Annotated in this window: 49 protein-coding genes and 1 pseudogene (2 of these 50 only partly in view); 26 read left to right on the forward strand and 24 right to left on the reverse strand. The window is 72.0% G+C overall.

Annotated features, from left to right (window positions below; translation table 11 throughout):
- Positions 1 to 106, reverse strand: the 5' end (the start) of a protein-coding gene (locus ACGFWI_RS18205; RefSeq protein ID WP_393906969.1) for an FAD-binding dehydrogenase. It extends 1,550 nt beyond the left edge of the window; only the first 106 of its 1,656 coding nucleotides appear in the window; it begins with the start codon at positions 104 to 106; the stop codon falls past the left edge of the window.
- 211 nt (positions 107 to 317) lie between these two features.
- Here ACGFWI_RS18205 and ACGFWI_RS18210 point away from each other — a divergent pair, with 211 nt between their 5' ends.
- From ACGFWI_RS18210 to ACGFWI_RS18245, 8 genes are all read left to right on the forward strand, one after another.
- Positions 318 to 1,211, forward strand: coding sequence for a DMT family transporter (locus ACGFWI_RS18210; protein ID WP_393906970.1), 894 nt, complete (start codon positions 318 to 320; stop codon positions 1,209 to 1,211).
- Positions 1,212 to 1,445: 234 nt separating this feature from the next.
- Complete coding sequence (locus ACGFWI_RS18215) at positions 1,446 to 1,979, forward strand: NUDIX hydrolase (RefSeq protein WP_393906971.1); 534 nt, start codon at positions 1,446 to 1,448, stop codon at positions 1,977 to 1,979.
- Between the two features lie 43 nt (positions 1,980 to 2,022).
- Entirely contained in the window at positions 2,023 to 2,433 is a 411-nt protein-coding gene (locus ACGFWI_RS18220; protein WP_393906972.1) for a YidH family protein, read from the forward strand.
- Positions 2,434 to 2,436: 3 nt separating this feature from the next.
- Positions 2,437 to 2,799 (forward strand): DUF202 domain-containing protein, encoded by a 363-nt coding sequence (locus tag ACGFWI_RS18225; RefSeq protein ID WP_393906973.1) that lies wholly within the window; start codon positions 2,437 to 2,439, stop codon positions 2,797 to 2,799.
- Between the two features lie 129 nt (positions 2,800 to 2,928).
- Positions 2,929 to 3,990: an MBL fold metallo-hydrolase gene (locus tag ACGFWI_RS18230; RefSeq protein ID WP_393906974.1), complete on the forward strand. Its 1,062-nt coding sequence runs from the start codon at positions 2,929 to 2,931 to the stop codon at positions 3,988 to 3,990.
- Between the two features lie 171 nt (positions 3,991 to 4,161).
- A complete protein-coding gene (locus ACGFWI_RS18235) occupies positions 4,162 to 5,214 on the forward strand; it encodes a phosphotransferase family protein (RefSeq protein ID WP_393906975.1) in 1,053 nt (350 codons plus the stop codon).
- Between the two features lie 7 nt (positions 5,215 to 5,221).
- The gene (locus tag ACGFWI_RS18240) at positions 5,222 to 6,436 is read left to right on the forward strand and encodes an acyl-CoA dehydrogenase family protein (protein WP_393906976.1); all 1,215 of its coding nucleotides are present in this window, start codon (positions 5,222 to 5,224) and stop codon (positions 6,434 to 6,436) included.
- 139 nt (positions 6,437 to 6,575) lie between these two features.
- A complete protein-coding gene (locus ACGFWI_RS18245) occupies positions 6,576 to 7,217 on the forward strand; it encodes a MerR family transcriptional regulator (protein WP_393906977.1) in 642 nt (213 codons plus the stop codon).
- Here the strand turns inward: ACGFWI_RS18245 and ACGFWI_RS18250 are convergent.
- The 4 genes from ACGFWI_RS18250 to ACGFWI_RS18265 form a co-directional block, all read right to left on the reverse strand.
- Positions 7,205 to 7,825 (reverse strand): class I SAM-dependent methyltransferase, encoded by a 621-nt coding sequence (locus ACGFWI_RS18250; protein ID WP_393906978.1) that lies wholly within the window; start codon positions 7,823 to 7,825, stop codon positions 7,205 to 7,207. The two genes, ACGFWI_RS18245 and ACGFWI_RS18250, sit on opposite strands and share 13 nt — an antisense overlap.
- Before the next feature lie 434 nt (positions 7,826 to 8,259).
- The gene (locus tag ACGFWI_RS18255) at positions 8,260 to 8,865 is read right to left on the reverse strand and encodes a TetR/AcrR family transcriptional regulator (protein ID WP_393906979.1); all 606 of its coding nucleotides are present in this window, start codon (positions 8,863 to 8,865) and stop codon (positions 8,260 to 8,262) included.
- A 26-nt stretch (positions 8,866 to 8,891) separates the two neighbouring features.
- Positions 8,892 to 10,553 carry a class I adenylate-forming enzyme family protein gene (locus tag ACGFWI_RS18260; protein ID WP_393906980.1) on the reverse strand — a complete coding sequence of 554 codons (1,662 nt, stop codon included), beginning with the start codon at positions 10,551 to 10,553 and terminating at the stop codon, positions 8,892 to 8,894.
- Between the two features lie 169 nt (positions 10,554 to 10,722).
- The gene (locus ACGFWI_RS18265; RefSeq protein ID WP_393906981.1) at positions 10,723 to 11,493 is read right to left on the reverse strand and encodes an SDR family oxidoreductase; all 771 of its coding nucleotides are present in this window, start codon (positions 11,491 to 11,493) and stop codon (positions 10,723 to 10,725) included.
- Positions 11,494 to 11,666: 173 nt separating this feature from the next.
- On the opposite strand from ACGFWI_RS18265, the gene ACGFWI_RS18270 reads away from it, so the two are divergent.
- Complete coding sequence (locus tag ACGFWI_RS18270) at positions 11,667 to 12,944, forward strand: exo-beta-N-acetylmuramidase NamZ domain-containing protein (protein ID WP_393906982.1); 1,278 nt, start codon at positions 11,667 to 11,669, stop codon at positions 12,942 to 12,944.
- A gap of 148 nt (positions 12,945 to 13,092) precedes the next feature.
- Positions 13,093 to 14,382, forward strand: coding sequence for an MFS transporter (locus ACGFWI_RS18275; protein WP_393907096.1), 1,290 nt, complete (start codon positions 13,093 to 13,095; stop codon positions 14,380 to 14,382).
- A gap of 21 nt (positions 14,383 to 14,403) precedes the next feature.
- Here the strand turns inward: ACGFWI_RS18275 and ACGFWI_RS18280 are convergent, their stop codons facing one another.
- Together ACGFWI_RS18280 and ACGFWI_RS18285 are read right to left on the reverse strand one after the other, a co-directional pair.
- Positions 14,404 to 15,426 carry a LysR family transcriptional regulator gene (locus ACGFWI_RS18280; RefSeq protein WP_393906983.1) on the reverse strand — a complete coding sequence of 341 codons (1,023 nt, stop codon included), beginning with the start codon at positions 15,424 to 15,426 and terminating at the stop codon, positions 14,404 to 14,406.
- A gap of 340 nt (positions 15,427 to 15,766) precedes the next feature.
- A complete protein-coding gene (locus ACGFWI_RS18285; RefSeq protein WP_393906984.1) occupies positions 15,767 to 18,592 on the reverse strand; it encodes a penicillin acylase family protein in 2,826 nt (941 codons plus the stop codon).
- Between the two features lie 280 nt (positions 18,593 to 18,872).
- Between ACGFWI_RS18285 and ACGFWI_RS18290 the strand changes: the two genes are divergently transcribed.
- The 4 genes from ACGFWI_RS18290 to ACGFWI_RS18305 all read left to right on the forward strand — a co-directional run bounded on the left by ACGFWI_RS18290 (position 18,873) and on the right by ACGFWI_RS18305 (position 23,353).
- Positions 18,873 to 19,487, forward strand: coding sequence for a hypothetical protein (locus ACGFWI_RS18290; RefSeq protein ID WP_393906985.1), 615 nt, complete (start codon positions 18,873 to 18,875; stop codon positions 19,485 to 19,487).
- A gap of 88 nt (positions 19,488 to 19,575) precedes the next feature.
- On the forward strand, positions 19,576 to 20,304 hold the full coding sequence (locus ACGFWI_RS18295) for a 3-keto-5-aminohexanoate cleavage protein (protein WP_393906986.1): 729 nt from the start codon (positions 19,576 to 19,578) through the stop codon (positions 20,302 to 20,304).
- A gap of 22 nt (positions 20,305 to 20,326) precedes the next feature.
- Entirely contained in the window at positions 20,327 to 21,706 is a 1,380-nt protein-coding gene (locus ACGFWI_RS18300; protein ID WP_393906987.1) for an OFA family MFS transporter, read from the forward strand.
- Between the two features lie 204 nt (positions 21,707 to 21,910).
- A complete protein-coding gene (locus ACGFWI_RS18305) occupies positions 21,911 to 23,353 on the forward strand; it encodes an amidase (protein WP_393906988.1) in 1,443 nt (480 codons plus the stop codon).
- 52 nt (positions 23,354 to 23,405) lie between these two features.
- On the opposite strand, the gene soxR is transcribed toward ACGFWI_RS18305, so the two are convergent.
- Positions 23,406 to 23,963 (reverse strand): redox-sensitive transcriptional activator SoxR, encoded by a 558-nt coding sequence (soxR, locus tag ACGFWI_RS18310; protein ID WP_393906989.1) that lies wholly within the window; start codon positions 23,961 to 23,963, stop codon positions 23,406 to 23,408.
- A 186-nt stretch (positions 23,964 to 24,149) separates the two neighbouring features.
- Here soxR and ACGFWI_RS18315 point away from each other — a divergent pair, with 186 nt between their 5' ends.
- Complete coding sequence (locus tag ACGFWI_RS18315) at positions 24,150 to 24,611, forward strand: MaoC family dehydratase (protein WP_393906990.1); 462 nt, start codon at positions 24,150 to 24,152, stop codon at positions 24,609 to 24,611.
- Positions 24,612 to 24,701: 90 nt separating this feature from the next.
- Here ACGFWI_RS18315 and ACGFWI_RS18320 read toward each other — a convergent pair whose 3' ends face one another.
- Together ACGFWI_RS18320 and ACGFWI_RS18325 are read right to left on the reverse strand one after the other, a co-directional pair.
- Positions 24,702 to 25,352: a TetR/AcrR family transcriptional regulator gene (locus ACGFWI_RS18320; protein WP_393906991.1), complete on the reverse strand. Its 651-nt coding sequence runs from the start codon at positions 25,350 to 25,352 to the stop codon at positions 24,702 to 24,704.
- Positions 25,353 to 25,474: 122 nt separating this feature from the next.
- Positions 25,475 to 26,626: an acyl-CoA dehydrogenase family protein gene (locus ACGFWI_RS18325; protein WP_393906992.1), complete on the reverse strand. Its 1,152-nt coding sequence runs from the start codon at positions 26,624 to 26,626 to the stop codon at positions 25,475 to 25,477.
- A 74-nt stretch (positions 26,627 to 26,700) separates the two neighbouring features.
- Here ACGFWI_RS18325 and ACGFWI_RS18330 point away from each other — a divergent pair, with 74 nt between their 5' ends.
- Positions 26,701 to 27,348 (forward strand): TetR/AcrR family transcriptional regulator, encoded by a 648-nt coding sequence (locus ACGFWI_RS18330; RefSeq protein WP_393906993.1) that lies wholly within the window; start codon positions 26,701 to 26,703, stop codon positions 27,346 to 27,348.
- 70 nt (positions 27,349 to 27,418) lie between these two features.
- Here ACGFWI_RS18330 and ACGFWI_RS18335 read toward each other — a convergent pair whose 3' ends face one another.
- From ACGFWI_RS18335 to ACGFWI_RS18365, 7 genes and pseudogenes are all read right to left on the reverse strand, one after another.
- Positions 27,419 to 28,804, reverse strand: a complete 1,386-nt coding sequence (locus ACGFWI_RS18335) for an MFS transporter (RefSeq protein ID WP_393906994.1) — start codon at positions 28,802 to 28,804, stop codon at positions 27,419 to 27,421.
- Positions 28,805 to 28,990: 186 nt separating this feature from the next.
- Positions 28,991 to 30,073 (reverse strand): Zn-dependent alcohol dehydrogenase, encoded by a 1,083-nt coding sequence (locus tag ACGFWI_RS18340; RefSeq protein WP_393906995.1) that lies wholly within the window; start codon positions 30,071 to 30,073, stop codon positions 28,991 to 28,993.
- 154 nt (positions 30,074 to 30,227) lie between these two features.
- Positions 30,228 to 31,622, reverse strand: a complete 1,395-nt coding sequence (locus ACGFWI_RS18345) for an aldehyde dehydrogenase family protein (protein ID WP_393906996.1) — start codon at positions 31,620 to 31,622, stop codon at positions 30,228 to 30,230.
- A gap of 153 nt (positions 31,623 to 31,775) precedes the next feature.
- On the reverse strand, positions 31,776 to 33,053 hold the full coding sequence (locus ACGFWI_RS18350; protein ID WP_393906997.1) for an MFS transporter: 1,278 nt from the start codon (positions 33,051 to 33,053) through the stop codon (positions 31,776 to 31,778).
- Complete coding sequence (locus ACGFWI_RS18355) at positions 33,054 to 34,514, reverse strand: CitMHS family transporter (RefSeq protein ID WP_393906998.1); 1,461 nt, start codon at positions 34,512 to 34,514, stop codon at positions 33,054 to 33,056.
- Between the two features lie 134 nt (positions 34,515 to 34,648).
- Positions 34,649 to 35,035 (reverse strand): annotated as a pseudogene (locus tag ACGFWI_RS18360) (molybdopterin dinucleotide binding domain-containing protein); the annotation flags it as partial.
- Between the two features lie 92 nt (positions 35,036 to 35,127).
- A complete protein-coding gene (locus ACGFWI_RS18365) occupies positions 35,128 to 35,784 on the reverse strand; it encodes a TetR family transcriptional regulator (RefSeq protein WP_393906999.1) in 657 nt (218 codons plus the stop codon).
- A 140-nt stretch (positions 35,785 to 35,924) separates the two neighbouring features.
- On the opposite strand from ACGFWI_RS18365, the gene hmgA reads away from it, so the two are divergent.
- Together hmgA and ACGFWI_RS18375 are read left to right on the forward strand one after the other, a co-directional pair.
- Positions 35,925 to 37,250, forward strand: a complete 1,326-nt coding sequence (hmgA, locus tag ACGFWI_RS18370; protein WP_393907000.1) for a homogentisate 1,2-dioxygenase — start codon at positions 35,925 to 35,927, stop codon at positions 37,248 to 37,250.
- Between the two features lie 16 nt (positions 37,251 to 37,266).
- Entirely contained in the window at positions 37,267 to 38,016 is a 750-nt protein-coding gene (locus ACGFWI_RS18375) for a GntR family transcriptional regulator (protein ID WP_393907001.1), read from the forward strand.
- A gap of 48 nt (positions 38,017 to 38,064) precedes the next feature.
- On the opposite strand, the gene ACGFWI_RS18380 is transcribed toward ACGFWI_RS18375, so the two are convergent.
- Positions 38,065 to 39,453 (reverse strand): MFS transporter, encoded by a 1,389-nt coding sequence (locus ACGFWI_RS18380; protein ID WP_393907002.1) that lies wholly within the window; start codon positions 39,451 to 39,453, stop codon positions 38,065 to 38,067.
- Between the two features lie 217 nt (positions 39,454 to 39,670).
- Between ACGFWI_RS18380 and ACGFWI_RS18385 the strand changes: the two genes are divergently transcribed.
- Entirely contained in the window at positions 39,671 to 40,930 is a 1,260-nt protein-coding gene (locus ACGFWI_RS18385) for a type ISP restriction/modification enzyme (protein WP_393907003.1), read from the forward strand.
- Positions 40,931 to 41,232: 302 nt separating this feature from the next.
- On the opposite strand, the gene ACGFWI_RS18390 is transcribed toward ACGFWI_RS18385, so the two are convergent.
- From ACGFWI_RS18390 to ACGFWI_RS18400, 3 genes are all read right to left on the reverse strand, one after another.
- The gene (locus tag ACGFWI_RS18390) at positions 41,233 to 41,496 is read right to left on the reverse strand and encodes a hypothetical protein (RefSeq protein WP_393907004.1); all 264 of its coding nucleotides are present in this window, start codon (positions 41,494 to 41,496) and stop codon (positions 41,233 to 41,235) included.
- A 270-nt stretch (positions 41,497 to 41,766) separates the two neighbouring features.
- Positions 41,767 to 42,573 carry an SGNH/GDSL hydrolase family protein gene (locus ACGFWI_RS18395; protein WP_393907005.1) on the reverse strand — a complete coding sequence of 269 codons (807 nt, stop codon included), beginning with the start codon at positions 42,571 to 42,573 and terminating at the stop codon, positions 41,767 to 41,769.
- Positions 42,574 to 42,814: 241 nt separating this feature from the next.
- Positions 42,815 to 43,525, reverse strand: a complete 711-nt coding sequence (locus ACGFWI_RS18400) for a YoaK family protein (RefSeq protein ID WP_393907006.1) — start codon at positions 43,523 to 43,525, stop codon at positions 42,815 to 42,817.
- 246 nt (positions 43,526 to 43,771) lie between these two features.
- Here ACGFWI_RS18400 and ACGFWI_RS18405 point away from each other — a divergent pair, with 246 nt between their 5' ends.
- The 6 genes from ACGFWI_RS18405 (at position 43,772) to ACGFWI_RS18430 (ending at position 52,032) form a co-directional block, all read left to right on the forward strand.
- Positions 43,772 to 44,197, forward strand: a complete 426-nt coding sequence (locus ACGFWI_RS18405; RefSeq protein ID WP_393907007.1) for a hypothetical protein — start codon at positions 43,772 to 43,774, stop codon at positions 44,195 to 44,197.
- Position 44,198: 1 nt separating this feature from the next.
- Complete coding sequence (locus tag ACGFWI_RS18410; RefSeq protein ID WP_393907008.1) at positions 44,199 to 45,293, forward strand: GNAT family N-acetyltransferase; 1,095 nt, start codon at positions 44,199 to 44,201, stop codon at positions 45,291 to 45,293.
- Between the two features lie 477 nt (positions 45,294 to 45,770).
- On the forward strand, positions 45,771 to 46,586 hold the full coding sequence (locus tag ACGFWI_RS18415) for a glycosyltransferase family 2 protein (protein WP_393907009.1): 816 nt from the start codon (positions 45,771 to 45,773) through the stop codon (positions 46,584 to 46,586).
- On the forward strand, positions 46,583 to 47,665 hold the full coding sequence (locus ACGFWI_RS18420) for a glycosyltransferase family 2 protein (protein WP_393907010.1): 1,083 nt from the start codon (positions 46,583 to 46,585) through the stop codon (positions 47,663 to 47,665). The genes ACGFWI_RS18415 and ACGFWI_RS18420 overlap by 4 nt, the downstream gene beginning before the upstream one ends.
- Entirely contained in the window at positions 47,662 to 48,465 is an 804-nt protein-coding gene (locus ACGFWI_RS18425; protein WP_393907011.1) for a polysaccharide deacetylase family protein, read from the forward strand. Before ACGFWI_RS18420 ends, ACGFWI_RS18425 begins: the two co-directional genes overlap by 4 nt.
- 63 nt (positions 48,466 to 48,528) lie before the next feature.
- Positions 48,529 to 52,032 carry a lipopolysaccharide biosynthesis protein gene (locus ACGFWI_RS18430; RefSeq protein ID WP_393907012.1) on the forward strand — a complete coding sequence of 1,168 codons (3,504 nt, stop codon included), beginning with the start codon at positions 48,529 to 48,531 and terminating at the stop codon, positions 52,030 to 52,032.
- Between the two features lie 136 nt (positions 52,033 to 52,168).
- Here the strand turns inward: ACGFWI_RS18430 and ACGFWI_RS18435 are convergent, their stop codons facing one another.
- Positions 52,169 to 53,515, reverse strand: coding sequence for a xylan 1,4-beta-xylosidase (locus ACGFWI_RS18435; RefSeq protein WP_393907013.1), 1,347 nt, complete (start codon positions 53,513 to 53,515; stop codon positions 52,169 to 52,171).
- A gap of 127 nt (positions 53,516 to 53,642) precedes the next feature.
- Here ACGFWI_RS18435 and ACGFWI_RS18440 point away from each other — a divergent pair, with 127 nt between their 5' ends.
- Entirely contained in the window at positions 53,643 to 54,755 is a 1,113-nt protein-coding gene (locus ACGFWI_RS18440; RefSeq protein WP_393907014.1) for a DUF5925 domain-containing protein, read from the forward strand.
- A 241-nt stretch (positions 54,756 to 54,996) separates the two neighbouring features.
- Here the strand turns inward: ACGFWI_RS18440 and ACGFWI_RS18445 are convergent, their stop codons facing one another.
- On the reverse strand, positions 54,997 to 55,959 hold the full coding sequence (locus ACGFWI_RS18445) for a pirin family protein (RefSeq protein ID WP_393907015.1): 963 nt from the start codon (positions 55,957 to 55,959) through the stop codon (positions 54,997 to 54,999).
- 70 nt (positions 55,960 to 56,029) lie between these two features.
- Positions 56,030 to 56,665, reverse strand: partial view of a dimethylargininase gene (gene ddaH, locus ACGFWI_RS18450; protein WP_393907016.1) — the 3' portion only. It continues 141 nt past the right edge of the window; only the last 636 of its 777 coding nucleotides appear in the window; the start codon falls outside the window, past its right edge; it ends in the stop codon at positions 56,030 to 56,032.

Below are 56,665 nucleotides of genomic sequence, written 5' to 3' on the forward strand. Positions count from 1 at the left end.
CCTGGTCGAGGAGGATCACCTTCCGTCCGGCGTCCACCAGCTCCGCGGTGGCCGCCAGGCCCGCGAGCCCCGCTCCGATCACGATCACATCAGCGTCGTACGCCATCTCAGCTACTCCTCAACGGGGCACGCCGGGCGCCCCTGCCGCCGTGGTGGAACGATCCTCAGCGCACCCGACTGCCGCGTCAACCGTCGAGTTACCCAGCGGTACAACGGGACGCGCGGGAGAATGGTGGGTGACGAGGGCCACCCCACGCCCGCCGCCGGATGACTATCCTCAGGCGCATCCCCCCGCCCCGCGCGATACGAGGTGCGACGTGACGGTGATACTGCTCGCCCTTGGAGCGGCCTGCTGTCTGGGACTCGGCTTCGTGTTTCAGCAGGCCGCGGCGCAGCGCGCCCCGATGAAGGACTACCTCTCGGTCCGTCTGCTGCTCGACCTGGTGCGCATGCCCCTGTGGCTGGCCGGTATCGGCCTGATGGTGGTCGGGATGGCGCTCGGCGCGGTGGCGTTGGGGATGGGCGACATCACGCTCGTGGAGCCACTGCTGGCGACCAATCTGCTGTTCGCGATGGCGCTGTCGCGGCGGCTGACCCGGCAGCGGCTCGGCCGTAGCGGCTGGGCCGGGCTGTGGCTGCTGGCGGGCGGGGTGACGGCCTTCATCGTGGCCGGGCGTCCACAGGGCGGGCAGCGCAGCACCGACCATCTGTGGCAGTGGCTGATCATGGGCATGGTGCTGGGCACCGCCTTGCTGCTGGCGGCGGTCGCCAAGCGGGAGCGGGTGCATGTGAGCCTGGAGGCCGCCCTGCTGGGCATCGCGGCGGGCCTGATCTACGGGCTGCAGGACGCCCTGACCCGGATCAGTGGTGAGCATTTCACCGACGGCGGCTGGTCGGCCCTGGCCACCAGCTGGCAGCCGTACGCCATCGTCGTGCTCGGTGTGCTGGCGCTGGTGCTCGTGCAGAGCGCCTTCGAGTCGGCGCCGCTACGGCTGTCGCTGCCCGCGCTGACCGCCGCCCAGCCGCTGGCCGGTATCGCCTGCGGGGTGGGGTTCCTCGGTGACCAGCTGCAGGTGACGGCCGGGGCGCTGGCGTGGGAGGTGGCCGGGATCGTGGCCGTCGTCGCGGGCATCGTGCTGATCGGCAGCCATCCGGCGATGCCGCCGGGGTCCGGCCGGAGGGAGAGCGTGCGGGAGCTGCAGCCGCACTGACGCGCATCCGGCGCGGCCGCCTCCTTCGCCCGGCAGCTCCCCTCCCGGTCCCGCCGCTCCCCCGTCCGGCCCCATGTCCCTTCCCCCGTCCGGGGCTTTCTCGTGTACCGCTCCCCGCTTCGCCGCTCCCCCTCTTTCCGGTCCTTCCCCTCGGCCGCTCCCCCCGGTGCCGCCCGCCCCCGGTGACGGCCGCCGGCGGGTGCCGCGCCGGACCCGGGTGGTTGCATGGCTCCCATGACTGATCAGCAACCGCTCAACGCGGACGAAATCCTCGACGTCGTCGATGAGGACGATCAGGTCGTCGGGCAGGCCCCACGCGGCGAGGCCTACGCCCGCAGGATGCGCACCCGCTGCGCCTTCGTCCTCGCCCGGGACGACCGGGACCGGATCTTCGTCCACCGCCGCACCCCGCAGAAGCTCGTCTTCCCCTCGCACTACGACATGTTCGTGGGCGGGGTGGTCGGCGCCGGCGAGACCTATGACCAGGCGGCGCTGCGCGAGGCCGAGGAGGAGCTGGGGGTCCAGGGGCTGGAGCCGCCGCAACCGCTGTTCAAGTTCCTCTACGAGACGGCCGAGCACACCTGGTGGTCCGCGGTCTACCAGGTGCGCTGCACCCTGCCGGTCGCCCCGCAGGAGTCGGAGATCGAGTGGTCCGCGTTCCTGACCGAGGAGGAGCTGGTCCGGCGGCTCGACGAGTGGCCGTGGACGCCGGACGGGCTCGCCGCGTACCGAGAGCTGGTCGCCCGGCGGGAGGCGGGGGAGTTCTGAGGCGACGCGGGCGGGGCACGGGCCGGCCGATAGGGTTTCGGCCATGATCCTCACTGAGGGACTGCGGTCGGCCGGCGCGGCCGTACGGCTGTGGTTCTCGCCCGCGCGGGTCGGCGAGGAGGGCGCGACCCCCGACTACCGCTTCTCGCTCGCCAACGAGCGCACCTTCCTCGCCTGGCTGCGCACCGGGCTGGCGCTGATCGGCGGCGGATTCGCGGTGGACCAGTTCCTGCCCCGGCTGCACCAGGGGCTGCGGGTGACCTTCACCGTCGTCCTGCTGGTGGGCGGCGCGCTGTGTGCGCTGCGGGCGGTCAATCACTGGGTGCGCTGCGAGCGCGCGATGCGGCGCGGCGAGGACCTGCCGGTCACCCGCTTCCCCACGGCGCTGGCGCTGGGCGTCGGCGTACTGGCGGTGGCGGTGGTCGTGCTCGTCCTCCTGGGCCGGACCACCTAGCCGATGGCGGGCGGACCGCGGCCGGACGCGGGGGCGCCGCGGCCGGCCCCCGACCGGGACCCCGGGCTGCAGCCGGAGCGGACCAGACTGGCGTGGCGGCGTACGACGCTGTCCGCCACGGCGATGGCGGTGCTGGCCGCCCGTCAGCTGCTGCGGAGCGCGGCCCCTGGACCGGTGGAGGTGGTTCTGGCGGTGCTGATGGGGCTGCTGTGGATCGGGTTTGTGGCTCTGGCGCACCGCCGGATGCAGGAGATGGCCACCGGCCGCCCGCCGGGTCTGCCTCCGCGGACCGCTCTGCTGCTGGTCGGCTGCACCCTCGCGCTGGCGCTGTGCGGCGCGGTGATCCTGGTGGGGCCGGAGCACTGAGACGGGGCACGGTGCCGCCACGGCGGGCGGCGGCGGTACGGTGACGCGACCCTCGCGATTCCGGAGGCGGACCCCTCTCCGCCTCGGCCGCGGGGAATGAGGGACCACCGTACGAGGAGACACATCCGCATGGGCGACTCGGCAGCACGGAACACGCCGGAACAGACCCCGGCAGCACACACCTCGGCCGCACGGACCTCCGGGCCCGGCGCCACCGGACCGGACCCGGCCCAACCGCCCCGCGCCGGCACGCCCACGGACGCGCCACCCACCGACGGATCCCCCGTCCCCGAGCCCTACCTCACCGAACTCGCCGCCGGCGTCCATGCCTTCATCCAGCCGGACGGCGGCTGGTGCCTGAACAACGCGGGCTTCGTCACCGACGGGGACGCCACCCTGCTCGTGGACACCGCCGCCACCGAGCGCCGGGCGCGCCTGCTGCGCCGCCGGATCGCCGAGAGCGGCGCGCCGGCGCCCCGCATGGTGGTCAACACCCACCACCACGGCGACCACACCTACGGCAACTGTGTCTTCGCGCCCGAGGCGACGGTCATCGGGCATGCCTCCTGCCGCCATGAGCTGCTGGCCGCCGGGCAGCAACTGCACGCGGTGTGGCCGCAGGTGGAGTACGGCGACATCCGTCTGACGGCGCCGGAGGTCACCTACACCGACGAGCTGGCCCTGCACGTCGGCGACATCGAAGTGCGGCTGATCCACCCGGGCGTGGCGCACACCACCGGCGACACCGTCGTCTGGCTGCCCCGGCAGCGCATCGTCTTCGCCGGCGATCTGGTCTTCCACGGAGGCACACCGTTCGTCTTCATGGGCTCGCTCGCCGGATCGCTGCGGGCACTGCAACTGCTGCGCACCCTGGACGCGGTCACCGTCGTCCCCGGGCACGGTCCGGTGACCGGCCCCGAGGTGTACGACGGCATCGAGCGCTATCTGCAGTTCGTCCTGCGGCTGGCGCAGGAGGGCCGGGCGGCCGGGCGTACGCCGCTGGAGGTGGCCCGGGAGGCGGACCTCGGCCCGTTCGCCGGGCTGGCCGAGAGCGAGCGGCTGGTGGCGAATCTGCACCGGGCGTACGCGGAGCTGGCGGGGGCGGCGCCGGGTGCCCCGCTCGACGTGGTGGCCGGGTTCGGCGATATGACGGTGATGAACGGCGGGGTGCCGATGGCGTGTCACGCATGACCACGGCCGGGGGTGCCTGAGCCATCGGTGACAGGGGCGGTCGGGGCCGCCGGAATGGCGGAAATTCCTCGCGTGACCGACGCCCCACGCCCCGGCACTGGACTCCATACCGACTAGTCGGCATGATCGTGCTGCGACCGATCGACCGTCCACTCCGTACGGAGGAGCACGATGAGCAAGGGCACCCCTCCCCCGCAGTCCCAGGACCGGGAGGATCCTCCCGGCCTCGACCTGGAACGACTGCGCGAGCATCTGGACCGGGAGCGGCCGGGGCTGGCCGGCGGCCCGCTGCGGGCCCAGCTGATCGAGGGCGGGCGGTCCAATCTCACCTACCGCGTCACCGACGGTGCCGCCTCCTGGGTCGTCCGCCGGCCGCCGCTCGGCCATGTGCTGGCCACCGCGCACGACATGCGGCGCGAGCACCGCGTCATCAGCTCCCTGCACGAGACACCGGTGCCGGTGCCCGAGGCGCTGCTGCTGTGCGAGGACGAGTCGGTCGTCGGCGCACCCTTCTATGTGATGGAGCTGGTCGAGGGCGTGCCGTACCGCACGGCCGACCAGCTGACTCCGCTCGGGCCCGAGCGCACCCGGGCCGTGGTGCTCTCCCTGGTCGATACGCTCGTGGACCTGCACGCCGTGGACCCGGAGGCGGTCGGGCTCGGCGACTTCGGCCGCCCCGAGGGCTTCCTGGAGCGCCAACTGCGCCGCTGGGGCAAGCAGTTGAGCGCCTCGAAGAACCGTGATCTGCCGGGGATCGACGAGCTGCACGAGGCGCTGGGCCGGGCGCTGCCCGCCTCGCCCGCACCGGCCGTCGTCCACGGCGACTACCGCCTCGACAATGTCCTGATCGGGGCCGATGACACCCTCAAGGCCGTTCTGGACTGGGAGATGTCCACGCTCGGCGATCCGCTGACCGACCTCGGCCTGCTGGCGATGTACAGCTCGGACCTGGGCCTGCCGCAGTCGCCGGTCAGCACCACCAGCGGCGCCCCCGGCCACCCCTCACCGGCCGAGCTGATCGAGCGCTATGCCGCCCGCTCCGGCCGGGACACCTCCGCCATCGCCTGGTACACGGCGTTCGCCTGGTTCAAGCTCGCCGTGATCCTCGAAGGCATCCACTACCGCTTCACGCTCGGCCAGACCGTCGGCGCCGGGTTCGACCGGATCGGCGAGCTCGTCCCCGTCTTCATCGGCCACGGACTCACCACCCTGAAGGAAGGCTGAGCGACTCATGGACTTCGCATTCGACGCCCGCACCCAGGAGCTGCGCGAGAAGCTCCTGACGTTCATGGACGAGCATGTCTACCCGGCCGAGCAGACCGCCCACGAGCAGCGGGCCGCGCTCACCTCGCCGTGGGACACCCCGGCGGTCGTCGGGGAGCTCAAGGCCGAGGCCCGCAGGCAGGGCCTGTGGAACCTCTTCCTCCCCGACGCGGAGTACGGCGCCGGGCTGACGAACCTCCAGTACGCGCCACTGGCCGAAATCACCGGCCGCAGCCCGCAGTTGGCGCCCACCGCACTGAACTGCGCGGCGCCGGACACCGGCAACATGGAGGTGCTGGCGCAGTTCGGCGACGAGGCGCAGCGGAAGCAGTGGCTGGAGCCGCTGCTGGCCGGTGAGATCCGGTCGGCGTTCGCGATGACCGAGCCGGAGGTGGCCTCGTCGGACGCCACCAACATCGAGACCCGTATCGCGCGTGACGGCGACAGCTACGTCATCAACGGCCGGAAGTGGTACATCTCCGGCGCGATGAACCCGCTGTGCCAGATCTTCATCGTGATGGGCAAGACCGACCCGGACGGCGCGGACCTCCGCCGCCAGCAGTCGATGATCCTGGTGCCGCGCGACACCCCCGGCGTGGAGGTCAAGCGCGCCATGCAGGTCTACGGCTACGAGGACCACTGGCACGGCGGCCACGCCGAGGTGCTCTTCCATGACGTCCGGGTGCCGGCGCGCAATCTGATCGGCGAGGAGGGCGGCGGCTTCGGCATCGCCCAGGCCCGGCTCGGCCCCGGCCGGATCCACCACTGCATGCGGCTGATCGGCATGGCCGAGCGCGCCATCGAGCTGATGTGCCGCCGCGCGGTGGCCCGTACGGCCTTCGGCAAGCCGCTGGCCCAGCAGGGCGTGGTGCAGGAGTGGATCGCGGACGCCCGGGTGGCGGTGGAGCAGCTGCGGCTGCTGGTGCTGAAGACCGCCTGGCTGATGGACACCGCCGGCAACAAGGGCGCCCACACCGAGATCCAGTCCATCAAGATCGCCACCCCGCGCACCGTCGTGGACATCCTCGACAAGGCGGTACAGCTGCACGGCGCGGGCGGTGTCAGCCAGGACTTCCCGCTGGCGGAGTTGTGGGCCGGCGCCCGCACGCTGCAGTTGGCGGACGGCCCGGACGAGGTGCACCAACGGTCGCTGGCCCGCCGTGAATTGAAGCGCTACCTGTAGGGCGGGGCGGCCGGTACGGCAGCCGTGCCCGAGGGGGTGGGGACCTCGGGCACGGCCTGCGCACGACGGGAGCGCGGGGCCGCTGTCCGCCGGTCGGAGTCGGCCCCGGCCGGTGCGGACGCGCCGCTATCCTCGGGGGATGCGTATCGGAGAACTGGCGCGGCGGACCGGTGTCCCGGTTCCGACGATCAAGTACTACACCCGGGAGGGCATGTTGCCCGCGGGTGAGCGCACCGGTCCGAACCAGGTCCAGTACGCGGATTCGCACATGCGGCGGCTGAAGCTGATCCGTGCGCTGACCGAAGTGGGCGGCTTGTCCATCGCGGCTGCCGCCGAGGTGCTGACCGGAATCGACTCTCCGGGCAGCACCGTGCACGGCATGCTCGGGACCGCGCAGTCGGCGGTCAGCAGGGTGGCCGCCGAGCGGGGCACCGACGCGACGTGGGAGCGCGCCGAGCGGGAGGTCGCGGAGCTGGTGCGGCGGCACGACTGGGCGGTGCGGCCCGAGAACCCGGGGTGGCAGACGCTGGTGCAGGTCGTGGTGGCCTACCACGAGCTCGACCAGGCTGAACTGCTCGGCCTGCTCGACCGGTACGCGCAGGCCGCGGGGACCCTGGCCGCCGCCGAGCTGGCGGCATTCGACGGGGTCCCGGGCATCGACGCCCAGATCGAGGGTGCGGTGCTCGGGACCGTGCTGGGCGACGCGGCGATGGCCGCACTACGGCGGATCGCCCAGGAGGACGTCTCCCGGCGGGTGCAGGCGCAACCTCACACGGGGTGAACGGGGTCGCCGGCCGGTACGAGGTGATGCACCCGGGCCGGCGGCAGGTTGCCCAGCACCAGTTCCGTACGGAAGGTGTGCCGGTCGAGTATGCGGCGCAGTGCGTTCTGCCCGTCGAGGGCGTGGACGCGCGCCGATCCCCCGCTGAACGTGCGGCGCACCGTCGCCCCGCCGACGTAGCCGAAGAAGGAGAGGGTGCCGCCGGGCCGCAGGGCGCCGAGCAGCCGGTCGAAGATGTCCGTCGTGGTCGGGGCGTCGAAGTTCGCGAACGGCAGACCGCAGACGATCGTGTCGTAGGTGCCGAGTTCGTGCTCCTGCACCAGGCCGGTGAGGAACTGCAGCCGCGGGTCACTGCCGTAGGCATCGTGGAGCAGGTCGACGAAGCGTGGGTTGGCCTCGACCAGGTCGAGGGTGTCCTGCCGGCCGAGCGCGTCGGCGATATGGCGGGTCACCGCTCCGGTGCCCGGCCCCACCTCCAGGACGGCACGGGAACGGCCGGGGCTGGGGATGAGATAGCGGGTCAGGGCCCTGCCGAGCCGGGGACTGCTCGGAGCAATCGCGCCCACCTCCCGGCGCGTCCGTGCGTACTCCCGGAGAAACAGCGTCACTTCAGCCACAAGGCCACCCACATCGGTAGTGATAGCAGTACTATCGATACCGTAAGTTACGGACAGCGGATGAGGACACCCCCGGAGCCACAGCCGCCCCTTGAGTGTCGCCGCCCCCGAGCGCATTCCCACTGGTCTTGCGCGCAATCCAATAATTTTCCGGAAGATGCGGTGAAGCCCTTCGCGGCGTGGTGCGAGGCGGCCGGGCTCACCCCGGTGTGCCCGGTCCGATACCCACGGTGAGGGCGCGGGATCGCGCCACCCCCCGCACATGTGGCGAACGGAACACCGAGCGCGCCCGTGGCGGACAGCAGACATCCCGGCGCCACGCCCGAGGCGGCCTCCCACCCGGCGCAGGCGTGGGCCGGCACCGCAACGCCGTGGTCCGGCGGGGCCAGGGGCCCCGGACCACGGCGCTCGGTGCGCCCTCAGGACTACGGCCTCAGGGCGCGCAGCAGCAGGTCCGCCAGATGGTCAGCGACCTGCTGCGGGCTGAGCGGCCCGTCCTCGCGGTACCAGGTCCCCAGGTGGTGCACGGAGCCGAAGTGGTAGTCCACGACCAGGTCGGCGGGGATGTCGGCGGCGAACACGCCGGTGCGCTGGCCCTCCTCGACCAGGGCCCGGAACTGCTCGTGGTAGCGGCGCCGCTCCGCGCGCACCTGCTTGTCCTTCTCCGGACTGAGGTGGTGCATCGAGCGGAAGAAGATCTTGGTGTCGTCGAGGTTCGCGATGGTGGTGACGACCACATCGGCGGCGGCGTCGCGCAGTCTCTTCTCCACCGGCTCTTCGGCGCCCGCGAACTGGTCGAGCCGCTCCTGCTGGAGCCGCAGGACCCGGCCGTAGACCTCGTGGAGCAGATCCTCCTTGGAGCCGAAGTAGTGGTAGAGGGCGCCCTTGGTGACGCCCGCCGCATCGACGATCTCCTGGACGGAGGTGCGGTCATACCCCTGCTCGGCGAAGAGCCTCGTGGCGGTGGCCAGCAGCCGCTGGGCCACCGGCTTCGCACCACCGTTGCCGTTGCCGTCCTTCGTGCCGGCCATCGCCCTCACCTGTCCTTCGTGCCTAGTCATGCGCGGTGGCGCAGCTCCCGTCGGAGGATCTTGCCACTCGTGGTCTTCGGAAGCTCGGCCAGGATCTCCACCACACGGGGATATTTGTACGCGGCGAGCCGTGCCTTGCAGTAAGCGGCCAGCTCGGCGGGGTCCGGGGCGGTGCCGGGGCGCAGGCTGACATAGGCCTTGACCGACTCGCCGCGGTAGGCGTCGGGCACCCCGACGACCGCCGCCTCGCGCACCGCCGGGTGGCTGTAGAGGACGTCCTCGACCTCCCGCGGCCACACCTTGAAGCCGGAAGCGTTGATCATGTCCTTCTTGCGGTCGACGACGTACAGCCAGCCGTTGGCGTCCATGAAGCCGATGTCGCCGGTACGCAGCTCGCCGTCCGGGATGGCCTCGGCGGTGGCGTCGGGGCGGCGCCAGTAGCCGGGGACGACCTGGGGGCCGCGGACCGCTATCTCGCCCTGCTCGCCGAACGGCAGGTCCTGGCCGTTCTCGTCGGTGATCCGGACGACGGTGTCGGGGCCGGGCACGCCCACGGCGAGCGTGCCGGAGACCTTGTCGACCGGTGCCTGTTTGCCGGGCGGGACGCTGGCACAGGGGGCGGTGCACTCCGTCAGGCCGTAACCGTTGTGGAGGTAGGGGCCGAAGTCGGTGCGGAACTTCTCGACGAGGGCGGGCGGCAGCGGGGCGCCGCCCGAGGACATGGTCCGGAAGGACGCGAAGTGGTCGCGGGTGACGCCGGGGTGGGACATCAGCGCCATGTAGGCGGTGGAGGGCCCGACCGTATAGGCGGGGCGGTGCTCCACGAAGGCGTCCAGGACGACGCCCGCGTCGAAGCGGTAGGAGAGCGCGAGGGTGCCGGAGTTGGCGACACAGGCCGCCAGTTCGCAGACCATGCCGGTGATGTGGAAGAGCGGGGCGAGCGCGAAGTAGGTGGCGCCTTCGGGCAGGCCCAGGCCGGTGCGCTGGCGTTCCGCGTTGTAGGTGATGTTGCCGTGGGTGTTGGTGGCGCCCTTGGGGGTGCCGCTGGTGCCGGAGGTGTAGCTGATCAGCGCGAGGTCGTCGGCGGTGAGCTCGGGGTCGGCCGGCACCGCGCGGATCCGTCCCGCGGTGCGGGCGACGGTCAGCAGATCGTCGGCGCCCTCCTGCGGCCCGAGCCGTTCACCGCGCAGCACCCGCCGGTCGTCACGGGTCTGCAGGTCCCGTTCCCAGGCGGTGAGCGCGAGCCGTACGGACGGCGCCTCGGCGGCGGTGGCGCGCAGAAAGCCGTCCCAGGTGCGGTCGGCGCAGATGACGGCGGTGACCTCGGCGTCGTCCAGGATGTGCCGCATCTCGCCGGACTTGTACATGGGGTTGACCGGCACCACCACGCCGCCGGCCTTCCACACGCCGAGCAGTGCGAGCACGAAGTGCGGGGTGTTCTGCAGCATCACCGCGGCCCGCTCGCCGCGCCGGAAGCCGCGCTCGGCTAGGTGGGCGGCGATGCCGTCGGAGAGCGCATCGGTCTCGGCGTAGGACAGCCGGCCGTCGAAGTAGGCGAGCGCCGTACGGTCGGGGACCCGGCCCACCGCGGCCCGGAAGGCGTGCAGCATCGAGGGGGGCGGCTGGACGGGGGCGCGCTGGGCGTCGTTGAGCTGTGCCAGCCACGGCATGTCCTGGTAGGAGGTCATCGGGGTGCGGCCCTTTCTTCCTGATCGCCTGATCATCCCTGCGGGGGAAACACCTGGGTGACGCGGGGTGACGCGCCGGGCCCGAACCGGCCCGTCACCCGGCTCTGCCAGGGCGGGTCCGCACCGTCCCGCCGGGCTCGCGGCCCCGGCGGGACGGTGCGGCCACGCCCTAGGAGCGGCCCTCGGCCTGCTCCAACTTCCGCTGGAGGTGGTTCATACCGCCGAGCCAGCGGTCGGGGTCCGCCGCCCGCGCGGTGTAGTAGTCCGCGACCTCCGGGTGCGGCAGGACGAGGAAGCGGCCCTCCGCCATCGCGGCGAAGAGCGCCTCGGCGACGTCCTCGGGTTCCACGGCCGTCGGCGTCAGCACCAGGTCCCCGGCGGCACCGGTGGCGGCCAGCATGTCGGTGCGGACGCCCTGCGGGCAGATCGCGTGGACGTCGATGCCGCGGTGCCGGTAGGTCAGCGAGAGCCACTCGGCGAAGGCGTAGGCGCCGTGCTTGGTGACGCTGTACGGGGCCGCGGCGACCATGGTGAGCAGGCCCGCGGCGGACACCGTGGAGATGAAGCGCCCGCTGCCGCGCTCCAGCCACTCCGGCACCAGCTCGCGCGCGGCGCGGACGTGTGCCATGACGTTGACGTCCCAGGCCAGCGTCCAGTCCTCGTCAGACGCCTCGGGCCCGCCGCCGGTGCCGACCCCGGCGTTGGCGCAGAAGATGTCGATGCCGCCGCCGAGTGCTTCCCGCGCGGCCGGGACGACGGCGGAGGCGTCGCCGGCGAGAGCGATCGCCCCGATCTCCCCGGCGGTCTTCGCCGCCTTGGCCTCGTCCAGATCGTTGACCACGACCCGGGCGCCCTCGGCGGCGAACCGGCGGGCCAACGCGGCGCCGATCCCCCCGCCCGCCCCGGTCACGACAACGGTCTTGTCCCGTACGGCTTCCACGCTGGGTCTCCCTCGGTCGCGTCGATTCGGCTGACAGGCAGACTAACCAGTCGGTATGTCCTGGCGGAAGAGCCCGTTGCCGTACCGGCCAAGTCCGTTCCGCCACACCCCCGAGCGCGTTAGCGTGCACACGACACGGACCCGGTCGTTTCCCTGATCACGGAGGTGTGCGGATGGCTCTGTCGAGACGCGTTCTGCTCGGGCGGCTGGCGGCGACCGGAGCGGCCGGTGCGACGCCGGCCGCGGGCACGGGACCCGCCCGGGCGGCACGGCCGGCGCACGGCGGCGGGCGGCGGGTGCACACCGGCTTCGACCGGCTCTCCGCCGACGGCTACCGCCTCCTGGACGGCCGCAAGGCCGGCATCGTCACCAACCCCACCGGCGTCACTCAGGACCTGCGGCACATCGTGGATGTGATGCACGCCGACGACCGGGTGCGGCTGACCGCCGTCTTCGGCCCCGAGCACGGCTTCCGCGGCACCGCACAGGCCGGCGGCTCCGAGGGCCGCTACGACGATCCGGCCACCGGACTGCCGGTCTACGACACGTACAACAAGAGCGGCAGGGAACTCGCCGACATCTTCAGTGCCTCCGGTGTGGACACCGTCGTCTTCGACATCCAGGACGTGGGCGCGCGCTTCTACACCTACATCTGGACGCTGTACGACTGCATGGTCGCGGCGGCGCTCGCCGGCAAGCGCTTTCTGGTCCTCGACCGGCCCAATCCGGTCACCGGCCGCTCGGCCACCGGCCCGGTGCTCGACAAGGCGTATGCCTCCTTCGTCGGCCGGGAGCCGATCGCGCAGGCGCACGGGATGACGGTGACGGAGCTGGCGCTGCTGTTCAACGGCGAGTTCGTGCCGCAGACGGCCGGGCGCCCGGTGGAGCTGGAGACCGTCCGGATGACCGGCTGGCGGCGCACCGACTTCTACGACGCCACCGGCCTGCCCTGGGTGCCGCCGAGCCCCAACATGCCCACGCCCGACACCGCCCTGGTCTACTCCGGCACCTGCCTCTTCGAGGGCACCAACCTCTCCGAGGGGCGCGGCACCACCCGCCCCTTCGAGCTGCTGGGCGCGGACGGCATCGACCGGCGGTGGGCCGCTGCCGCCGCGGAACTGGGCCTGCCCGGCGTCCACTTCAGGGAGGCCTACTTCGCCCCCACCTTCTCCAAGTTCCAGGGCAAGACGATCGGCGGCGTCCAGCTGCACGTCCATGACCGCGAGGCGTTCGACCCGGTACGCACCGGCATCGGCCTCCTGGTGACCGCGAAGCGGGTCTGGAGCGGCTTCGCCTGGCGGCCGGACAACGGCATCGACCGGCTGACCGGTTCGTCGACCGTACGGAGGATGACCGACGCGGGGGCCGGGCCGGACGAGATCGCCGCCGCCTGGCAGGAGCACCTCGCCCGCTTCCGTGCCGTCCGGCGGCGGTATCTGCGCTACCCGTAAGGGTGTTGGGCCGGTGCCGGTCCGGGCCTGTCTCGGTCTCAGGAACCGAGACAGGCCATTTCGCCTATTGACTGGCCCCTACACCGAGCCGGAAAGTGCGCTGGTGAGCAGCGACGCGACAGCAGCACAGACATCAGCGCCCTCGCCGGTGAAGACGACCGGGCAGGGCGACGGCGGCGAGAGCCTGCGCCGGGTGGCGGTGGCCTCGTTCATCGGGACGGCCATCGAGTTCTACGACTTCTACATCTACGGGACGGCCGCCGCGCTCGTCCTCAACCAGGCGTTCTTCCCGACGCTCAACCCGGTCAACGCCACCCTCGCGTCCTTCTCCACCTACGCGGTGGCGTTCGCCGCGCGGCCGCTCGGATCGGTGATCTTCGGCCATTTCGGCGACCGGGTGGGCCGCAAGTCGGTCCTGGTCGCCTCGCTGCTGCTGATGGGGCTGTCGACGGCGTGCGTCGGGCTGCTCCCGGGCTATGGCACCTGGGGCGTCTGGGCGCCGCTGCTGCTGCTCGTGCTGCGCTTCCTGCAGGGCATCGGCCTGGGCGGTGAATGGGGCGGGGCCGCGCTGCTCGCCGTCGAGCATGCGCCGCGCAAGCGCCGTGGGCTGTATGCGGCCTTCCCGCAACTCGGCCCTTCCGTGGGGTTCTTCGCGGCGACCGGGGTGTTCTGGCTGCTGTCGGCCGTGCTCGATGATGCGGCGTTCCGCTCGTGGGGCTGGCGGGTGCCGTTCCTGCTGTCGTTCCTGCTGGTCGGTGTGGGGCTGTTCGTACGGCTGAAGATCAGTGAGACGCCGGTGTTCGCAAAGGTGCTGGACGCCCAGGAGGCCGGCAAGGTCCCCGCCGTCGAGGTGCTGCGCCGGCACCCGCGCGAACTCCTGCTGGGTGCGGGCGGCATGATCGTCGCGTACGGCCTCTTCTACACCGCCACGACCTACTGCCTCTCCTACGCCACGGCCGCCCTCGGTATCTCCCGCAACACCATGCTGGGGCTCTCCCTCGTCGCCTGCCTCTTCCTGGCGGCCGGTACCTGGCTCGCCGCCACCCGCTCCGACAGCGCCGGGCGCCGCAAGCTGATCCTCGCCGGGAGCGGCCTTGCGGTGGTGTGGGGGCTGGTGCTCTTCCCCCTGCTGGACACCGGACAGCCGGTGCTGATCGCCCTCGGCATCGGTGGTGCGCTGTTCTGCATGGGGGTGGTGTACGGCCCGATGGGCGCCTACCTGCCGGAGCTGTTCGGCGCGACGGTGCGGTACTCGGGCGCCTCGCTGGCCTACAACCTGGGCGGCGTCCTGGGCGGCGCGGTGGCTCCGCTGGTCGCCACCCGGCTCCAGGCGGTGTACGGCTCGGCCTCGGTGGGCTGGTACGTCAGCGCGATGGCGGTCATCTCACTGCTGTGCGTACTGGCGCTGCCGGAGACCCGGGAGCGGGAACTGGTCTGAGGTGCCGGTGGCACTGCGCGCTCACGAGCTCAGCCACCATCGGCCGCTCTCCCGGGAGAGCGCGTTCCACAGGAGGTTGAGGGGGTGTCCTGGGGTGTAGGAGTCCCGCTCCCCGCGGCGGGTGAAGACGCCGACGAGCACCTCGGTCCGGGGGCCCACCTCCCCGACGATCTCCAGCGTGCGCAGCCCGCCGGCCTCCGGGAGGCGGCCGTCCGCGGCTGCCTCCCCGATGCCGCGGGTGACCAGCATCGCCCCGCTCACCACTCCCGACCGCAGCAGTTCGAAGCCGTAGTGCGCGGCCTCGATCTCGGCCGCGACGGTCAGCTTCTGCCGGTATTCGGGGCCGTACCAGGAGGTCAGGAACCGGCCGATCAGACCGCGCGCCGAGATGACCAGCGGCAGCCGGGACAGGTCGCGGGCGCGGAAGGAGGTGCCGGGGAGCCGTTCCTGCGGCAGGTTCGTCAGCAGGGAGAGCCCGCTGCGCCGCCATTCCATGACCTCGTACGGAGCCAGCAGTTCCGCTTCGTCGCTTTCGGTGACCACGACGCTGCCGCAGACCAGGTCGAGTTCCTTGGAGCGCAGTTTGGCGAAGAGATCGCCGGTGCGGACATGGGTGACCTTCAGATCGACGTCGTCGCGCTCGTAGTCCTCGGTGACGCGTTCCACCGCGTCCAGCAGAAAGCCGAGGGTGTAGCGGGTGGTGCCGACGGACAGCGTCCGGCCGAGCCGGCGGCGGGCGTCGTACACACCGTCCGACCACTCCCCCAGCGTGCGCCGCGCCATCTCGACCAGCGCCTCGCCGGTCGCCGTGAACAGGGCGTCCCTCCCCCGTCCTTGCTTGAGGACCAGCTCCTCGCCGCACAGTGTGGCGAAGGTGCGGTTCATGGTGTCCAGCTGCTTTTGCACACTGGACTGCTCGCGGCCCAGCCGGCGCGCGGCGCCCAGCGCGGTCCCCGCCTCGTGGACGACGATCAGCGTGCGCAGCTGGTCCATGGTGGTATCCAGCAGCTCCTTCGGGTACTGCTGCGGACCTGACAAGGCCATCCGCCCCTACTCGCTTTCCCATCCCCTGGAATTCAGGACTGTGCAGCATAACCCCTGGGGAAATCCCGCCCCGAGGACGGCCGGAACCATCTGGGATTTATTGCGGAATTGGCCGGATGCATACGCGTAATCCCCGAAAAGGCCGTGCCCCGCCCGGAATTACCGCCTCCGGAAAGGACTGCGCACAGGCCCCGGGCGCGCGCCCGGGGCCTGCTGTTGGTGCGTACGGTCCGCCCGTTGCGTGGCGTCCGGTCCGCCGGTCACCTGAGGCGTCCGGTCCGCCGGTTACTGAGCCGTCCGGTCCGCCGGTCCCACCGCGGAACCGCTCCGCCCGGTTCCGCTACCGGTGAGTTGGGAATTCCACGACCTGCTGATAGGTCGGCCGGTTCTGCCAGCTGATGGTGTCGTGGGTCAGACCGCCCACCGCGCGGTGGATGATCGCATCCGCACACCACTGGTCGCCGGCCTTGCAGCTGTCGTCGCCCGGGTAGACCTGCTCGGCCGTCTTCCCGCTCGCCTGCTGGAGCGTGGCCAGCAAGGTGTCGCGGCAGGCGGACAGTTCACCGTTGCCGCAGTACGGCTGCGCGAGCGGACCCGCCACCTTGTCGCCGAGCACCGCACGCAGATCCTTGTCCGCATAGCTCCACCAGCCGTACTGGAACGCCGATCCGGCATGCGCCCCGGTCGGGCCGTGACCGGCCGACGGGGATTCGTCGATGGCGAGATTGGCCCGCACTGCGTCATAGAGGTCGCCGCCGAGGCCCGGCTTGAAGACGGCCTCGGTCATCAGCGGCCACCAGGCGTCCATGAGGCGTACGGCGTCCGGGTGGGTGTAGGTGTGCGAGCCCGCGGCGGTCTCCCGGCGCTGGGCGCCGTCCGCGCGCCAGGCCTCCAGCTGCTGGACCGCGGTCTTCAGCTTCGGGTCGGTGACGGGCTTGCTGTTGAGGACCCGCAGGAGTTCGGGCAGCACGTCCTCGCCGCGCAGATCGGTGACGGCGGCCTCGGACATGGCGCGGGTCAGCGACGCCCGGGTCACCCCGCCGTCCTTGGTCAGTGCGCGCACCCGGTCGTCCAGCAGATTGCCGCGGTGCACCGAGCCGTTGCCGAAGCCGGCCGAGTCGTAGTCCTTGGCCTGCTTGTTGTTCCACGAGATGTAGTAGTCCTGGTCCACCGACTGCGGATGCTGGTCGGGCGGGGTGTAGTCGGTGGTGTTGGTGGCCGGGTCGTAGCCCTTCCACTCGTAGGCGTCGTCCGCCTTGACGGGCAGTGAGGGATCGACGTCGGGGTTGCGGACCGGGTTGAGGCCGCTGTTGTAGAACGCGATGTCACGGGAGTCGGCGTAGAACCAGTTGAAGGCGTAGCCGATGTGCTCGGCGGCCTTCTGGAACGTCTTGGCGTCGCGTACGTAGGACGGGTCGTTGAACATCTGGAAGCCGATGATCGAGTCGGCCTCGTGGCGGTAGGTGGAGCGCTGTGCGGTGTAGGCGACGGGCTTGCCGTCGACGGTGGCGCGGTGGGTGACGGTCCCGTACTTCGTCCGGAAGACCTGCATCCGGTAGGAGCCGGCCGCCGTCGGGTCGGCGACGGTGGGCTTCCAGGAGTTGGTGTGCTCCAGTTTCTCCATGGGGAGGCAGGAGCCGCGGTAGCGGTAGGAGGTGGAGTCCTTGGTGGGCGCGGAGCCGTCCGCGTTGCACAGCTCCACGGCATAGGTGTCGGTGATGTCCTGGCCGGCGGAGGTGGCGCTCCAGGCATAGTCCTGGCCGCGGCCGAGCTGGATGTACATCCCGACGCCCGCGAAGGAGGCACCGCGGGCGCTGATGCCGGGCCCCTGGATCTCCTGGAGCATCAGCAGCTGGGGCGCGAAGTAGCCGGTCTGCGGGCCGAAGACGGCGACGGGGTGGCCACTCGCGGTGTGCTTGCCGGAGACCAGCAGGGCGTTGGACATCCCGCGGCGCTGGGTGGGGTCGAAGCTCCCCTTGGGCAGCACCCCGTCCTTGAAGAGGCCTTCCAGCTTCTGGTACTTCTTCGGCGCCTTGACCGGGTCCCGGGGCGGCGTCCCGCTCTTGACGGTGGCTGCGCCGGTGCGGTCGAAGACCAGCGGCTCCGGGGTGACCGAGCCGCGGTCGGGCAGCGCCGTGCCCTTGGCTCTGGCCGGTTTGACGGCGTACGGGAAGCTGCTGCCGTCGTGCACCGTCTTGGCGGCCTCGGGGTCGTTGCGCTCCCGGAAGGACTCCCAGACCTCGGTGCCCTTCTCGACGCCGTACTTCTGCTGGGCGGAGAGCAGCGCGAGGGCGGAGGGGACCTCGCCGCCTCCGCCGTTGCCGAAGAGACCACCGACCACAGAGGCGAGGGCTATCAGGTCGGTGAGCTTGAAGGGCTGGATCTCACCGGCGTTCGTAATGGCGTCGACATGGCCGGTGAGGACGTACTCACCGGGGAAGTAGCGGCCGTTCTTGGACTGTTCGCGATAGGCGTTGATGCCGTCGACATAGGCCTGGGCGTCATCCATGGCCAGTTTGCCGCGCTCGCCGTTGGCGTCGCGGATGTTGTCGACCTGGGACTGCAGATCGGCTTCGGTGTACGGCGCCTGCGGCCAGAACTGCTGCTCCAGGCCCTGGTTGGCGAGCGCCCCGCCGGCGAAGGAGGTCAGCTCGCCGCGGCCGATGTGGCGGAAGAGGTCCATCAGCCAGAGCCGGTCCTGACCCGCGGCGTAACCGGCGCCGTATTCGGTGCCGTAGCGGGTGGTGCCCTTGATGTGCGGCACACCGGTCTTCTTGTCCCGGGTGATGGTCACGTCGCTGCGGGGCGTGGTGACCTTGCCGACCTGGTCCTGGGGCACGCCGAAGGAGGCGTCGTTGAAGAACTGGGTGAGGGTGTCGTCGGTGAGCGACTGATAGCCGCTCGCCAGCGCGCCGTACGGGGCGAGTTGGTCGGTGGAGTGCTCGGGATGGGTGCCGAACAGCTTGTTGCCGAGGATCTCCATCAGGGTGGCGTTGCCGGTGGCGCCGGGCGGCAGGATGTCAGCGCACCGGCCCTGGCAGTAGTCGTTGGCGTCGTTCGGTGCGGCGGCCACGGCCGCGGTGGGGGGCGGTGCCAAGAACGTGGCACCCAAGGCGAACAGGGCCGCCGCGGCGGCAGCCCTGAGCCTTCCGGTACGTCGTCGCATTCCTGCTCCTCGATGGGGGTCCCCCCTGCTCGTGAAGAGCTTGGGGAAGGGTGGGCGGGACGTTACCGGCGGTTATCCACGGCCGGAAGATGAACAACAGTCAACTTTTGCTCTTCCGCCGGAGATTCCGCCAAGGCCGCCGCGCCGCTTCGGAACACCACCCCGGAACACCACCCCGGAGCGCACCCCCAAAACCGCAAGAAAGTTCGATGGATCCAGTCGGTGATCGGCTACGTCCCATCCCCGTCCAGTCGGATCCTCCCCACGGAGGTGGGATGAAATGGCCGGTTTCAGAGCCCTCGCAGAACAGGTCCGCAATCCACGACTCGTCGCGGCTCAGCGACGCACCGCCCTGCGCAAGTGCCTTGAACGCTTCGCCCCTTACGGGCACCGGGCGACCTGGCACCATCTGTGCACCCGGGCCGGTATCGCGACCCAGGACCGCGATCCGGATCCGGAGCGGCTGGTAGCCGCACTGACCGAGCTGGAAGAGGCCCGTACTCTCTGGCTCGCGTACGAGGAGGAGTTCGCCGCCCGGCGCCGCAAGGAGAAGCACGACGGCATCCGGCAGCCCGGCGCCATCGACGAATGGCACCGGCGGACCTGGGGCGGCTGTGACATCGTGCCGTGCGAGTCACCGCAACGGCACCCCGCGGCCCGCCTCGCGGTGGTGCTGCGCAACATGATCGTGGCGATGGAGACGGGGCTGCCGCGCCGGGATTGCCCGGTGTGCGGCGGCACCCGCTTCGCCTGGCTCCCGGAGTCGGTGGACGCCCCGGCACCCGGGCCGGCCTGCCGGCAGTGCGGGGTGCTGGCCCCGGTGTCCGTGCTGACGCACGAGGCGCTGACCGCAGCGGGCCGGGTGCACGGGCCGGGGGCGTTCGCGGCGGCCTGACCGGCGCCGGGGAGCGGCCGGGCGCCGCCGCACACCCAAAACGGACGGGATCAGGGCCGCTGTCAGACCCTGCTGTCATCATCGGAACATGCTTCAGGTCTGTCTCAACGGCGCCCGGACGGCGGCCGATTCCGGAGCGGTGCCGATGTCGCCGGCCGCCCTCGCCGATGCCGCGCGGCAGGCGGTGGCGGCCGGTGCCGAGGAAGTCCACGTCCATCCCAAGACCCCGTGCGGCCGGGATTCGCTTGCGCCGCGCGTGGTGGCCGCCGCCCTGGAGGCGATCCGGGCGGTGGTGGCGGTCCCGGTCGGGGTGACGACCGGCGCCTGGGCCGAGCCGGATCCCGTACGCCGGGCGGAGCGGATCAGATCGTGGACGGCGCTGCCCGACCACGCCTCGGTGAACTGGCACGAGCCGGGCGCCGAGACCGTCGCCGCGGCCCTGCTGGAGCGTGGCATCGGCATCGAGGCCGGCCTCTGGTCGGGGACGGACGGCGCGGAGCGGTTCGCCCGCTCGCCGCTCGCCTCCCGGGTGCTGCGGGTGCTGGCCGAGGTGACCGACACCGACGCCGGGTCCGCGCCGGCCACCGCGCGCGCCCTGCTGACCGCCGTGGCCGGCGCCGCGCCCGGCCGCCCGGTGCTGCTGCACGGGGAGGACGGCGGGGCCTGGCCGGTGCTGCGGCTGGCCGGCGAACTGGGCCTGGCCACCCGGATCGGCATCGAGGACACCCTCCTGCTGCCCGACGGCCGGCCGGCCGCCTCCAACGCCCAACTGGTCGCCGCCGCAACGTCTTCGGCACATGGTCTTCCGGGACGGTGACGTGCGAGGTACGTTCCGCCGCATGCGCGCGCTCGCCCGTTCCCGCACCGTCGCCCCTCCGGGATGGAGCCGATGGCTCGTCCCGCCCGCCGCCCTGTCCATCCATCTCGCCATCGGACAGGCCTATGCCTGGAGCGTGTTCAAACCGCCCCTGGAGTCCTCCCTCCAGCTGACCGGGACGGCCTCCGCTCTCCCCTTCCAGCTCGCCATCGTGATGCTGGGCCTGTCCGCCGCATTCGGCGGCACCGTCGTCGAACGCAACGGCCCCCGCTGGGCGATGTGCGTCTCGGCGGTCTGCTTCGTCACCGGGTTCCTGGTCGCCGCCCTCGGCGCGGCCACCGGCCAGTATTGGCTGGTCGTCCTCGGTTACGGCGTCATCGGCGGCATCGGCCTGGGCATCGGCTACATCTCCCCGGTCTCCACCCTCATCAAGTGGTTCCCCGACCGGCCCGGGATGGCCACCGGCATCGCCATCATGGGCTTCGGCGGGGGCGCCCTGATCGCCTCCCCCTGGTCCACCCAACTCCTCGGCTCCCTCGGCTCGGACGCCTCCGGCATCGCGCAGACCTTCCTGGTCATGGGCCTGGTCTACGCCGTCTTCATGACCCTGGGGGTGCTGCTGGTGCGGGTCCCCGCCGACGACTGGCAGCCGCCCGCCGCACCGCCCGCGGGGGCCTCGGCGGCCCGCCCGCTCGTCACCACCGCACAGGTCTCGGCCCGCAGCGCGCTGCGCACCCCGCAGTTCTGGTGCCTGTGGGTCATCCTCTGCATGAATGTCACGGCGGGCATCGGCATCCTGGAGAAGGCCGCCCCGATGATCTCTGACTTCTTCGCGCACACCGCGGCGCCGGTGAGCGCCCCGGCGGCGGCCGGATTCGTCGGCATGCTCTCGCTGGCCAACATGCTCGGCCGGATCGTCTGGTCCTCCACCTCCGACCTGGTCGGCCGCAAGAACATCTACCGGCTCTACCTCGGCGCCGGCGCCCTGATGTATCTGCTGATCGCGCTGGCCGGCGACTCCTCCAAACCGCTGTTCATCGCCTGCGCGATGGTGATCCTGTCCTTCTACGGCGGCGGATTCGCCACCATCCCGGCGTATTTGAAGGATCTGTTCGGCAGTTACCAGGTCGGCGCGATCCACGGCCGGCTGCTGACGGCCTGGTCCACGGCCGGCGTCCTCGGCCCGCTGATCGTCAACGCCATCGCCGACGGGGAGAAGTCCGCCGGCCACAGCGGCCCGGACCTCTACAGCACCTCGTTCTTCATCATGATCGGCCTGCTGGTGGTGGGCTTCGTCGCCAACGAACTGGTCCGCCCCGTGCACCCGCGGCACCATCAACCGCCCGCGCCCGGCGGGCAGTCCGCGGCCGAACCCGCCGCCCCGAAGGGAGCTGAGCAGTGACCACCCACCGCGCCCTCCTGTTCGTCCTCGTCTGGCTCTGGGTGGGCATCCCGTTCATATACGGCCTTTACGAGCTGACCCTCAAACTGAAACAACTGTTCATGGGCTGACCGCCCCCACCGGCATCGCGCCGGGCCGGCGTCGGCCCTCCCGCCCGTACGGCACCAGGGCCGTACGGGCACCGTTTGGAGAGGGTGGACGTCCATGGCCGAACTGCACGATCTGACCGCGCTCGAACAGGCCGAGGGAATCCGGTCGGGTGAGCTCTCCCCCGTGGAACTCACCGAGCACTATCTGACGCGGATCGAGCGGCTCGACGACTCACTCGGCGCGTTCCTCACCCGCACCCCGGAGATCGCCCGCAAACAGGCCTCGGACGCCGAGAGCGAGGCCACCGCCGCCCGCCGCGAGGGCCGGGCGCTCCCGCCGCTGCACGGCGTGCCCGTCCCCGTGAAGGACCTCAATCAGGTCGCCGGGGTGCGTTGCACGATGGGTTCCCGGGCGCTGGCCGAGCATGTGCCCACCGTCGACGACCATGTCGTCGACAAGCTGCGGGCGGGCGGCACGATCCTGCTCGGCAAGACCAACACCCCCGAATTCGGGCTGCCTTGCTACACCGAGAACGGCCTGGCGCCACCCGCCCGCACCCCGTGGGACCCGGCGCGCTCGGCGGGCGGCTCCAGCGGCGGCGCGGCGGCGGCCGTGGCCGGCGGTCTGGCGCCGGTCGCGCACGCCAGCGACGGCGGCGGCTCGATCCGTATCCCGGCCTCCGTCTGCGGGCTGTTCGGCATCAAGCCCAGCCGCGGCCGGGTCAGCGGCGGCCCGCTGCTGCACGACATCTCCGGCCTGGCCACCTCGGGCCCACTGGCCCGTACGGTCGCCGACGCGGCCACCCTGCTGGACGTCCTGGCGGGTGCCATGCCCGGCGACCCGTTCGCGGCCCCGTCGCTGCCGCCCGGGGAGACCTTCGCCGCGCACGCCGGCCGGGACCCCGGACGGCTGCGGATCGCCTGCCTCACCGAGGCGCCCGTCCCCGGCGTCGAGGTCCACCCCGACTGCCGCACCGCCACCACCGACACCGCCGCGCTGCTGACCGGGCTCGGCCATGAGGTCGAGGAGTTGTCCCTGCCGTCCGACGACGGCATCCTCCTCGCGTTCACCCGCGTCTGGTCGGTGCTGGCCGCGAGCCGCCCCGTGCCGCCGGAGGGCGAGGAGCTGCTGATGCCGCTCACCCGCCATCTGCGTGCCCGCGGCGCCGAGGTCTCCGGCACGGACTTCGCGCGCTCGATGTACGCGTTCCGGATTCTCGCCCAGTCCATCGCGGACGGCCTGATGCCGCCGGGCACCGGCTATGACGTGATCCTCTCGCCGACGGTGGCCGCGCCTCCGGCCCCGGTCGGCGGGCTGCGCAACGACGCCGACCCCCAGGCCGAGTTCTCCGCCATCGGCGCGTTCACGCCGTTCACCGCGCTCTACAACGCCACGGGCCAGCCCGCGGTGAGCGTCCCGCTGCAGTGGAACGCCGAGGGCCTGCCGATAGGGGTGATGCTGGCCGGGCGGTACGGCGACGAGGCCACCTTGATCGCGCTGTCGGCGCAGCTGGAGCGGGCCCGCCCGTGGGCGGGCCGTACACCGTCCATGTGGTGACGGAAGCCGGAGCGGGTGCGCCCGTCCCTCCCCGGGGCGGGCGCACCCGCGCTCACGGCTCGTCCGTACCGCACCCCCCTGCGCCCTGCTGGGCCGCGGGGTGCCGCTGGTCGCCGCAGGCGCGCTCCCGGGCCCCTTCCGGGTCCATGGCGCTCCGGTCGACCCGCAGCCGCCGTGCGCCGGGGCCCTGCTCACCGAGGTTGTCGTACGGGTTGGACAGCGCGCAGGTCTCCAGCGAGAGGCAGCCGCAGCCGATGCAGCCCGTCAACCGGTCGCGCAGTTCGACGAGTTGGCCGATCCGCTCGTCCAGTTCGGAGCGCCAGACCTCGGAGAGCCGGGCCCAGTCGGCGCGGTTGGGGGTGCGCTCGTCGGGCAGTTCCGCCAGCGCGTCACGGATCACCGCGAGCGGGATCCCCACCCGCTGCGCCGCCCGCACGAACGCGACCCGGCGCAGCGTGTCACGGGTGTAGCGCCGCTGGTTGCCCGCCGTCCGGGTGCTGCTGATCAGCCCCTTGGACTCGTAGAAGTGCAGCGCGGAGACCGCGGCACCGCTGCGCGCGGAGAGCTGGCCGACGGTGAGCTCATGAACCTTGTACGGAAGCTGGGGCACGGTTCAACCCTAGGACGTGTCCGCAAAGTCCCCTCGTCGCCCGAGCCGGGCGTACTCCGCGGGCCCGCACCGGGGGCTGCTCAGCCGTTGACAGCGGGTACCCGCACTCAGCATGCTGAGCAAGCGCTTAGTAAGCGTCGGCCGGTGCACGTCAGCGGCGGATGGATCCCGAGGAGGCGGACAAAAATGGCACAGCCCCGAGTGTTCGGATCGCTCGACGAACTGCGGGACGCAGTCGGTGAGGAGCTGGGCACCACCGACTGGCTGGAGATCGACCAGAAGCGGATCGACCTGTTCGCCGAGGCCACCGGCGATCACCAGTGGATCCATGTGGACCAGGAGAAGGCCGCGGCCGGCCCCTTCGGCACCACCATCGCGCACGGCTATCTCACGCTGTCGCTGCTGCCCGCCTTCGTACCGCAGCTGATGCGGGTCGACAACGTGAAGATGGGCATCAACTACGGCACCAACAAGGTGCGCTTCCCCGCCACCGTCCCGGTCGGCTCACGGCTGCGCGCCACGGCCAGGATCGCCGAGGTGACCGAGGTGTCCGGCGGCGTCCAGCTGGCCACGGTCGTGACGATCGAGCGCGAGGGCGGCGACAAGCCGGTCTGCGTCGCGGAGTCGGTCAGCCGCTTCTACCTGTAGGCGGGCGACGGGCGGGCCGCAGGCCGCCCCGGACATCAAGGTCCTGACGGCCTGCGGCCCGGCCCGCCCGTCCGGGGAACCCGGGCCGGTCTACCTCTCGCGGGAGGCGGCCCGGTCCACCGGCGCACCCACCATGCGCAGCACGAGGTCGGCATAGAGGGTGCCGACCTCGTCGGGCGTGCGCGGGCCCTGGGCCGTGAACCAGCGGGCGACATCCACGCACAGCGACAGCACCGCGAGGGTGGTGCCCGGCACATCGTCGGCGTGGAACTCGCCGCTGTCCGCGCCGTCCTGGATGATCTGCCGCAGCAGTCGGTCCGTCCGGCGGCGCAGGCCGGTGATCTCGGTGTAGTGCTCGGGACTCAGCGCCTGGAGTTCGTACTGGATGACCCGGGCGGTGGTGTGGTGCTCCGCATGCCAGCGGGCGAAGGTCCGTACGCCGTCGCGCAGCCGCTCGGTGGCGCTGCCCTCGGCTTCGGCGGCGGCGCCCATGATGCGCAGCGCCTTTTCGTGGCCGATTCCGCTGATGCGGTAGAGCAGCTCTTCCTTGGTCTTGTAGTGGATATAGAGGGCAGCCGGGCTCATACCGGCCCGGCCCGCGATGTCACGGGTGGTGGTGGCGTGATAGCCACGCTCGGCGAATGCCTCGACGGCCGCGCTGACCAGGCGCCGTGCGGCGTCCGGGGTCACCCCGGCCCACTCCTCGTGCTCCTCTTCGGCCCGCTCCGCCGCCGCACCCATCGTGTACCCCGCTCCTCGATCCGCCAGGGACCCTCCTCTGACGGATCGAACACCATATCGCGCCGCTGAGCAAGCGCTTAGGGTCTGGCGGCAGGCAGCCGGGATACCCGCGGACCGGCCGGTCAGAAAGCGGAGACCCCGGTCAACGCACGGCCGATGACCAGCTTCTGTATCTGGCTGGTGCCCTCGTACAGGGTCATCACCCGGGCGTCCCGCAGCAGCTTGCCGACCGGATACTCGTCGATATAGCCATAGCCGCCGAAGACCTGGAGGGCGTTGTTGGCGGCGCGCACCGCGGCTTCGGAGGCGAACAGCTTGGCCTTCGAGGCGGCGGTGACGAACGGTTCGCCGCGCTCGATCAGATCGGCGACCCGCCAGGTCAGCAGGCGCGCCGCGTCGACATCCACGGCGATATCGCTGATCAGCTCCTGCACCAGCTGGTGCCGGGCGAGGGGCTTGCCGAACTGCTCGCGCTCGCCCGCGTAGCCGAGCGCGGCGTCCAGGGCGGCCTGGGCGATGCCCACACAGCCCGCGGCCACCGACATCCGGCCCTTGGCCAGCGCGGACATCGCGACCGAGAACCCCTTGCCCTCGGGGCCGAGCATGGCGGCGGCCGGGACCCGTACGCCGTCCAGGACCAGCTCCGCGGTGGCCTGGCCGCGCAGCCCCAGCTTGCCGTGGATCTCGCGGCGCTCCAGACCGGGACTGTCCGCCGGTACGAGGAAGGCGCTGATGCCGTGGTGTCCCGGGGCGCCGCCGGTGCGGGCGAAGAGCAGCACGACATCGGCCCAGGTGCCGTTGGTGATGAACATCTTGGTGCCGTCGATGACGTAGTCGTCCCCGTCGCGCACCGCCCGGGTGGCGAGGTTGGCCGCGTCGGATCCGGTGCCCGGCTCGGTCAGGCCGAAGCAGCCGACCGCCTCGCCGGAGGTGAGCCGCGGCAGCCACTCCCGCTTCTGTTCCTCGTCGCCCCATGTGGCGAGGGTCTTGGCCACCAGACCCAGGGAGACCGAGACGATGCCGCGCACCGACGAGTCGGCGCGGCCCAACTCCTCGGTGACCAGGACGTAGGAGAAGTGGTCGCCGCCGGAGCCGCCGTACTCCTCGGGGACGGTGAGCCCGAGGAAGCCGAGGTCGCCGAGCTTCTTCACGATGCCGCGGTCGACCTGTTCCGCACGGTCCCAGGCGGTGGCATACGGGGTGATCTCACGGTCGGCGAAGTCCTTGGCGAGCTGCCGTACCGCGGCCTGCTCCGCGCTGAGCTCCAGGTTCATCTCGGGCCCCTTGTGGACGAGCACAGTTAATTAGCACTGCTAGTTTTTGGTGGGCAGGCTCTACTATGTGCGTCATGGCCCGACCCCGCAAGCCCCTTCTGAGCCGCGAGCGCATCGTCTCCACGGCGCTGGCGCTCATCGACTCCGAGGGGCTGCCGGCGCTCTCCACCCGGCGGCTGGCGGCGGAGCTCGGCGTGAGCGGGCCGTCCCTCTACAACCACTTCACGACCAAGGACGAGATCCTCGACGCGGTGGCCGACACGGTCATCGCCAAGGTCGATGTGTCGGCCTTCGGGGCGGGTGCGGACTGGCGCGCCGGGCTGCTCGACTGGGCCCGCTCCTACCGCGCGGCGCTCGCCACACATCCGCACATCGTGCCGTTCCTCGCCCAGGGCCCCGGCCGCCGCCCGGCCGGGCTGAAGATGGCCGACGCGGCGTTCGGCGGGATGGTCGAGGCGGGCTGGCCGCCCGCCCAGGCCACCAGGATCTGTGCGATGGTCCGTTACTTCGTGGCCGGCTCCGCGCTGGGCTCGTTCGCCCGCGGATTCGTCGACGACCCGGGCGCCTACGACCCCGCCGACTACCCGCACCTGGGCCAGGCCCACCTCCTGGCGGAGCATCAACGCCAGGTGGACGAGGGCGCGTTCGAGACCGGACTGCGGGCACTGGTGGACGGTCTGGCGCTGCAGCACCCGGAACTCGTACCGCCGAACGGCGCCTGACCGCGCAGCGCGGCTCCCCGGCGCACGGCCGCCGCCGCGCGGAGACCGGCCGCCGGGGAGCCGCCTGCGGTCACCTCTGCACGGGCGCCGCCTTCGGCCCGCCGCCCGGCTCGGCCCGTCCGTCCGGTCCGGCCGCCGCGGCGCGGCGGGTGAGCAGCCAGATGGACGCCAGCGCGATGACGGACAGCGCCATGATGTAGCCGGACACCGCCATCGAGGTGCCGCTCGCCTCCAGCAGCAGCACCATCAGGAACGGCGCGAGTCCGCCGCCCAGGATGGCGCTGATCTGGTAGCCGAGCGAGGCGCCGGTGTAGCGCATTTCGGCGGTGAACAGCTCGGCGAACAGCGCGGCCTGCGGGCCGTACATGATGCTGAGGAAACAGCTGCCGACGAAGGTGCCGACGGCCAGCCACAGCAGCGACGCGGTATCGATGAGCAGGAACATCGGCACCGCCCAGAGCAGCAGCCCGACGGCGCCGGCGGCGTAGACCCGCAGCCGGCCGATCCGGTCGGACAGCGCGGCGGCGGCCGGAATCAGGACGAGTTGGGTGAGGCTGACCAGCAGGGAGACGGCCAGCACGGAGGTGCGCCGCATCTCCAGCTCGCGGGTGGCGTAGTCCAGGACACCGGTGATCAGGATGTAGAAGGTGGCGGTGTTCACCGCGAACGAGCCGCCGGCCAGCAAAACCGTGCCGAGATGGTGCCGCAGGATCGTACGCACCGGTGAACGGCGCGCCTCGGCGGCCCGTTCCGTCGCCGCCAGCTTCTCTTCCGCGGCCCGGAATTCGGGGGTCTCCTCGACATGGGTGTGGATATAGCGGGCGAGGACCAGCACCAGTACGCCGACGAGGAACGGGAGCCGCCAGCCCCAGGTACCGAAGGACCGCTCGTCGGTGACCGCGCCGGCCAGCAGGAAGGCGGTGTTGGCGGTCATCACGCCGAGCGGGACGCCGAGTTGCACCAGCGAGCCGTAGAGGCCGCGCTTGCCCTCGGGGGCGTACTCGGTGGCCATCAGCATCGCGCCGCCCCACTGGGCACCGACCGCGAGGCCCTGCAGCAGGCGCAGGACGACGAGCAGGACCGGCGCGGCCAGCCCGATGGTGTCGTACGAGGGCAGCAGGCCGATGGCGGTGGTGGCCAGCCCCATCACCGTCAGCGCGAGCACCAGCATGGGTTTGCGGCCGCGCCGGTCGCCGAGGTGGCCGGCGATCAGACCGCCGACCGGGCGGGCCAAAAAGCCCACCGCGAAGGTCGCGAAGGAGGCGAGGACGCCGGCGGCCTGGCTGCCCGAGGGGAAGAAGGCCGGGCCGAGCACGAGGGCCGCGGCGATACCGAAGACGAAGTAGTCGTACCACTCGACGGCGGAGGCGAGGGCCGCGGCGGTGGCGACCGTGCGGCGGCTGCGGGAGGAGGGCGGGGCGGTGTCGCCGTGAGGCGCGGAGGGGGCCGTGTCCATGCGTGCACACTCCGAGGGGGTGCGGGAAGGGGAGGGGGGCGGCGCCGTGATGTCGGGCGACCGTACCGACCGGCCGGTACGCCGTCAACGGACCGCGCAGCACGAGTTTCCGACGCCCGGATGCGCGCGGGGCCGGGGCACCGCCTCCCGTGCCCCGGCCCGGCTCTGCTCGCCCTGCCCCGCCGTCTAGAACACGACCAGCGCGCGCCCGCCCTTGCCTGCCAGCATCGCGTCGAAGGCGGCCGGGATGCCGTCGAGGCTGATCCGCTCGGTGACCAGGGCGGAGAGGTCGAGCGCGCCGGAGCGGACGTGTTCCGCGATGACGGGGAGGTCGCGGGCGGGGTCGCTGTTGCCGTAGACGCAGCCGGAGAGGGTCCGGCCGAAGTAGAAGATCTCCAGGGCGGAGAAGGTCACCTGCTGGTCCTGCCCGCCGATGCCGACGACCGTCGTACGGCCGCCGCGCCGGGTCGCCGACCAGGCCGTACGGATGGTGTCGGCGCGGCCCACACACTCGACCGCGACATCGGCGCCGATGCCGCCGGTGAGCTTGCGGATGCGCTTGGCGGTGTCCTCACCCGCCACCACGAACTCCGTGGCGCCGGCCGCGCGGGCCAACTCCTCCTTCTCCGACGAGACGTCCACGGCCACGATCGGGCCCGCGCCCGCGATCCGCGCCGCCTGCAGCGTGGCCAGGCCCACCCCGCCGACGCCGAAGACCGCGACCGACTCCCCGGCCCGCACCCGGGCACTGTGGTGCACGGCGCCCCAGCCGGTGAGCACCGCGCAGCCGAGCAGCGCCGCGTCGGCGAGCGGCACGCCGTCCGGCAGCGGCAGCGCGGCCCGCGCGGGCACCACGGTCTCCTCGGCGAACGCGGCGGTGCCCAGGCCGGGGTAGAGCTCGGTGGCGTCGGCGGCGAGCGTGGCGTACGGAGCGTCCGCGGCGCTGCCCGAGCGGGCGCACAGCCAGGGCTCGGCCAGCCCGCAGAAGTGGCAGTCGCCGCAGGACGGTGCCCAGTTGAGGACGACCTGGTCGCCGGGGGCCACCTCGGTCACGCCGGGGCCGACCGCGGTGACGGTGCCCGCGCCCTCGTGCCCGAGGACGGCCGGGGCGGGCTGGCGCAGGGTGCCGTTGGACAGGGACAGATCGGAGTGGCAGACGCCGGCGGCGGCGAGCCGGATACGGACCTGGCCGGGGCCGGGCTCGGGCAGGTTGATCTCGGTGACCTGCAACGGGGCGTTGACGGCGGACAGTACGGCGGCGCGGACCACGGGAGAACTCCTCGGTGCGGAGGGCGGGGCTGGCGGGGCTGGTGGGACTGGCGGGGTGGGGGGCTGGCCGGGCGGCAGGAGTGGCCGGGGCCGGCCGGGGAGGGGAGCGGGTGGCGGCGGGGTGCGGTACCGGCCGTCCCCGCCGCCCGCCGGGTCAGAACTGCAGCGACTTGGTCTGCAGATATTCGCTCAGACCGTGCGGGCCCAGCTCGCGGCCGACGCCGGACTGCTTGTAGCCGCCGAAGGGGGCAAGGGGATTGAACCGGCCCCCGTTGATGTCGACCTGCCCGGTGTCCAGACGGCGGGCGAAGGCGGCCGCCTCGGCCTCGTCGCCCGCCCAGACCGCGCCGGCCAGGCCGTAGACGGTGTCATTGGCGATCCGGACGGCGTCGTCCTCGTCCTCGTACTTCAGGATCGACAGCACCGGGCCGAAGATCTCCTCCTGGGCGATGGCCATCTCGGGGGTGACGTCGGCGAAGACGGTCGGCGCGACGTAGTAGCCCGTCCCGGCGGGCGCCTCCGGGCCGCCCGCCACGACCCTGGCACCCTCGGCGATGCCCTGCTCGATGTAGCCGCGCACCCGGTCCCGCTGCTTGGCGCTGACCAGCGGGCCGACCCGCTCCCCGGGGGCGTACTTGGCGGCCGCTGCGGTCGCCAGCTCGACGGCCTCGGCGTAACGGTCCTTGTGGACCAGCATCCGGGTCCATGCGCTGCAGGTCTGGCCGGAGTTGGCCATGACGTTGGCGACGCCGACCGCGACCGCCTTGGGCAGATCGGCGCTGGGCAGGATGACGTTGGCGGACTTGCCGCCCAGCTCCAGCGCCACCCGCTTGACCGCGGCGCCCGCCAGCGCACCGATCCGCTTGCCGACGGCCGTCGAGCCGGTGAAGGAGACCAGATCGACGCCCTCGTGCTCGGCGAGCGCCTGCCCGGCGACCGGGCCGAGTCCGGTGACGAGGTTGAAGACACCGGCGGGTACCCCGGCAGCGTCGACGCACTCGGCGAACAGCTGGGCGACCAGCGGGGTGTCCTCGGCGGGCTTGAGCACCACCGTGCAGCCGGCCGCGAGCGCCGGGGCGACCTTGGCGACGACCTGGTGCAGCGGGTAGTTCCAGGGCGTGATCGCGCCCACCACGCCCACCGGTTCGTGCAGCACGGTGGAGTTGCCGATCTTCTCCTCGAAGGAGTACGTGCCGGCCAGTTCGGCGTACGAGCCGCAGACCGCGACCGGCACCCCGGCGTGCACCATCTTGCTGAAGGCGAGCGGCGAGCCGAGTTCGGCGGTGACGGTCTCGGCGATCTCCTTGGCGCGCGCGGCGAGTTGGTCACGCAGCGCGGCCAGCCGGGCCGCGCGCTCCTGGGGCGGGGTGGCGGCCCAGCCCGGCAGCGCCGCGCGGGCGGCGCGCACCGCGGCGTCCACGTCCTGGGCCGAGCCGGCCGGGACGGCGGCGATGACCTGCCCGTCGGCCGGGTTGACGACCTCGATCGTGCCGCTGCCCGCGGCGGGCCGCCAGCTTCCGTCGATGTACATCGCGTCGTGCTGCTTCACGTCGTGGTCCTCCCGGGCCGGCTACGGGTCATCCCACCCCCAAACTAGCGCCGGTAGTTTTGCGCGCGCCAGGGACCCCCCACGCCTGTGGCGTGATGGTCGCCACGCCCCCGGGGCGCGGCACCGCCGGCGGCAGCGTGCCCATTTCCTCGCTCACGCCGGTGTATCCCGCCGTGCCGTGGCCCGCGGCGACCGCCCGATCCCCGGCCCCGTTGGCGGCTCGCCCGCACCGCCCCGCGCCGACCCGGTGCGGGCGGCCAGCCCGGCGGAGGCCAGCAGCAGCGCCCCGAGCAGGACGAAGGGCGCGGCGGTGCCCGCCAGGCCGGCCAGCAGTCCGGCGCCGGCCGGGGCGGCGACCTGGCCGAGCCGGTTGCCGGTCAGGCGGAGCGCCAGCGCCGTACTGCGGGCCCGGTCGGGGGCGGCCTGGACGACCGTCGTCATCGACAGCGGCTGGCCGACGCCGAGACAGAAGCCGAGCGCGAGGAGCATCGCTGCCAGCGCCGCCACCGGGACCGGCAGCACCAGACCGCCGCACAGCAGACCGGCCAGCGCACAGCTGCCGGCCATCAGCGCGGTGCGTCCCAGCCACCGGATCATCGGCGTCATCACCAGCCGGCAGGCGATGGTTGCCGCGGCCCGCAGGCTGAGCAGCAGGCCGATGGTGGTGGGGGCGATGGCGCGGTCCTCGCCGATGACGGGGAGGTAGGCGGTGAGGATGTCGGTCGCGGAGAGCACGGCCAGGCTCATGAGGATGCCGGCCGGGACGCCACGGGTGCGCAGAATGGCGCGCACCGGAACCGGTGGCCCGGCCGTACGGTCCGCGGCACCCGGCGCCACGGCGCGGGTGCGCTGTTCGAGGCGCCAGAGCGAGACGTAGGAGACGGCGGCGACGGCGCCGGAGACGAGCAGGGCGGTGGCGCTCGTCGGGGCCATGTGGCCGTCGCGCTCGGAGATCACGAGGCCGGCGGCGGCCGGACCGATCAGCTGGCCCAGGGAGGCGCCGATGGTGAAGTGGCCGAAGTTGCGGTCGCGGTCCTCGGGGGCGCTGCGCCGGGCGACGATCGACTGGGCGCCGATGACGAAGCAGAGGTGCCCCAGCCCCATCACCCCGCTCCAGGCGGCCATCACCGGCAGCGAACCGGCCAGCCCGCTGAGCGCACAGCCACCGCTGATCAGCGCCACCCCGGCGACCAGCAGCGGGGCGCAGCGGCCGTGGTCGGTACGGCGGCCGAGCGGGACGGCGACGAGCAGCGGCAGCAGTGCGTAGACGGCGGTGATCACGCCGATGGCGCGTTCGTCGGCGCCCAGGGCGAGGGCCCGGTAGGAGACGGCCGGCCTGGCCATGCTCACCGCTCCTTGGGCGAAGGAGAAGGTGAGGACCAGGCGCAGCAGCCAACTCCTGCCGGGCCTCGCGGTATCCGGGCCGGTCATCTAGAAGATGCCGAAGAGCACACCGGCGCACAGGACCACCAGCGAGGTCAGCGCGGCCCACTTGACGGTGAACTTGGTGTGGTCGCCGAACTCGACCTTGGCCATGCCGACCAGGACGTAGACGGCGGGGACCAGCGGGCTGGACATGTGCAGGGCCTGGCCGACGAGGGAGGCACGGGCGATCTCGATGGGCGTCACCCCGTGGGCGGCGCCGGCCTCGGCGAGGATCGGCACGATGCCGAAGTAGAAGCCGTCGTTGGACATGAAGTAGGTCAGCGGGATGCTCAGGATGCCGGTGACGATGCCCATGTGCGGGCCGAGCGCGTCGGGGATGCCGCTGACCAGCCAGCGCGCCATGTGCTCGACCATGCCGGTGCCGGTGAGCACGCCGGTGAAGACGGCGGCGGCGAAGACCATCCCGGAGACGTTGAGCACGTTCTCGGCGTGCGCGGCGACGCGGGCCTTCTGGTCCTTCATGTGCGGGAAGTTGACGGTGAGGGCGAGCGCCGCACCGAGGAGGAAGAGGACCGGGATCGGCATGGCCTGCACGATCAGCAGGGTGAGCAGCGCGACGGTGAGCGCGGCGTTGAACCAGTAGAGCTTGGGGCGCAGGGTGGCGCGCTGCGGGTCGAGGACCTGGAAGCCGTCGTCGTCGGCGTGGTCGCCGGAGCCGGTGGCCGCGTCACGGTCGGCGTCGGCGTCGGCGTCGGAGCCGGTGCCCGCACCGCCGGTGCCGCGCTGCGGACCGTCGGGGGTGGCACCCTTGCCGCCCGCGCCGACCAGGACCAGCTCGCTCTCCTTCTCGTCCGCGGCCTCGGTCACCACCCGGGTGTCGCCGAGGGTCAGCAGGCCGAGCCGCTTGCGCTCGCGCCGGCCGAGGACGTACGCGAGGGCGAAGACCGCGACCAGGCCGACGGCCAGGGCGGGGATCATCGGGATGAAGATGTCGCCGGCGTCGAGCTTGAGTGCGGTGGCGGCGCGGGCGGTCGGTCCGCCCCAGGGGAGGGTGTTCATCACGCCGTTGGCGGTGGCGGCGACACCGGTCATGACGACGAGGCTCATCTTCAGCCGCTTGTAGAGCGGGTAGAGCGCCGAGACGGTGATCATGAAGGTGGTGGAGCCGTCGCCGTCGAGCGAGACGATCGCGGCGAGCAGTGCCGTGCCGATCACCACCCGCACCGGGTCGGCCTTGCAGAACTTCAGGATGCCGCGGACGACCGGGTCGAAGAGACCGACGTCGATCATCACCCCGAAGTAGATGATGGCGAACATCAGCATCGCGGCCGTGGGGGCCAGGTCGCCGATGCCCTTGATGACGTAGTCGCCCAGGTGCGCGCCCTGTCCGACCAGGATGCAGAACAGCGCGGGGATGAGCACCAGCGCGGCCATCGGTGACATCTTCTTCATCATGATCAGCGCCAGGAAGGCGGCGATCATGACAAATCCGAGGATTGTCAGCATTAGGGGTACCTCACGTTCGCCCTTGAACATCTGCCGGGGGGTGGCAGTTCAGGCGACGTTAGAGCCGGCAAACTTTTGTTAACAAGGTCTTGACGCGCGAGCAATACGAGCAAAACCCCAGGTCAATACAGATCTCATCGGACGGGCGTGAGCACAACCGGCAGTCCGTTGAGCACCGCGGTGCCCGACAGCGGGTCCAGCAGCCGCCCGGCGTTGAGCTGGTTGACATTGACGCCGGGGTCGGCGGCGGCGACCGTCAGCCGGGTGCCGGGACGGTGGTGGCCCCAGCCGTGCGGCAGGCTCACCACGCCCGGCCGTACGGCGTCGGTGATCTCCACCGGCACCTCCAGCTCGCCGCCGTCCCCCTTCAGCCGCGCCGTCCCGCCGTCGGCGAGGTCCAGCCGCGACGCGTCGTCGGGGTGCACCTGGACCGTGCAGCGGTTGCTGCCGCCGGTCAGCGCCGGGACGTTGTGCGGCCAGCTGCTGTGGGACCGCAGATGGCGGCGGCCGATGAGCAGCACCGAGCAGCCCCCTGACCGGAATCAGCCAACGGCGGACCACCGCGGCACGCCGCCGGCCCGGCACTCACCCGTCGCCCGCGTCCGCCCGGCTCTCACCCCTCCCCCGCGCCCGCCCCGTCCAAATAGCGCGCCAGGTAGGCCCGGAGCAGCTCCTTGGTCTCCGTGACGATGGCGGGATCGCCGGCCGGGTCGGTGCGGAAGGCGAGCTGGAGCAGCGCGTCGGCCGTCTCGACGCCGACCAGGAAGGCGGTGCGCAGCCGCTCGTCGGCGGTGTCCAGACCGAGCGGGCCGGCGAAGAGGGCACGCAGCCGGTCGGCGACCTCGTAATTGGCCTGCCGGGATTCGCGCGGGGCGGGGACGGTGAACTCCACCAGGGCGAAGCCCGGCACCGTCCGTTTCATGGCGAGGTATTCGTCGACCACCACATCCATCGCGTGGCGCCACTGGAGCGGCCGGTCGGCCGGGGCGGTCAGCCGGGCGGTGATGCGGTCCGCGTAGGCGTCGAGATTGCGCCGGGCGAGGGCCTCGGCCATGGCGCGCTTGTTGGGGAAGAAGCGGTAGACGGAGCCGATCGGGACACCGGCGCGACCGGCCACGGCCCGGGTGCTCAGCTCCTCGTATCCGGTCTCCTCCAGGACTTCGGCGCAGGCGTCGAGGATTCTGGCCAGGCGCTGGGCACTGCGCTGCTGGACGGGCGCACGGCGCAGAGGGGCCGGCGGTGTGGCGGGGCGGGGGTTCGGCTGCTGCACCCGACCATCCTGCCCGCCGTCCGGACGGACGGGGCGCCGTCGCCGCGATCCGGCCGACGCGGCCGGGAGTCTGCCGTTGACGGCCCTCCACGGCAATCCTAAGGTCTTGCATAGGATTCCTTGAGCGGCGGGAGCGCGCGATGGCAGGCACGGGCAACGAGCAGGCGAGGAAGACGGCCGAGGGGCTGGTGTACACCACCGGCTTCGGCAACGAGCACAGCTCGGAGGCCGTCCCTGGCGCGCTGCCGGTGGGCCGCAACTCCCCCCAGCGCGCACCGCTCGGCCTGTATGCCGAGCAGCTCAGCGGGTCCGCGTTCACCGAACCGCGCGACCACAACCACCGCTCCTGGCTCTACCGCATCCGCCCGTCGGCCGCGCATCCGCCGTTCGTCCGCGCCGAGCGGCGCGCCCTGCGCTCGGCGCCGTTCACCGACTGCACCCCCGACCCCAACCGGCTGCGCTGGAATCCCCTGCCCGAGCCCGCCGGCCCGGCCGACTTCCTGGACGGGCTGTGGACGCTGGGCGGCAACGGCGACGCCACCCAGCGCACCGGCATGGCCGTCCACCTGTATTACGCCAACACCTCCATGGAGCGGCGGGTGTTCGGCAATGCGGACGGCGAGCTGCTGGTCGTCCCGGAGCACGGCGGGCTGCTGCTGCGCACCGAACTCGGCCTGCTGCACACCGAACCGGGCGAGGTGGCCTTGATCCCGCGCGGCGTCCGTTTCCGTGTCGAGCTGGTGGACGGCACCGCCCGGGGCTATGTCTGCGAGAACTACGGCCGGCCCTTCCAGCTCCCCGACCTGGGCCCGATCGGCGCCAACGGCCTGGCCAACGCCCGGGACTTCCGCGCTCCGGTCGCCGCCTACGAGGACGTCGAGGGCCCCGTCGAGGTCGTGGGCAAGTTCTGCGGCAACCTCTGGACGGCCACCTACGACCACTCGCCGCTGGATGTCGTCGCCTGGCACGGCAACCATGTCCCGTACGTCTACGACCTGCGCCGCTTCAATGTCATCGGCTCGATCAGCTACGACCACCCCGACCCGTCGATCTTCACCGTCCTCACCTCCCCCTCCGACACCGCGGGGCTGGCGGGCGTGGACTTCGTGGCCTTCGCACCGCGCTGGCTGGTCGGCGAGGACACCTTCCGGCCGCCGTACTTCCACCGCAATGTGATGACCGAGTACATGGGGCTGATCGAGGGCGCCTACGACGCCAAGGCCGAGGGTTTCGTCCCGGGCGGCGGCTCCCTGCACAACATGATGTCGGCGCACGGTCCCGACCGGGAGACCTTCGACCGGGCGAGCGCCGCCGAGCTGCGGCCGCAGAAGATCGACGACGGGCTGGCCTTCATGTTCGAGACCCGCTGGCCGCTGACGCTGACCGAGCAGGCCCGGGACGCCGGCCATCTGCAGCGCGGCTACGACGACGTATGGCAGGGTCTTCAGCGCCATTTCCGCCTGTGACACCGGGGAACGCTTCGTGACCACCTTCGCTCCCGACTCGCTCGCCCTGAACCGCAAGCTGCCGCTGTGGTACCAGGTCTCGCAGTCGTTGCGCGCCTCCATACTGGGCCGCTCCCCCGAGGCTCCGCTGCGGCTGCCCACCGAGGACGCGCTCGCCGCGCACTACGGCGTGAGCGTGCTGACCATGCGCCAGGCCCTCAAGGAGCTGGAGGCGGAGGGCCTGATCAGCCGGCACCGGCGCCGTGGCACCTTCATCGAGCCGAGCGCCCAGCGCGGTGCGCCGGTGCGGCTGCTGGGCTCCGTGGACGCGATCGTGGCCCAGCAGTCCGGGATGCGCACCGAGCTGCTGGAGCACGGACTCACCGCGGTGCCGTCCGAACTGTCCGAGTATTTCCCGGACATCGCCGAGGTGGCCGGATTCCGCCGGCTGCGCAGCGACGAGGAGACCGGCGAGCCGACCAACCACGCACACAACTACGTACGCCCCGATGCCGCCGCGCGGATCGACCCGGCGGACCTGCTGCGCTGGCCGATGACGAAGGTGCTGCGGGACGCGGTGGGCGTACGGATCAGCCGGATCACCGACACCGTCGAGGCGCGGCTGGCCGACCCGGAGACCGCCCGGCTGCTGCAGGTCCCGCTGCTCAGCCCGATCCTGCACTACACGGGCATCACCTACGACGAGGACGGGCGCGCGGTCGATGTCGCGCGGATCCACTACCGCGGCGACCGCTTCTCGTTCACGGTCACGCTGGACGCGCACTGACCCGGCCCGCCGGCCGGCACCGGCACCGGGCCACGACGCCGCCGGGCCTCAGATCCGCTCCAGGCTCCGCCCCGTACTGCGCGGACCCAGCAGCGCCACGTCCAGGCACAGCAGCAGCATCAGCACCGCCGAGCCGGTGAACACCGCGGCCGCCCCGAGGTCGTTCAGCACGCTCAGCGCGACGAACGGCAGCACGACCGAGGTGAGCCGGGACAGTGAGTAGGCGATGCCGATCGCGCTGCTGCGCAGGCCGGTGGGGAAGATCTCGGTCTGGTAGACGTGGAAGGCGTTGGAGAACACATTGCTGCACACCGTCAGCAGAAAACCGAAGGTGACGATGGCCCAGGTGGCGGCGGCGAATCCGAAGACCAGACCGCAGCCGGCGATACCGAGCGCCGAGGCGATGATCAGCGTCCGGCGCTCGATCCGGTCGATGAGCGGGATGGACAGCGCGGAGCCGACCGGATAGCCGCAGAAGCTCAGCGCCGCGTACGACAGCGACTCGGTGACGGTGTGGCCCTTCGCCGTGAGCACCACCGGCGCCAGCGACCCGAAGCCGTAGTAGCCGACGGTCTGCAGCACCTGGAAGATCCACCACATGACGGTGCGCCGCCGCTGGTCGCCCCGGAACATCGCGGCCAGCGGCACCTTCCGTTCCGGAACGGTCTCCGCCTCCGGTACCGACGGCAGGCTGCCGCCGCTCTCCCGGGCCACCCGCTCCTCCAGCCCGGCCACGATCCGTTCGGCTTCCCCCTCGCGCCCGCGCACCGTCAACCACCGTGGCGACTCCGGGAGTTGGCGGCGCATCAACTGGATGAACGCGGCGCCCAGCGCACCGGCGACCAGCAGCCAGCGCCATCCGTCGACGCCCAGCGGCTGATGTGCGGCCACCAGCCGGGCACCGAGCAGCGCGGCGACCGGAACACCGAGGAACCCGACGGTGTACGCATAGGCGATATAGCGGCCGCGTACCGCCCGGGGCAGGAACTCCGCGAGATAGGTGTCCACCAGCACGAGTTCGGCGCCCAGTCCGAGACCGGACAAAAAGCGCAGCGCAAGGAGCCAGGACAGGTTCGGCGCGGCGGCGCACAGCAGCGAGAAGAACGAGTACGCCGCCAGGTTGATCATGAACATCCGGCGCCGCCCGAAGCGGTCGGCGAGCACCGACAGCACATTCGCGCCGACGAACATCCCGAGGAAGCCCGCGGCGATCACCCAGGATTTCGCGATGTGCCCGAGGTGCCACTGTTCGGCGAGTACCGCGGCCAGCACCCCGCCGAGAAAGATCTCATAGAGGTCGAAGAACGCGCCGATGCCGACGATGAGGGTGATCCGGCGGTGCCACCGGGACGGCGGCAGCCGGTCCAGCCGTGCCGCGGCCCGGATGCCGGGAGTCCCCCCGCGCCGTTCAGGCGTGGAGGAGGTGGTGTCCGTCATGGCGGTCCTCCCCTGAGCAGGTCCCGGCGCAGCACGGAGCCAGGTCCGCACCGCGTGGTCGGGCGTACGGCGAGGACCGTACTCCTTCAAGATCAGCAAGTGGAAGACCGCGTGCACGCCTGCCGGGGACGGTGAACGTGGCCTGCGGATTCGATATCGCCGCGGGGCCGGTGGATACCATGCCCGGGTCAACCGAACGGTCCGGGAGGGGCTCCGCGTGACGGCGAAGCAGGACGCGCCACGGCTGTCCGATCTCATGCCGTGGTCCGTGGCGCCGCTGCGGCTCGGCCGCTCCTGGGTGCTGGCGCCGGATCCGGCCACGCTGCGCGCCCGCTGGGCGGCACTGGTGAAAGCCGAGGACGCGGCGGCCCGCGAGCGGCTGTTCCGGCCGTCCCGGGCCCGTACCCTGCACTCCGCCGTCGGCCAACTGCCGGGCCAGGCCACGGCGACCGAGCGGCTGTACCGGGCGGACGGGCCGTGCCCCGAGCCGGTGCGGGTGGTGCACGGCCCCTTCGACCAGCAGTGGCTGCTGCCCGATCACCGGCTGATCGACGGCGCGCGGCCGGAGCTGTGGCGGGTGGCGGACGAACGGCAGCTTTTCGTGGTCGAGTGGGGGCACGTGCCACAGGCTCCCGGACCCGCGGTGGTGTGCTCCGCACTGCTGCCCGACGGCCGTTCGCCGGCCGGCCGGCCGGGACGGATCCGTCCGCTCTACCGGCGGCCCGGCGGTCAGGAGCCCAATCTCGCCCCGGGTCTGCTCGCTCTGCTCGGCCGGCGCCTGGACCGCCCGGCCGGGCCGGCGGATCTGCTCGCCTGGCTCACCGCGAGCGCCCACCACTCCCCCGACGGCTGCACGGTGCCGCTCACCGCCGACCCGGAGCTCTGGGACCGCGGCGTCGCGCTCGGCGAGCGGCTGCTGTGGTTCGCCACCCGGGGCGCCCACGGACGCGGGCCCGACGGCGGGCACGGCGCCGGGCGGCCCCGGATGCCGGGCGGCCGGCGCCCGTACGTACGCTCCGCACTCCCCGCGCGCGGGCTGCCCCAGGACGTCGCCTACGACCCGGAGGAGGAGGCACTGCTGCTCGACGACGGCCGGATCTCACCGGTGCCGCCGGGCGCCTGGGACTTCCTCGCGGGCGGCGTACGCGTCCTGGAGACGTGGCTGGCCGAGCGCACGGGCACGGCCGCGGCGGGGACGGAGGTGCCCGAGGCCGGTTCGCTGGCGGCGCTGCGCCCCACGGACTGGCCGCAGGAGTGGACCTCGGAGCTGCTGGAACTGATCACCGTTTTGGCGCTGTTGTCCGAACTCCAGCCGCAGTGCGAGAAGTTGCGGCGGAACACGGAGGACGGTCCGCAGCTGACGGCGGGCGAACTGCGGGCAGCCGGCATCGTCCCGGCGCCGGTCTCCGCACACCGCCCGGCCTCCGTGCTCGACCACCACGAGGAGGGCCCGGAGGGGCAGTTCGCGCTGCTGTGAGCGACCCGGCCGGGCCGGGGCCGCCGGCACCGGGTCGGCCTCCACCGGGCGGGACCGGCAGCGCGGCGCCATGGACAAAAAAACCACCCGTCGCAGAGCAACGGGTGGTGGGGAGGGGTGCGCCGGCCGGGCGGGGACGGGGCCGGGCGGTGGAGCGGGTGCCGCACGGCATCTCCGGGGCAAGGACTCCCGCCCCGGCGAGCACACCGACGAGCTGCCGGCGCACCGGGCCTGACGAGCGATCGGACCGCAGTGCCGCGCCGGGACGGTGTGATCGCCCGAGATGCCGCTTCAGAAGCGGATCAGCCGTGACCCCCGAACAGCGAGCGCCGCAGCCTGCGCAGCGGTGCGAACAGCGACACCCTGGCACTGCGGCCGTTCCTCGTTCGCGAGCGATCACGTGCGGTGAGCTCCTGCATCAGCGACGTCGCCCCCTCCGCGTCACGCTGCGGGACGGCGGGACCACCCAGCACCGCGAGATGACGGTCGAGACGCGCACTGGACGCACTGCTCCCGCAGTTGATGGCAGGGACTCGCGCCCTGCTACGCACTGTTATCTGTTCCATGACTCTCCCCACCCTACGAGGGCACCCGGCCCGGGCAGGGTAACCCTATCTCTCTTGGAGGACACGCGTGCAGACCGGTCAACGGATTCACCTGCCTCGCCTTGACGTTGACGAACACCATACGGAATGCCTCGTACACCGCATGGACCAGGGCGAGTTGAGCGTCAACGGGCTGCGCCGAAGCCCTGGGGAGCACCTGACGGGCCGCCAGGACGCACAAGGAGAGACCCGGATCCCGCTGCCTCTCCCCGGCGCCCGGCGAGCGGATGATTACGCAGCGGAGGCGAACACCGGCAGATAGCCGCCGGACTGTCCGGTGGCGGTGGGGTGGTAGGACTCCAGGACGGGGAAGGTCACGCTGTGCAGCCAGGCGCTGCCGGAGCACAGCTCATGGCCGGAGAACGTGGCGTTGACGTCGGCGAAGGTGAAGCCGTGGTCGGCGGCCCGCTTGGCGGTGACGCCGTTGATGTCGTCGGCGGCCCCGTTGATCGCGGTACGGGACTTGTCGGACAGGCCGGCGATACAGCTGCCGCCGATCTTGTAGAAGTGGGGATAGCCCACGACCACCACATGTGCGGCCGGAGCCTTCTGGGAGATGGCGCTGTACACCCCGTCGAGCTGACCGGGCAGGGTGTTGTCGATGTAGGCCCTGGCCTGGGCCACCCTGGCCAGGCAGGCGCTCTCGCCCTGGAGCGCACAGGTCGTCATGGTGTCGGCGAAACCGGCGTCGTTGCCGCCGATGGTGATGCTGACCAGGCCGGTGGAGCTGTTGAGCGGGGCGAGCTGACCGCTCAGAACGTCACCCGTTCGGGCGCCGGAACAGGCGGTGAACTGGAAGGAGGAGGGGGAATGCGCGGCGGCCCACAGGGCCGGGTAGGCCTTGGTGCTGCGCTTGCAGGAGCCGCTGGCGCCGTCGTAGCTGCCGGCTCCGACACCGGAGGAGTAGGAGTCGCCGAGGGCCACATAGCCCGTGGCGATGGGGAGTTGAGCGGACGCGGCGGCGCTCGCGCCGGTGAGCGCGAGCGCCGAGGTGACGAAGAAGGCGGATGTCAAGGCCGCGAATCGGGACAGTCTCATGGAACCTCCCTTAGCAGGATCTCTGCCACATTCGTCGTAGCAAAACTCGCCGGTAGCCGGAAGTGTCCATGCCAAAACTCATCAGCAGTTCACGGCAAATATGCCGATCCGGAGGGATATTCACGGCCCGTCACGCCCGTACCGGCCGCTTCCAGCACGGCCGACGACGGCGAGCGCACGGGTCCCTGCCGGGCGGCGCACGGGGGGTCCTCCGCGCCAGGGCCGGTGTCCGGCCGGCCGGTCAGTCCTCGGGGAGGTGTCGGCGGCGGGCGAGGCCGGGAACGAGGAGGGCGGTGGCCGCGATGAAGACGGCCACCAACAGGATCACCAGCGTCGGACGGGTCCCCAGCCCGAGCAGTCCGGCGCCGAGGAGGCCGCCGGCGAACATCGCGGAGACCGAGAACAGCCGGCGGCCCCCGGCGTGGCTGCCGTACCCCAGTTTCTTGTCGCGCCCCACCGGTGACCCGCTGACCAGGGCCGTCATGGCCCGGGTCTCCACCGTCGTCGTGAGGTCGGGGGCGGCGGCCCGTATGGCGGTGACATTGCGCATGCCCATCGCCACCGCCATCAGCCCGATGACGGCATAGCGCCGGCCCGGCGGCAGCGCCCGGGCCGGTCCCGACTCCCATGCGGCCGCCGCGGCGGCGACCAGCAGCGTCGCCTCCGTGGCCAGCGCGACCGGGAACCACTGGCGCTGCCGCGCGGCCAGCCCCGACTCCATCCGGGCCCCGAGCGCCGCGCCCAGGACGAAGGCGCCGAGCGACACCACCGTCGCCAGGACCGGCAGTCCGCCCTGCCCGGCGATACCGAAGCCGAGGAAGAGCAGATTGCCGGTCTGGGTGGCGGTGAAGACCTGACCGAGCGCCAGAAAGCTGACGGCGTCGAGCACCCCGGTGGCCACGGTCAGGCCCACCATGATCACCGTCAGGGCGATTCCGCTCGGCGGCTCCACGGACACGGCTCCTTCCGGCGGTCACCTCACCTCGCGGCACGTCCCCCCAGTCTCCGGACGGCCGCCCCGCACTGCCGCCATTGCGCCGTCCGAGGGCGGCCCGCCCCGTCCGAGAGCGGGCCCGTGGAACCCGCACCCCTCGTACGGTTGCGTAGGTTTCCGGCCTTCTTCGTGTCTTGACGGTGCTCCGAGCGTTGCGCGACATTGAGGCCCGGCATCCGGCGCTTATGGGGGGCAAAGCTGCCAATGCACACCAAGACCATCGCTCGTCACGGCTCGTACGACCGGCCGCCACCCGATGAACGGCCGATGAGCGCCACCGCGTCACTGGTCGCGGGGGCGGCGGCCGGCATCGGCGTCATGGGAGCCGTCCTCGCGCTCGCCGACATCGGCTCGCCCCTCCGTGCGCCGTTCACGCTCTTCTTCCTGCTGATGGCACCGGCCGCCGCGCTCGCCGCGGTGCTCGGCCGGATGGATCCGCTCGGCCGTGCGGTCGCCGCCGGCGCCGGGGCGCTGGCCGTCGATCTGCTGGTGGCACAGGCCATGCTCGCGCTGCATCTGTGGTCACTGCGCGGCGGCGTCCTCGCGGTGGCGGCGCTCAGCGGCGCCCTGTTGCTGGTCAGCGCGGTCCGACGGCGGGCCGGCCGGGCCCCCGGAAGCCGGGCGGGCTGAGATGGACGTGACGGTGTACCGCCCCGGCGAACTGACCGGGGCCGACCGGAGTGCCTGGACCGCCCTGCAGTCCCGGGCGCGGTCCCTGGGGGCGCCACAGCTGGCGAACCCGTTCCTCTCCCCCGAGTTCGCGCTGGCCGTCGGCCGCTGCCGGAGCGGGGTGCGGATCGCGGTGCTCCACCAGGACGGCGGGCCGGCCGCGTTTCTGCCCTTCCAGCGCTCGGCGCTCGGTACCGGGCGGGCGATCGGCCTCGGCGTCTCGGATGCCCAGGGGCTGGTGCACCGGCCCGGGCTCCGGTGGGACGCCCGGGAGCTGCTGCGGGCCTGCGGGCTGTCGGTGCTGGAGTTCGATCACCTGGTGGCCTGTCAGAACCCTTTCGAGACGGCCTCCTTCAGCGGTCACGCCTCACCCGTCATCGACGTGGACCAGGGCTACGAGGCCTATCTGACGGGGCTGCGGGCCCGGTCGCCGAAGTTCGCCCGGACCACCCTCGCCAAGGAACGCAAGCTCGGCCGGGACATCGGGCCGCTGCGCTATGTCCACGACGAGCGCGACCCGGCGGCGCTGCGGACGCTCATGCGGTGGAAGTCCGCGCAGTACCGCAGGACGGGGCGCAGCGACCGCTTTGCGCACCCCTGGATCGTCCGGCTCGTGCAGCAGCTGTTCCACACCCGTACCGCGTCGTTCGCGGGGCTGCTGTCGGTGCTGTACGCGGGCGAGCGGCCGGTCGCGGCGCACTTCGGGCTGCGTTCGGAGTCCGTACTCGCCTGCTGGTTCCCGGCCTACGACCCGGAGTTCGCGAAGTTCTCCCCCGGGCTGGTGCTGCATCTGCGGATGGCGCAGGCGGCGGCCGCCGACTCCATGGGGTATCTCGACCTGGGGCGCGGCGCGAAGGATTACAAGGACTCCCTCAAGACCCGTGAACTCGTGGTGTCCGAGGGGTGGGTGATGCGGCGGCATCCGGTGGCGCTGGGGCATCGGGCGCGGCGCGCGCCGGTGCGTGCGCTGCGCAATGCGGTGCTGGCCAGGCCGGAGCTGTTCGCGTCCGCAGACGGCCTGCTCAAGCGGGTGGGCCGGATCCGGTCGGGGCGATGACACCTCACCGGCAGCAGCCGTCCGCGCCCGTCTTTTCCCCGGGTTCAAGACGGCGCAACGGGGCGTGCGCCGGTGCATAAATACGGGCGTGCCCCCGAGTGCCCCGGTCAGTTGCCGCAAAGGGTATTTGACGTGGAAGGTCGTGCCCTACAGTCCCAGTCATCAATACCGACGCACATCCACCCGCATCGGACGATCATCGCAAGACGGCTCTTGGGGAGAGCCCGAGCGACACGATGAAGCGACCGGTGCGGTGCGCGGTGGGGGGGGTCCCGTGCGCTCGGTCTTCGCTGGCTGATCACAGCTTGCCGATGACCGGGGCACGAGCCGCGCAGCCGGAAACACGTATGCCAGCTCGCCCTGTTCGGACGGTGATCCCTGCCGTGCGACCGGGGTGTGAACCCCCCTTTCGACCCGGATAACCACACGGACCGCCCGGGGGTGGGCGGTCCACCGGACGAGAGGGCAAGAAACCCGATGAGCTCGTTCCTTCGCCCGGCCGATGCGGAAGAACCGCCGCTGACGCTGCTGCCGGACCAGGCCGTCTACCGTCCCGTTTCCTCACATCTGGCCATCGCTCCACCGGTCAGTGTCGTCATTCCGGCGATGAATGAAGCGGAAAATCTCCCGTATGTCTTCAAGACCCTGCCGGACTGGATCCATGAAGTGATCCTGGTCGACGGGAATTCCACCGATGACACGGTCCGGGTCGCCCGTGACCTGTGGCCGGGCGTCACCGTCGTACCGCAGCGCGGCAAGGGCAAGGGGGACGCGCTGATCAGCGGTTTCGCGGCCTGCACGGGCGAGATCATCGTGATGATCGACGCGGACGGGTCGGCCGACGGCGGCGAGATCCTCAGCTATGTCTCGGCACTGGTGTCCGGGGCCGACTTCGCCAAGGGCTCGCGGTTCGCCAACGGCGGCGGCACGGACGATATGACGCCCGTCCGCAAGCTCGGCAACCGCGTGCTCACGGCCGTCGTCAACACCAAGTTCGGCGCCCGCTACACCGATCTCTGCTACGGGTACAACGCCTTCTGGCGGCACTGCCTGGACGAAATAGCCCTGGACTGCGCCGGGTTCGAGGTCGAGACGCTGATGAACATCCGGGTGGTCAAGGCCGGGCTGCGGGTACAGGAGATCCCCAGCCACGAGTACAACCGCATCCACGGCGTCAGCAATCTGCGGGCGGTACGGGACGGACTGCGGGTGCTGAGAGTGATCCTGCGCGAGCGGGGCTCCCGAAGAAACCGGGCGGTCCGGCCGGCGCTGATCACCGGGAACACCCGGTGAGCGGGGCGAGACCGGCGGCCGGCCCGGCACCGCGGATCTCCGTCGTCATCTGCGTCCACACCGAGGACCGGTGGGACGACATCCTCGCCGCGGTGGCGTCGGTGGGCGACCAGTCCCGTCCCGCCCATGAGCTGCTGCTGGTGGTGGACCATCACCCCGCCCTGCTGACCCGGCTCAGGGAGCACTTCAGGGGCGCTCACGCGGGCGCATCCGCTTCCGGTGCTCCCGCAACTCCCTTGCGGATCATGGCCAATTCGGGCCCCCGTGGGCTCTCCGCAGGGCGTAACACCGGTATCGCCGTGGCCGACGGCGAGATCATCGCCTTTCTGGACGACGATGCGGTGGCCGAGCGGGACTGGCTGCGCCACTTCGCGGCGGCCTACGCGGATCCGGCGGTGATGGCGGTCGGCGGACGCACCGAGCCGGTCTGGGCGTCCGGCCGCCGGCCGGTGTGGTTCCCCGAGGAGTTCGACTGGGTGGTGGGCTGTACGTACCGCGGTCTGCCGCCGGGCACGGTGCGGGTGCGCAATGTCCTGGGCGGCAATGCGTCCTTCCGCAAGGTGGCGTTCGAGCGCGTCGGCGGGTTCGCCGTCGGGATCGGCCGGGATGCCGGCCGGCGGCCGCTGGGCTGCGAGGAGACCGAGCTGTGCATCCGGATCAGCCGCGCCCTGCCGGATGCCGTGCTGCTGATCGACGACCGGTCGGTCATCCATCACCGGGTCCCCGCCGAACGGGAGCGGTTCGACTACTTCCGCAGCCGGGCGTATGCCGAGGGCCTGTCCAAGGCACTGGTGACCCGCAGCGTCGGCGCGCGGGACGGGCTGGCGACCGAGCGGCGGTATACGACCCGGGTGCTGCCCGTGGGGGTGCTGCGCGGGGTCCGCGACGCACTGCTGCGACGGCCGGGCGGCGCCGGCCGGGCGGGCGCGATCGTGGCCGGGGTGGCGGCCGCGGCGGCCGGCTATGCGTGGGGCACCGTACGGGCCCGTGGAAAGCCCGTGGGAAGGACGGGAGTCGGGGGGCGGGCGGATGCCGAGGCCCTGGGAACGGCCCCGGCGCCCGAGGGGGCGGCGGCATGAGCGAACGCCCGCCCGCGGTGCCGATTTTGATGTACCACGCGGTGAGCGACGCCCCGACACCCGCCGTACGGGAGCTGTCCGTGCCGCCCGAGGCCTTCGCCGCGCAGCTCGCGGTACTGGCCGACGGCGGCTTCACCCCGCTGACCACCGCCGCACTCGCGGCGGCCTGGCGGGGCGGCGGGCCGCTGCCGGCCAAGCCGGTGCTGATCACCTTCGACGACGGCTACGAAGGCGTGTACCGGCACGCGCTGCCCGCCCTTGCCCGGTACGGCTTCCCGGCCACCCTCTTCGTATCGACCGGGTGGCTGCGCGGCCCGTACGACACCGGGGGCGCCCTGGACACCATGCTCGACTGGGACCAGGTGCGGAAACTGACCGCGGCCGGTGTGGAGATCGGCGGGCACAGCCACAGCCATCCGCAGCTGGACAACCTCGGTGACACGCGGCTGCGGCACGAGGTGCTGCGCTGCAAGGAGATCATCACCGAGCAGGTGGGGGCCCCGCCGGAGTCCTTTGCCTACCCGTACGGCCACTCCAGCCGGCGGGTACGGCGGACGGTGCGCGCCCTGGGGTTCCGGCAGGGGCTCGCGGTGGGCAATGCGCTCGCGGCCCGCCGTCAAGGGCCGTACGCCCTGGCGCGGCTGACGGTGCGGCGCCGTACGGACACCGAGGAGTTCACCCGGATCGTCGAGGGCCGCGGCCTGGTCCGCGCCTTCGCCCGGGACCGTGTGCTCACCCAGGGGTACGCGGTGGTCCGCAGGTCGCGGCAGGCGGTCCGGCTGTGCACACCGGGCCGCTGAGCACACCGCGGCACGCCCGCGGCGGAAGAAGCGGAAGTTGCGGAAGAAGGGGCAGCGGAGCCGGTGTCTGACACCACCACCAGGGCCGAGGAGCACACGGAACCGGAACCACCGGGAGGCGACGGCCGCAGGCTTCGCCTCCCGGGGCGGGGCGGCGGAAGTCCGCTGTTCCGCAACGCCTATGCGCTGATGCTCAACACCGGCGTCTCCGGGCTGCTCGGCCTGGGGTTCTGGCTGATCGCGGCCCGCTACTACACGGAGTCCGCGGTCGGCCAGGGCTCGGCGGCCATCGCCGCGATGAAGCTGCTGGCCGGGCTGACGGCGGTGACGCTGACCGGTGCGCTGGCCCGCTTCATCCCGGTCGCCGGGCGGCACACCGGCCGGCTGGTACTGCGGACCTATGCGGGCAGTTCGGTCGTGGTGGCCGCCGCCGCGGCCGTCTTTCTGCTCACCCTCGACCTCTGGGGGCCCTCCTACCGCTTTCTGCACGGGACGCTGAACGGCCTGGGCTTCCTTCTGGCCGTGGTCGCCTGGTCGTTGCTCACCCTGCAGGACGGGGTGCTGACCGGGCTGCGCAGTGCCCTGTGGGTGCCGGTGGGCAATCTCTCCTTCTCCACGGTGAAGCTGGGGCTGCTGGTGGTCTTCGCCGCCGCGCTCCCCACCGCCGGGGTCTTCGCCTCGTGGGCCGCGGCGATCGCGGTATCGGTGATTCCGCTGGGCTGGCTGGTGTTCCGGCGGCTGGTGCCCCGGCATGTGCGGGCCACACACCGCACCGCCCGGCCGCCGTCGCTCAAGGAGATGGGCCGCTTCCTGGCCGGCGACTACACCGGGTCGCTGTTCTCGCTGGCCGTGGTCTACCTCGTGCCGGTACTGGTGGCCTCGCAGGTCAGCGCGGCCGACAACGCGTACTTCTACATCACCACCACCATCGGTGGCACGGTCAATCTGCTCGCCCTCAACATGGGAGCCTCGCTGACCGTCGAGGGGGCCCACGACCCGGCGCAGCTGGCCCACCACACCCGGGCCGCGCTGCGGCGGATGGCCCGCATCATGCTCCCGGTCTGTGCCGTCCTGTTCCTCGGCGCACCCCATCTGCTGGGGATCTTCGGCCCGGGGTACGCGGAGGCGGCGACGCCGCTGCTGCGCTGGTTCGCGGTGGGGGCCGCGCTGCGGGTCGTGATGGAGGTGCACTTCGCCGTGCTGCGCGCCCAGAGCCGTACGTCCGGACTGGCCGCGCTGCAGGGACTGTTGTGTGTACTGGTGCTCGGGCTGACACTGGTGCTGCTGCCGCGGATGGGGCTGACCGGAGCCGGTGTCGCCGAGATCTCCAGCCTGACGGTGATCGTCGCGATCGCGGGCGTCCGGCTGAGCCGGGTGCTGCGCGGGGCGGTGTCCGCGCCACCCACCCGGACACCGGCGGGCGGGCTCGCCCCCGACGGGGATCTGGCGGATCTGGCCGTCCACGGGGACCTGGGGGATGCGGTGCGGGTGCAGGGGGCGCAGGGCGGACCGGCGGCCACCGCCGTGCGCCGCTCCCTGCTCGGGGGCGGACCGTCCCGCGCACTCCTCGTGCGCCTCCGGAGCCGCCCCGACCTCGCCGTCTGGGCGCTGCTGGCCACCGCGCTCGCGCTGTTCTGGCTGCCGCTGCGCGGGATGGGCGAGGCCGCGCTGGACCGGATGAACGGGCTCGGGCTGATCTCGGTGCTGCCCGCGGCGACGCTCGCCGGGGTGGTGCTGCTGGTGGCGGCCTTCGGCGCGGCGCTGTGGCTCTCCCGGCAGCGGCGGGCGCTGCTCGCCGCGGTGCTGCTGCTGACGGTGGTGGCGCTGCATGCGCTGCCGGCCGTACTGGAGAGCGAGCCGCGCTTCCCGACGGCCTGGCAGCATCTGGGTTTCCTGGACTACCTCGGCAGAACCGGCTCCGCGGTCCCGGACCTGGACGCCCGCTGGAGCTGGCCCGGCTTCTTCGCCGCGGTGCAGTTCGTCGCCGGGGCCTGCGGGGTCACCGACTTCACCGAGGTGCTGCGCTGGTGGCCGCTGACCGTGCAACTCCTCTACCTGGCACCGCTGTTCCTCCTTCTCCAGGCGGTACGGGCGAGCTGGCGGGCGAAGTGGTGCGCGGTCTGGCTGTTCGCGCTGTGCGGCTGGGTCGGCCAGGACTACTTCTCCCCGCAGGGGTTCACCTACCTCCTCTACCTCGCGTTCGTGGCGATCCTGCTGGTGTGGTTCCGCGAGCCACGGCCCACGTGGGGTATCCGACGGCCGGGCGAGGCGGAGGTGCGGCCGGCCGGCCGCGGCCAGCTGGTGACGCTGCTCGGCGTGCTGATCGCGCTGTTCGCGGCATCGGTGGCGGGCCATCAGCTCACCCCGTTCGTGATGCTCGGTGTGCTGACCGTCCTGGTGCTCGCCCGCCGCTCCAGCCTCTACGGCCTGCCGCTGCTGCTCGGCGTACTGGTCGTCGCCTGGGTCGGGTTCCTGGCCGAGCCCTACTGGTCGGGCCACTTCGACGAGCTGTTCGGCGGGCTCGGCGGCATCGGCGGCAATGTCTCCTCGTCCGTCACGGACCGGATCGGCGGCGGCGACCCCACGCACAAGCTGGTGCTCTACACCCGGGTGGCGCTGGCGGGCGGGGTACTGGCGCTGGCCTGCTGGGGAGTGCTGCGACGGCGGGCGACCGGCTTCGCCGAACGCGCGCTGCCGGTGCTGACCTTCGTGCCCTTCCTGGCGTTCGGGATGCAGTCCTACGGCGGCGAAATGGCGCTGCGGGTCTTTCTGTTCGCGCTGCCCGGCGCCGGTGTGCTGGCCGCACTGGCCCTGTTCCCGCGCGACACCGGCACCCGGCGCGGTCTCGGGCCGCTCGCCGCGCTGCTGACGGGCCTGATCCTGACCATCGGCTTCCTCGTCGCCCGCTGGGGCAACGAGCCGTTCGAACGGATCCGGCCGGGCGAGGTCGCGGCGATGGACTACCTCTACGCGCACGACCGGCCGACCGTGCGGCTGCTCTGGCTGAGCAGCGACCCCGTCAACAGCGTCACCCCGGCGATGCCCTGGGGCGCCAAGGACATGGAGCGGGTGCAGTACGAACCGGCCCTGGCGCCCCGCGATCCGGACCGGGTGGGCCCGGTCGTGACCGCCCTGCGGAACGCGGGGCCGCAGTCGTACCTCATCGTCAACCATGGCCAGTCGGAGTCGCTGCGGCTGGACTCCGGGTACCGCACGGACTGGGAAGCGGGGCTGCGCGCGGCCCTGGACCGGCGCCCCGAGCTGCGGCGGGTGCTGGCCAACCCGCAGGCGGCGGTGTACGAGCTGACGCGGCGCCCAGCGGGCGAGGTCCCGCCGCCCCGGCCGGGCCGGGCCGGGCCGCAGGTGACCTGGACCCCGTGGTCGGTGCTGGGTGCGCTGGCGGCGCTCGCCCTGACCGTGGTGCTGGCGGCCCGCGAGGTGCTCCGGGTGGCGGTCGCCCCGAGCGTGCGGCAACTGCACTGGATCCAGGGGCTGTTCTGGTTCTCGCTGCCGCTGCTGCTGGTGTTTCTGGCATCGCTGGTGCAGCGGTTCCTGACGATGTCGTGAGGGACGACGACGGGCCGGGGGCCCGAGACGTGGTTCGGCACCCTCAGGGCATGGACGGGTTCGGACGCCGTCAGGTCATCGGGAGCAGTCCGGGCGCCCGGACAGCAGGAGCGTCCGGGAACGGGGCACGACCGGGTCAGGTGCGGTCGATCCACCGCACCTCGTATCCGCCGAGGGCGACATCCTTCCCGTCCACTTTCACCACGGCACGGCGGTCCCTGGTGTTGACCAGCAGTGCCGTCCGGTCGTCGGCCAGCCCCCGGACCGTCGTCGCGCCGGTGTCGAGGTCCTGCGGCCGCTCCCCGGGCGGAAAGGCGCGGGAGAACCGGGACAGCAGGTCCATCATGGGCAGCTCCTTTCCCCCGTCGTCCAGTTCGGTGCTGGTCCACAGGCATCCGGGGCAGCGCTCCCCCTCGTTCTCCGGGTTCCAGTAGAACCCGCTGGTGGCGCCGCCGGCCGCCATCTCGATCAGGGCGGTGGCCTGCGTGGCGGTGCGCCGGCGCTCGCTCCAGCCGGCCCGGTCGTCGTTCCCGTCCGCGATCTCGACGTACCACTCCGCCCACCACAGCGGCAGCCCGGTCTCCTTGCGCAGCCACCGCCCCACGTCGGCGAATTTCCGGGCGGCGGTGAACGGGCCCGGGGCGTAACGGTCGTCCTTGCTGTAGCTGGAGCCGTCGACGACCAGGAAATCCGCGCCGGCCTTGTGCCGGTTCCAGTACGCGAGGGCGTCGAGGGTGCGCCGGTCGATGCTGCCCCAGGGGCCCTTGAGGCCGGAGGCGTAGGTGTCGTCGCCCGGGACATAGCTGTCCATCACCAGATAGGGCCCGCCCACCTGATTGGCGCTGTTCACCTTCTTCACCGCGCGGTGGACGAGGTTGTACAGGCGGGTGTATCCCTCGTAATTCCAGCGGCCCTTGGCGTCGTCGAAAAATCCCTTGAATTCGTTCCAGACGATGAAGTGCCGGACGTCCGGATAGCGCTGGGCGACCTTTCCGGCAAGCGCGGCGAAGTCCGCGTAATGCGCCGGTTCCGGGGCCTTTTCCAGGGTGCTCCAGTCGGTGTGGCCGGCCTTGCCGCCCTTCATCCAGTCCGGTGCGCAGCACAGGGTCAGCACGGGGGTGCCGCCGGTCTGCCGGATCAGCGCGAGACGGCGGTCCAGGTCGGCGAAGTCATAGTGGCCCCGGCTCGGTTCGGGGTTGTCCGCGCCCCAGCCCATCAGGTGCTGGTTCTGCGGCATCGGGTGGGCGGACAGCAGCCGGGCAGCCCGTGCGGTGGACTGATCGGTGCCGCGGTCCGCACTGAACTGGGTATGGGTGAACCCCCAGCCCACGGCGGGTCCCGCGCCGCGCGGGAGCGCGGGCCGCTTCCCGTCCCCGCCCTCGTCCCCCGGAATGGAACAGATGACCAGCAGTATGGCCAGCACCGCCGTCCCGGCCGCGATCGCGAAGCCCGGACCCTGACGTTCCCCACCATGACGTCGCACAATGGGCAGATTAGCCAGCGAACCAACCACTACGCCCGAGTTTCTGAGTAACAGTTCTGTTCTGGTACAGGGAAAACGCCGGGATAATCCGTGTACGTGGTGGGCCGCTGTGACAGATCATGGCGGCATGTATGCCGATCATGTCCAGCCGTCCGCCGCCGAGGAGTCACTTCCGCTCCGGCTGACCATGGACGACAGCGATTCGCCCTCCGATGTCGTCGACGCGCTCTTCCTGGGGCGGTTCGCCAAAGGAGAGCAGCCGTACGCCCGCAGCCGGTCCGTGGACCGGGTGAAGTCGGGTCTGACGCTGCTGCCGCCGGGCGCCCGGATCCTGCGCTCGGCGAAGGACGAGGACCGCAGCGCCACCCTCGCCGAGGGCGACGGTTTCACCGTGCTGGTCTCCCGCTGGAACCGCGGCGCCGATGTGACGGTCACCGCCGTCACCGACGAGCTGGCCGAGAAGGTGCTGGGACAGGTCACCGACGGTGCGCAGGACGAACCGGAGCCGCAGCCGGAGAACGTCCCGATGGGCTTTTGGTACTTCTCCCCGCGCCGCGGACCGCACCGTACGTCCCGGCAGATCTCGGCCGGCACCTGGGAGGAGATCCGGTCCAACTACACCGCGCCGGTGGCCGAGGCCATGGACGGGCTGATGAAGGTGGCGCCCGAGGAGATCGCCGGCCGGCTGCTGTTGCTGCACGGCCCGCCCGGTACGGGCAAGACCTCCGCGCTGCGCACGCTCGCCCGCTCCTGGCGCGACTGGTGCCAGGTGGACTGCGTCCTGGACCCGGAGCGGCTGTTCAACGACGTCGGCTATCTGATGGACATCGCGATCGGCGAGGACGACAGCACCGGCAAGGGCCGCTGGCGGCTGCTGCTCCTGGAGGACTGCGACGAACTGATCCGCGGGGAGGCCAAGCACGCCGCGGGCCAGGCGCTGTCGCGGCTGCTCAATCTGACGGACGGACTGCTGGGCCAGGGCCGTAACGTCCTGGTCGGGGTGACCACGAACGAGGATCTGGAGCGGATGCATCCGGCCGTGGTCCGTCCCGGCCGCTGTCTGGCCCGTATCGAGGTCGGGCCGCTGACCCGCCCGGAAGCCGTCCAGTGGCTCGGCACGGAGCAGGGCATCGGACGCGAGGGCGCCTCGCTCGCCGAACTGTACGCGCTGCGCCGCGGCACCCGGCCCGCGTCGGTCCCGGCCCAGGACCCGGGTGCCGATGCGGGGCTGTATCTCTAACCCACCCCTCGCCGAACCACAGCCTGCGGTCCGGCAACCGGCGCTGCCGCCGCTGCCGCCGCCGCGGAGTCCCCTCCGCGGAGTCACGTGCCGGTCAACCCTCCCGCAGGCGACCACGCCTTGGACTCCCGACCGCCCTCAGCAGAGGCCAAGAGTGGACAGTGCGCCCCATCCGCTTCACGAGTCCGGTCACGATCCGTCTGCCGGTCCGGACAACCGGTCCCCGTCACGTCACCGCAGGTCAGCCCACCCTTCCCCGCGGCTTCAGCGTTACCGGCGGAAGGTCAGGGGCAGGTAGCCGCCCCCCGGCGTAGCCCTCCACTTCGCCGAAGCGGGTGCCCTTCGTCCAGGCGTCGCGGGCCTCTTCGATGTCCTCCTGCGATCGCCCCACGAAGTTCCACCACATGAGGATCTTCTCCTCGAACGGCTCGCCGCCGAGCAGCATCAGACTGCTGTCGGAGTCGGCGCGCAGGGGCAGTTCGCTGCGCCCGCAGCCGAGGTAGAGGAGTGCGCCGGGGGCGAGGCGGACCCCGTCGACCTCGCTCTCGCCGGAGATGGCCAGCGCCGCGTACTCGAAGTCGGGGTCGACCGGCAGCCGGGCGTCCGCGCCGGCGGCGAGGGTGAGGTCGGCACCGGCCAGCGGGGAGTAGGTGGTGCCGGGCGAGGTGACGCCGGCCAGCTCGCCGAGGATGACCGTGGCCGAGAGTCCACCGCCACCGGTGATCACCGGCAGCTCGGTGTGGTGCTCGAAGGCCGGGGCGGTGTCGCGGTGTTCGCCGGGCAGCGCCACCCACAGCTGGGCGCCGTGCAGGAGCGGGCCATGGCCGAGCGGCGACTCCTCGGAGTGGGCGATGGCCCGGCCCGAGGTCATCAGGCCCAGCTCCCGCGGCCGTACGGTCTGCAGGCTGCCGAGGCTGTCGCGGTGCAGCACCTCGCCCTCGCGCAGCCAGCTGACGGTCTGCAGGCCCATGTGCGGATGGGGCGGCACCTGCATCCCGGGCTCCCCGACGATGTCGTCGGGGCCGTAGTGGTCGACGAAGCACCAGGCGCCGACCATCCGCCGGCCGAGGTTCGGCAGCAGTCTGCGGACGACGGTGCTCTCGCCGAGCGGTACCTGCTTGCCGGGCTGGACGTCGCGGACCGGGCCCGTACGGCCGTTGCCGCCGCACGGATGGGGCGCGGGTCTGAGTTCGAGGTTGCTCATGGCGCCACGATAGGCACGGCCGGGGGTGCGGTCCGGGCAGGCACACGAGGTGCCGGGCGATGATGCCCCGTCATGCATACAGCTCGCGCAGCCGTACGGACAGGCAGGTCACGCAGCCCTCCAGCTTCTCGAACTCGCTGATGTCCACGCCGATCGGCTGATATCCCAGGTCGGCGAAGAGCTCCGCGCTCCTGGGGGCACCGGCGGCCATCAGCAGCTTGCCGCCGCCGAGCAGCACGACATGTGCGCCGGACTCCTCGGGGACCGGCAGGAAGCGGGGGAACGCGGCCGGGTCGTCTACCAGGGGCGGGTGGCCGACCACCATGCCGTCCGGGAGTGCGGTCACCGCGGACTTGAGGTGCAGCACCCGGCTCACCGGTACCGCGACCACGCGGGCGCCCAACGGCTCGAAGGCAGCGCGGAGTTGGCGTACGCCGTCGGCGTTGGTGCGGCCGCCGCGGCCGACGTAGACGGTGTCGCCGATCTTCAGGACGTCGCCGCCGTCCAGGGTGCCGGGCGCCCGGATCTCGTTGACCGAGCAGCCCAGCGCCTCCACGGCCGCACGGGCGGCGGGCACCTCGGCCCTGCGGGGGCCGGCGCCGGGGCGGGCGAGCAGCGCGACATTGCGGAACACGACCATGGTGTCCTCGACGAAGACCGCGTCGGGGCAGTCGTCGGCGGGGTCGACCTCGATGGTGTGCCAGCC

Source organism: Streptomyces sp. NPDC048434, from assembly GCF_043200375.1.
Lineage (GTDB): Bacteria > Actinomycetota > Actinomycetes > Streptomycetales > Streptomycetaceae > Streptomyces.

Excerpts from the sequence above, each read along its gene's own strand:
- ACGFWI_RS18290 (WP_393906985.1), top strand. The coding sequence starts at position 18,873 with ATGGCCGGTTTCAGAGCCCTCGCAGAACAGGTCCGCAATCCACGACTC.
- ACGFWI_RS18285 (WP_393906984.1), bottom strand. The coding sequence starts at position 18,592 with ATGCGACGACGTACCGGAAGGCTCAGGGCTGCCGCCGCGGCGGCCCTG.
- ACGFWI_RS18445 (WP_393907015.1), bottom strand. The coding sequence starts at position 55,959 with ATGAGCAACCTCGAACTCAGACCCGCGCCCCATCCGTGCGGCGGCAAC.
- ACGFWI_RS18295 (WP_393906986.1), top strand. The coding sequence starts at position 19,576 with ATGCTTCAGGTCTGTCTCAACGGCGCCCGGACGGCGGCCGATTCCGGA.
- ACGFWI_RS18305 (WP_393906988.1), top strand. The coding sequence starts at position 21,911 with ATGGCCGAACTGCACGATCTGACCGCGCTCGAACAGGCCGAGGGAATC.
- ACGFWI_RS18380 (WP_393907002.1), bottom strand. The coding sequence starts at position 39,453 with ATGACGGACACCACCTCCTCCACGCCTGAACGGCGCGGGGGGACTCCC.
- ACGFWI_RS18270 (WP_393906982.1), top strand. The coding sequence starts at position 11,667 with ATGGCTCTGTCGAGACGCGTTCTGCTCGGGCGGCTGGCGGCGACCGGA.
- ACGFWI_RS18235 (WP_393906975.1), top strand. The coding sequence starts at position 4,162 with ATGAGCAAGGGCACCCCTCCCCCGCAGTCCCAGGACCGGGAGGATCCT.
- ACGFWI_RS18255 (WP_393906979.1), bottom strand. The coding sequence starts at position 8,865 with ATGGCCGGCACGAAGGACGGCAACGGCAACGGTGGTGCGAAGCCGGTG.
- ACGFWI_RS18330 (WP_393906993.1), top strand. The coding sequence starts at position 26,701 with ATGGCCCGACCCCGCAAGCCCCTTCTGAGCCGCGAGCGCATCGTCTCC.
- ACGFWI_RS18395 (WP_393907005.1), bottom strand. The coding sequence starts at position 42,573 with ATGAGACTGTCCCGATTCGCGGCCTTGACATCCGCCTTCTTCGTCACC.
- ACGFWI_RS18415 (WP_393907009.1), top strand. The coding sequence starts at position 45,771 with ATGAGCTCGTTCCTTCGCCCGGCCGATGCGGAAGAACCGCCGCTGACG.
- ACGFWI_RS18410 (WP_393907008.1), top strand. The coding sequence starts at position 44,199 with ATGGACGTGACGGTGTACCGCCCCGGCGAACTGACCGGGGCCGACCGG.
- ACGFWI_RS18325 (WP_393906992.1), bottom strand. The coding sequence starts at position 26,626 with ATGAACCTGGAGCTCAGCGCGGAGCAGGCCGCGGTACGGCAGCTCGCC.
- ACGFWI_RS18350 (WP_393906997.1), bottom strand. The coding sequence starts at position 33,053 with ATGACCGGCCCGGATACCGCGAGGCCCGGCAGGAGTTGGCTGCTGCGC.
- ACGFWI_RS18405 (WP_393907007.1), top strand. The coding sequence starts at position 43,772 with ATGCACACCAAGACCATCGCTCGTCACGGCTCGTACGACCGGCCGCCA.
- ACGFWI_RS18220 (WP_393906972.1), top strand. The coding sequence starts at position 2,023 with ATGATCCTCACTGAGGGACTGCGGTCGGCCGGCGCGGCCGTACGGCTG.
- ACGFWI_RS18280 (WP_393906983.1), bottom strand. The coding sequence starts at position 15,426 with ATGGCCTTGTCAGGTCCGCAGCAGTACCCGAAGGAGCTGCTGGATACC.
- ACGFWI_RS18240 (WP_393906976.1), top strand. The coding sequence starts at position 5,222 with ATGGACTTCGCATTCGACGCCCGCACCCAGGAGCTGCGCGAGAAGCTC.
- hmgA (WP_393907000.1), top strand. The coding sequence starts at position 35,925 with ATGGCAGGCACGGGCAACGAGCAGGCGAGGAAGACGGCCGAGGGGCTG.
- ACGFWI_RS18260 (WP_393906980.1), bottom strand. The coding sequence starts at position 10,553 with ATGACCTCCTACCAGGACATGCCGTGGCTGGCACAGCTCAACGACGCC.
- ACGFWI_RS18225 (WP_393906973.1), top strand. The coding sequence starts at position 2,437 with ATGGCGGGCGGACCGCGGCCGGACGCGGGGGCGCCGCGGCCGGCCCCC.
- ACGFWI_RS18315 (WP_393906990.1), top strand. The coding sequence starts at position 24,150 with ATGGCACAGCCCCGAGTGTTCGGATCGCTCGACGAACTGCGGGACGCA.
- ACGFWI_RS18320 (WP_393906991.1), bottom strand. The coding sequence starts at position 25,352 with ATGGGTGCGGCGGCGGAGCGGGCCGAAGAGGAGCACGAGGAGTGGGCC.
- ACGFWI_RS18390 (WP_393907004.1), bottom strand. The coding sequence starts at position 41,496 with ATGGAACAGATAACAGTGCGTAGCAGGGCGCGAGTCCCTGCCATCAAC.
- ACGFWI_RS18440 (WP_393907014.1), top strand. The coding sequence starts at position 53,643 with ATGTATGCCGATCATGTCCAGCCGTCCGCCGCCGAGGAGTCACTTCCG.
- ACGFWI_RS18425 (WP_393907011.1), top strand. The coding sequence starts at position 47,662 with ATGAGCGAACGCCCGCCCGCGGTGCCGATTTTGATGTACCACGCGGTG.
- ACGFWI_RS18300 (WP_393906987.1), top strand. The coding sequence starts at position 20,327 with ATGCGCGCGCTCGCCCGTTCCCGCACCGTCGCCCCTCCGGGATGGAGC.
- ACGFWI_RS18355 (WP_393906998.1), bottom strand. The coding sequence starts at position 34,514 with ATGCTGACAATCCTCGGATTTGTCATGATCGCCGCCTTCCTGGCGCTG.
- ACGFWI_RS18230 (WP_393906974.1), top strand. The coding sequence starts at position 2,929 with ATGGGCGACTCGGCAGCACGGAACACGCCGGAACAGACCCCGGCAGCA.
- ACGFWI_RS18215 (WP_393906971.1), top strand. The coding sequence starts at position 1,446 with ATGACTGATCAGCAACCGCTCAACGCGGACGAAATCCTCGACGTCGTC.
- ACGFWI_RS18245 (WP_393906977.1), top strand. The coding sequence starts at position 6,576 with ATGCGTATCGGAGAACTGGCGCGGCGGACCGGTGTCCCGGTTCCGACG.
- ACGFWI_RS18335 (WP_393906994.1), bottom strand. The coding sequence starts at position 28,804 with ATGGACACGGCCCCCTCCGCGCCTCACGGCGACACCGCCCCGCCCTCC.